We start from the raw sequence: 46,201 nt of genomic DNA, 5'->3' as shown, positions 1-46,201 counted from the left end.
CGGATAAAGATGCGCTAAAGCGCAACTACGAGCCAAATACAGAGATTTTACTTTTCGTTACATAGTTTGGTTTTATCTTGCCTACCTACTTATTAGGTTGCCAAGCGTTGCCGAGGTATGAATTATTTAATGACAAACCCACTTCCATAGAGGATGAGTTGGCCCTTGCTGACGTATTCGATAAACTTGTTTTTCTAAACGTTGTTTTTCCTGCTGTGGTAGTCCGAGTAAGATATTTCGACTTTGCCAAACTAAAACACCAGCAGTCATCCCAATACAAAAGGCTAAACCGAAGGTAGACAGTGGATGGTAGAAAAGTCCATATCGCACCGCTACCCAGGTAAAATATTGTTCCCACAGAGAAATTTCTGTACGTAGACCCCACAAGGAGACAGGCGCAATGGTAAGCCATAAACAGCCCACAAACAGCCACCTGCCATATACTGTTAGCTGATGTAGCTTTTGTACTTGTTGAGCAAAGGATGGGTCAGATTTCTCGTCTGGGATAGGAGTTAATGGTTCTTCGGGTTGATCCATAGGTGAATAAAATTGCAAGGTGTGGGTGAGCAATTGAAAATGCTTTCACCCAATTGTGAAATATAAACAAGTTTAACCATCCTGGGAACTGGCAGATGTATCAATCGGCTCTGCGTTGAGCATCTGGGATTGACTTTTGCGCTCTCGCCACCAAGAAAGAAGAGTACTGGCGACAAAAATACTTGAATATGCACCCATTGTAAATCCAATAATTAAGGCAAGGGCGAAGTTTCTCAGGGTTTCGCCACCAAATAGAAACAGGGAAAATAATGTTAGCAAAACCGTTAACGTGGTATTAATCGATCGCGTTAAAGTTTGATTGATTGCATCATCAATAACTTTGTCAATGCGATCGTTAGGATGTAGATTCAGTATTTCCCGAATGCGATCGTAGATGACCACGGTATCTGTTACCGAGAAACCAGTAATAGTCAAAATAGCAACCACGAAAAGGCTATCAACTTCAATACCTACTACTAATCCTAAGATGGAGAAAAGACCCAGTGTAATCAAAAGATCATGGAACAAAGCAATAATTGCAATTACCGCATAGTCCACTTTGAACCGCACACTTAAATAGATAACGATCCCAGCAAAGGAGACAACCAGAGCTAATAACCCTTGAGAAAATAGCTGACGACCAAGTGTTGGGCCAACGGTATCAATTTGAGTGGCTTTTGGGTTAAAGACTCCAATTTTTTTACTTAAAGCTGTTTGCAATTGAGTGCGTTGATCGACATTTAATGTCTTTGTACGAATCGATACTCCCTGTTGTTTTTGACCAACAACTTGGATGCTACTATTATTTAGCTTCTCGGCGTCAACTACTTCTCTAACATCAGAAATATCAATCGGTTGACTACAGGTATTTGGTTGTGTACAATCACGTTCAAATTGTAGTCGCGTACCACCAACAAAATCTAAACTAGGACGTAGTGGTGCGCCTAATTGTTGCCAAGAAATCACCATCGCCACAATGCTAACGATTATTAGCACGGCAGAAGTTGTCCACCAAAATCTCCGACGTTTGATGACACTAAATTTCATGACTGCACCTCCGCACCAGGCTTAATTGACGTTGAGAGATTAGGACAAAACAACTCTGGCTTACGCAAGTTGGGAAATCCCAATGTTAAAAATAGCAGTGTGCGACTACAAGTAATGGCAGTAAACAAATTTACCCCTAACCCTAGTGCCAATGTTAAAGCAAAGCCTTTAACTAAACCTGCTCCTAAGAAAAACAGTGCTGCACAAGAAATTAATGATGTGACATGACTATCTAAAATGCTTGACCAAGCTCGGTAGAATCCTGACTCTATAGAACGATATAAACTTTTACCAGCACGTAGTTCTTCACGGGTGCGCTCAAAAATCAATACGTTAGCATCAACTGCCATGCCGATACTAAGGATAAACCCAGCAATACCGGGGAGAGTTAATGTAATGCCTAGCAAAGCGAAGGTGGCATAGGTCAATAGCGCATAGATAATCAAAGAAAAGTCGGCAATTAACCCTGGTAATCGGTAGTAAACTAACATAAAAACTAATACTAACAGCAATCCGCCAATACCAGCGTAAATACTGCGTTGAATACTATCTTTACCTAAAGTTGCGCCGACGGTACGGTTTTCAACTATTTCTACTGGTACGGGTAATGCCCCACCGCGTAGTTGCACGCCTAAGTCATTGGCTTGTTGAGCGGTAAACCGTCCTGTAATCACAGCAGAGCCACCAGTAATACCTGTGGCGGCAAATTCTATACCCACGGTAGGAGCGCTAATAACTTCATTGTCTAGAAAAACACCAATGCTACGCCCAGTCCCAGCGAGCATTTTCGTCAAATTGGCAAACAGTTCGCCACCCTTTTGGTCGAAGCGAATGGCAACATTCCAGTTGTTACCTTGAGTGGGTTCACCATAGGCATCCTTGAGGTATTTGCCAATTAGCGGTGGATTGGTGCTTTCAAACAATTCTGCGATCGCTTGATTATTTTTTTGCAAATCTTCTTGATTCTTGACAATTGCTGCTTTGTCTGAACTCTTTCTCAACTCTTCTTGCTTGCCTTTCAATTCGGCTCTAGATGCTTGAAAAGCCAGCAGTTGAGTTTCTGTATTCGGCTTTTGGGTACGAAATTCTAACTTCGCCGTACCCCCTAGCACCCGTTCAGCTTGCTCTGGATCGTTGACTCCTGGTAGTTGCACCAAGATTTTATCTGAACTGACTGTTTGGATGACTGGCTCAGAAACACCCAGACCATTAATCCGACCTTCGACAACTTTCTTTACACCTTCCAATTCTCGGTCGGTGATTTTGGGAATTTCTGGTGATGGTTTCACCTGAATTGTGAGCTGTGAGCCTCCGCGCAAATCCAGCCCAAGAGGTATCGGAATTGTGGCAATCACCGTAATAGCGGCGATTATCAGGACTAAAATCAAAATTAATAGCGATCGCTGTCTTTGCATACCATAACTCGCAACTGACAAACGCTATAATAACGTTCTTTTGGAGAGTTGGGAGTTGGGAGTTGGGAGTTGGGAGTTGGGAGTTGGGAGTTAGGAGTTGGGAGTTGGGAGTTAGGAGTTGTAAATTCAAGATTCAATTCTTAACTCCTCACTCCTAACTTTTAACTCCTAACTTTTAGACTCGCAACGCTACCATTTTTTCCACAGCTTCCACTATTTGCTCTGGTTGGATGATTGTTAGTCGTTCCAAGTTACCGTTGTAAGGCGTGGGGATATCTTGGGAAGAAAGGCGTAGTACTGGCGCATCTAATTCATCAAATAAGCGATCGTTTATTGAGGCGATGACTTCTGCTCCAATACCCGCAGTTCGCATGGATTCTTCCACAACAATGACTTTATGGGTTTTACGTACTGATGCGCCAATAGTATCAAAATCTAATGGTTTCAGGGAGATTAAATCAATAACTTCTGGATCGTATCCTTGTTTTTCAAGAGTTTTTACCGCTTGTAGCACATGATGCCGCATCCGGGAGTAAGTGATAATTGTGACATCTTTTCCTTGACGCACAACTTCTGCTTTATCTAGGGGTAGTAAATATTCTTCTTCTGGTAAATCTTCTTTCAAGTTGTAAAGCAGAACGTGTTCAAAGAATAACACGGGGTTATCATCGCGGATAGCCGATTTCAGTAGTCCTTTGGCGTTTCTTGGTGTGGAGCAGGCAACAATTTTTAACCCTGGCACAGCTTGGAAGTAAGTTTCTAGTCGCTGCGAATGTTCTGCACCTAGCTGCCTACCTACACCGCCAGGGCCGCGAATTACCATTGGAATTTTAAAGTTACCGCCAGAAGTATAGCGCAACATCCCAGCATTGTTGGATATTTGATTGAAGGCGAGCAGTAAAAAGCCCATATTCATGCCTTCAATGATCGGACGTAACCCAGTCATTGCGGCTCCCACTGCCATGCCGGTAAAGCTATTTTCAGCGATAGGGGTGTCTAAAATGCGGAGTTCGCCATATTTTTGGTACAGGTCTTTGGTAACTTTATAGGAACCGCCGTAGTGTCCGACATCTTCACCGAGAACAAATACGCTCGAATCACGCGCCATTTCTTCATCAATGGCTTCCCGTAAGGCGTTGAAGAATAGTGTTTCTGCCATTTAGACCTTTTTTGTACGATTATGGTTATAGAATTTTATCGTGCTGCTGTCGCAAATACGGTGAGCGATCGCACTAGTTAGAGATTAGGTTGTTTAAACTAACCGTCCATAGCATAGAGCGAGTAATTCCCATAACTATATCAAAGCTATTTTATTTGGATTTTATCGGTTTTAGGAGCTTGATGAGCGATCGCCTCTCACTCTAGCAAAAGCGGCTGATTTATTTATGTAATAAAATTTATATTCAATGTATAAGATATGCTTAAAACCTCACGGTTGAAAGATACCAACTTAACTGAAATTTACCCCAGAGGAAAAAATCTGTTATGGCAATAATTTAAATATGCCTATTGTAGAACAATTGAAAACGTTGTTTATCTTAAGTTTGTGGGCTACTAAAATGTATTTGCCTGTGTTTTTAGTCCGAATCGATGAACGAACAAAAAATCTTGTAATTATCGCTGGTGAGGAAAATGAAATTCTAATTTACCTAGATGGGAAGTGGAGATATAGCGGTTCTCATTTATGTGAGGTAGATCGGTAGGGGCTTGTCTAAGACAAGCCCCTACACCTGGCGATATAATTAGGACTTACGCAAAATGACCAAAAAACGAACCGCAGAGGACGCAGAGAACACAGAGGAATAAGAGTTTGAGAGAGTTTTTGCGTAAATCCTGATAATGTTGTACCGCATCTGAATGGGAACCGCATAATTCTACCAAACCCCTGGCACGCGATCGCTATCCCCATAACACCCACTCGAAAAGTTTTTGACGATATATCCAAAGTTGCGTAGGCTAGCAAAAACCGCAAGCATCGCAGTTACTATCAAGATTGATAGACCTACTGTACTAAAGACAAAAATGAAGCAAACAACACAATTCACTGCTATCATTGAGCGCGAAAGGGATGGCTATGTATCCCTGTGTCCCGAACTCGATATCGCCAGCCAAGGTGACACAATTGAAGAAGCACGGAATAACCTAATTGAGGCATTAGAATTATTCTTTGAGACAGCAGATCCTTCTGAAATTCAGGAAAGGCTGCACACAGAAGTTTTTGTTACACGCTTAGAGGTAAATATTGGGTAAACTGCGTGTTCTTTCTGCTAGAGAAGTCTGCCGCATTCTGGAAGAGAACGGCTTTGTACAAGTGCGCCAGCGTGGTAGTCACATTATTATGCAGATGCAAACCGAAGACTCAACAATTACTGTTCCTGTCCCTAATTACGAAGAGTTACGCATCGGTACTTTGCGATCTATTATTCGTCAGTCAGGATTACCTCGTGTTTTATTTGAAGTTACTTAAACCGAAAAAGTCTTTTTAGCCTTATATTGAACTTGCGTAGGCGTAGCCCAACCCAGGCATCGCACTAGCCATAAACAAAGAATCTCACGCCCAAACACTAAAACACAACTCTGCGTCTTTGCGCCTCTGCGTGAGATTTCCCACTAAATTAGTATTCAATAAGCCTAGCCTACTTTAACCATCGCGCCGCATCTTTAGCATGATAAGTCAAAATTAAGTCTGCACCAGCCCGTTTAAACCCAGTTAAAGTTTCCAAAACCACCCGTTCTTCATCAATCCAACCATTGAGAGCCGCAGCTTTCACCATCGCATACTCACCAGAAACATTGTAAGCCGCAACTGGTAAGTTACTCGCTTCCTTCACCCGCCAGATAATATCCATGTATGCCAAGGCTGGCTTAACCATGAGCATATCAGCACCTTCGGCAATATCTAATTCAATTTCTTTAATTGCTTCGCGGGCGTTACCTGGGTCCATTTGATAAGTTCTTCTGTCGCCAAATTGCGGTGTCGAGTCTGCTGCATCCCGAAATGGGCCATAATAACCCGAAGCATACTTAGCAGCATAAGACATGATCGGCGTATCTTGAAATCCGGCTTCATCCAAACCCTGACGAATTGCTTGGACAAAGCCATCCATCATCCCAGAAGGGGCGATGATATCAGCACCGGCTTTCGCTTGAGAAACTGCTGTTTTTTTCAACAGTTCTAAAGTTGGGTCATTTAAAACTCGTCCCGTTAAATCACCAACTTGTAAATAACCACAATGACCATGACTGGTATACTCACATAAACAAGTATCGGCAATTACAATCAAATCTGGCACTGCTGCTTTTACCGCAGTCGCCGCTTTTTGGACGATACCGCAATCATGCCATGCGCCAGTGGCTTCTACATCTTTATCAGCCGGAATCCCAAATAGAATAATCGAAGGAATTCCTAAGTCGTAAGCTTCTTTTGCCTCTTCGACAATTTTATCTACCGAAAGTTGGTAGACTCCGGGCATGGATTTTACTTCGTTAGCGATTCCCTCACCCGGTACGGCAAATAATGGGTAGATTAAATCGCTTGTTGTTAAAACAGTTTCACGAACCATCCGGCGCAGTTGGGGATGGGTACGCAGACGACGGGGGCGATGTGTAGGAAACATAAAATTTTATGAAGAAAACAACGCAAATGGACACAAAATAAAGCGTCACAAAAGCAGGCTAAAATTTTCCTGCCGTCAGACAGACTACAAACAGTGCTTAACTGTCCTTTGCCCTACTCTTAATCAAGTTGTGGGGCAATTTTGTATTCTACAGCTTGGTTGCATCTATCCGACGGACTGGAAAAAAAACAACATAGTAAGCAATTCACGGATTGAAAATGATAAGGCTGTCTGTTGGTATCGTGGGGAACTGAGGGTTGAAATTTAAACGCAAAGTGGAGGCAGCGCGTTGCGGTGAATCCAGCGCTGTAGGCGGGTTTCCCGCCGTAGGTGACTGGTTCTCCCGTTGGGGGGTTCCCCCCGTTGTAGCGACTGCTGTCGTGCAGAGGTAAACGCAAAGGCACGCAGAGAATTGGCTACTAAGTGGTAGCAAAGAACTGACAATTACCAATGACTTTATACCCCATGCCCCATGCCCAATGATAATTTGTGTTAAAAAACCCGGAATATATAAGGATAACGGAAGGGGACATCAGGATTGTTGAAAACTCCGATGAGCGCCCAAATTGTTAATCCCCAGTGCAATAGATATCCCAGACCGGCTAGTGGCCCCAGCAATAATAGAGGTAACACCAACCAACCGACTAGAAAAAATAGCGCTGCCAGAATTCCTCCATAAAGCCAGACATTAAAGTGAAAATTGATGGATTCTCTGGCGTTTTCTTTAACAACCGGATCATCAGATACGAGCAGGATGGCAATAGGTATACCTACAGATATCACCGTTGTACTGAAAAAAATCGCCCCATGAGATAAGACGGATAGAAGCTTTCGCTTATCTGTGTCGTACATTGCTTTCTCCTATTTATTCAAATTGTTGGTTATACTACGACCCTATCACGAGCATCCTTGTCTTAAGATTAAAAGACTTGCCAGAGTAAAAAAAAATTAAGCTAGCTAACAAACAAATACATTTATGTCTACTGAACTTCAGTCTGAACTTATTCAAGCAGTTCAACTTCGCCGCAACTTTGCGATTATTTCTCACCCTGATGCGGGTAAAACTACACTAACAGAAAAACTACTCTTGTACGGAGGGGCAATTCACGAAGCTGGGGCGGTTAAGGCCAGACGCGCACAGCGTAAGGCTACCTCTGACTGGATGGCGATGGAGCAACAACGGGGTATTTCTATTACTTCTACGGTGTTGCAATTTGAATACCGGGACTGTCAGATAAATTTATTAGATACTCCCGGACACCAAGATTTCAGTGAAGATACTTATCGCACCCTCGCCGCCGCCGATAATGCAGTGATGTTGATTGATGCGGCAAAAGGTTTGGAACCCCAAACTCGCAAATTGTTTGAAGTGTGCAAGTTGCGGGGTATCCCCATTTTTACATTTATCAACAAGCTCGATCGCCCCGGAAGAGAACCTCTGGAACTTTTGGATGAAATTGAGCAAGAATTGGGATTGCAAACCTATGCAGTCAACTGGCCGATTGGGATGGGCGATCGCTTTAAAGGTGTTTTTGACCGGCACAAGCAACAAATTCACCTGTTTGAACGCAGCGCCCACGGCAGCCGAGAAGCCCGTGATACCGTAGTCGAATTAACTGATCCGAGAATAGAAGATCAGCTAGAACAAAGCCTGTACTATCAACTAAAAAATGATTTAGAACTCTTAGAAGGAGTTGGGCCAGAGTTAGATTTGCACCTGGTACACCTCGGCAAAATGACGCCTGTGTTCTTTGGTAGCGCTATGACTAACTTTGGGGTAGAGTTATTCCTCAAGTATTTCCTCGACTATGCCCTCAAACCCGGTTCTCATTACAGCAGTGTTGGCGAACTTCCCCCTACATACCCGGAATTTTCGGGGTTTGTTTTCAAACTGCAAGCGAATATGGACCCGAAACACCGCGATCGCGTCGCATTTATCCGGGTTTGCACTGGTAAGTTTGAAAAAGATATGATGGTGAATCACGCCCGCATTGGTAAACCCATCCGTCTGTCTCGCCCGCAAAAACTCTTTGCTCAAGAGCGAGAATCGATTGATGTGGCTTATCCTGGCGATGTGATCGGTTTAAACAATCCTGGTGTTTTTGCGATCGGAGATACAATTTACACGGGACAAAAGCTCGAATATGAAGGAATTCCGTATTTTTCGCCGGAACTGTTCGCATCTTTGAGGAATCCCAACCCCTCGAAGTCTAAACAATTCCAAAAAGGCGTTGCGGAATTACGAGAAGAAGGTGCTGTACAAATTATGTATTCAACTGATGAAGCCAAGCGCGATCCAATTTTGGCGGCGGTGGGTCAGTTGCAATTTGAAGTAGTGCAGTTTCGCTTACAAAATGAGTATGGTGTAGAAACCATATTAGACTTATTGCCCTACACTGTCGCCCGTTGGGTTGAGGGTGGTTGGGAAGCATTAGAAAAAGTGGGACGAATATTCAATACCACTACAGTTAAAGATAGTATGGGCCGCCCAGTGTTGCTATTCCGCAACGAATGGAATTGTCAACAATTACTGGGCGACCATCCAGAGTTAAAATTAAGCGCGATCGCTCCAGTATTTTCTAGTCAACAACCAGTGGAGGAATAATTCACTTGACTACGAATTTTAGATTTTAGATTTTAGATTTTAGATTTTATATCTCAATTTAAAATCCTTGATCCAAGTAACCTTGTGGTTAGGGTCAATCCAAAATCCCAAATCCCAAATCCAAAATTGGTTGACAAGCAAAACTTGGGCGCGGTTGAGTTCCACGGCATCCGAGGTTCGCGCTTTTGCACAAACGTGGATCACTTAGAAGAGATTGGAGTGCCAGAATTTGTATGCCTTCACATGCCAAACCGTCTTTGGAGGCTGGTTTAGTTGCCCTCAAGCAAGGAAATTACCAAACAGCGATCGCTCAACTAGAACCTATTGCTAGTAGTCATAATGGTACTGCTAGCTTACAAGCCCAGGTTGCTTTAGTGATGGCTTATGCACGGATTGGAGAAGCCTCCAAAGCGATCGCTATTTCTCAGAATCTCATTGAGAGTAACAATTCGCAAGTTCAAGAGTGGGCAACACGCGCACTCGAACACCTGACAAAACGTCAAAAACGCGATCGAGAATCAAAAAATGTCGAAACTGGATTTGTTGCTTTTGATAATTCAACCCCAGATTCAACCCCAGCTACTCCCCCAGAAACTCCGACATTAGAGGAACCAAAAGAGCAAGTAATAGAAACCAAAACCGACGACACCCCGCCGATGGTGCCACTACCTAAACTCAAAGCTACAGTAGCGACACCATTGCCAGCAGCAGCATCTGTACCCTTAAGCGGTTTTATGGGTTCTGTTACCCGCACCCAAGCGAAATTATTCGGCGTTATTTATTGGCGACAAGCACAACGCGCCAGAGCATGGCAACCCCTACGCAAACCGAAATTAATCCCTTTGCGGTTGCTAACAGCAGGAACATTCATTGCTCTATTTTGGGTGATGCGAGAAATGCTCAAGTTAGCAATGGGATTCATCAACCAGACTTTAGTTAAACTACCTTATGTGGAGCCGTTGCAGCTTTTATACCGCGACCCTACTAAATTGTTGCTAATAGTATTGGTGATTTTGCTTGGAGTATCACCTTGGTTGCTGGATCTGCTACTAGCGAAGTTGTATGGTCAGCGAGAATTTTCCAAAGATGTATTGAATGCCCATAGCCGCGAAGCTGTTCGGGTGCTACAACGTTGTTCCCAACAACGGCATTGGCCTTTACCCAAACTGCGGATTTTACCAATGGCTGCACCAATTATCCTGACTTATGGTAGTTTACCACGTAATGCCAGGATTGTTGTAAGTCAGGGGTTATTAGAGCAATTGGCAGATGATGAAATCGCCATTATCTACGCCACGCAGCTAGGGCATATTGCTCACTGGGATTTTGCTGTGATGTCTTTGTTGCTGCTGGTGACACTACCGATTCATCAGCTATATCAGCAAGTGTCGAACTGGGGAGACAAAATATCAGGGATTTGGCGCTATCCGATGACAATTCTGGCTAGTATCGTCTATGGAGTTTGGTGTTTGCTGACTGGAACTGGATTATGGTTGTCACGGTTGCGGCTTTATTATAGCGATCGCGTCGCCTCTGAAATTACTGGTAATCCCAATGCCCTGATTCGCGCTTTACTCAAAATCGCCATTGGCATTGCAGCTGATATCCAAAAAGAAGAAGAGACAAGTTGGCAACTAGAAAGCTTAAATCTCCTGACACCAGTAAGCCACCAACAGAGCCTTTCTTTAGGCACTATTGCCAGTAATTTATCTTTTGAATCATTTTTGAAGTGGGATACTGCCAATCCCTATCGCCGATGGTTTACAATTAATAATAGTCATCCCCTAATGGGCGATCGCATCGAACGCCTCTGCGAAATAGCCCGTCACTGGCATCTAGACACCGAACTACATTTTGCAAGCGTTCCATCAAAAGTTCAGCGTCAGTCTTTCTTATTACAAATCGCTCCTTGGTTGGGAATTCCTCTAGGGGTTCTGTTTGCAGCTTTCGTCTGGCTAACCTGGCAACTAGCATTCGCACTCAAGTTTTTAAATCTAAAGTGGATATATGAAGATTGGTCTTTCATTACAGGCTGCCTTCTAATTGGCTTTAGCATCGGTACACTGATGCGGATTAATTCTTTCTTCCCCGATATTAAACCTGCCACTCTGCAAACTGACGATTACCTACCTAACCTGTTAGCTGACCCTGACGCGTTACCAATTGATAGCATCAGCGTGCGTCTTGTGGGCAAATTATTAGGTCGTCAAGGCACTAGCAACTCCCTAGCGCAAGATTTAATCCTTCAATCCAGCGCAGGTTTAGTCAAATTACACCACATTTCTTGGCTAGGACAGCCAGTCAATCACCAGGATCTAATTGGTCGGCAAATTATTGTCACAGGTTGGTTTAGGCGAGGAGCAACACCTTGGATCGACATCCAAACCCTGGAAACCCAAAGTGGTAAAACCATTCATAGCCCTCATCCCATTTGGTCTACTTTTTTAGCAGTTGCAGCACAGGCTTGGGGCGCATACATTTTTCTCACTGGTTAGTCATTGGTCATTGGTCATTAGAAAAAGACAAGGCACAAAGGACAAATCGGAATGTAAACAAAAGTTGCAGGTTATTTTTCAAAGTGTTACATTTATTTACACAAACAATAGCAACCGACATAACTCAGTATTACAGCTTAGTTGTGAATTCGGATGCTTTTCCCCCCGCTCCATACCTTTTTATCCTTCTAACACAGCAGGAAATTAACCAGCCACTGGCTGGTTTTTGTTTCAAAATATGCTCGGTTGAATAAAAAAATGTGTTTTATGTTACGATGCAGTAATACTAAGGTCAGAAATGTATGCGCTAAACTAGCTACGTAGAAAATACCGTGGTAATGTAAGGAATGGTATTTGATTCTGCGAAAAAAGGCATGGAAGAAAGCGTGTACTTTAGCAGACAATAGGCTATTAAATTTACAATTCTTAGAATTAAGGTGTTATTAGCTCACTATAGTGTGGGCGTTTAGATTAAACAAGCTTGATCCCGACGAAAAACTGTATTGTTGTATAGGTTGACAGTTTCGAGCAAAAAAATTGGTTGATGGCAGTCTTGGTCAATAGCATCTATTTAATTAAAAGCCAAAGCCAAGTGATTGTTTTCTTGCCTTGCCATGTTCATTCAACTCTGGAGGTATAGTTCATGTCCATTCGCCTATATATAGGTAATTTGCCTAAAGAAGAAATAGATCGTCAGGATCTGCAAGCAGTTTTTGCAGCAGAAGGTGATGCTGTAACTACTAAATTAATTAAAGACCGTAAAACTGGCAAATGCCGTGGTTTCGGTTTTCTTACAGTCAACAACGACGAGCAAGCTGACGAAATTATTGAAAAATATAATGGTCAGATGTTCAAAGAGACTCCGATTAAGCTAGAGAAGGCATTACCTCGGACAAAAGGTGATGAGGGCGAGGAGCAACCTCCAAAACCAGTTATTGCTGCTGCTAGTAGTACCCCCACTCCTATGCCTACCAGAGAAGGCAGCCGCCGCGAGAAAAGCTCTAAGAAGCCCCGCCGTGGCTCAGGTGGCGGCGGCGGTTCTCGTGAAAACAACACCACAACCACCGATTCAGACGCTATTCGTCCAGATCCTCGTTGGGCTTCGGAATTAGAAAAGCTGAAGCAGATGCTAGCTGCACAAACTACGAATTAATCTCTAAGGGAGAGAAATTAAAAATTAAAAATCAGAATTTTTTTTTGATTTTTAATTTTTAATATTACTTAGCTGCTTAGTTAAAAACTAATTGCAGCTAATTTTGTAAGTGCGTAGGCGCAGTCCACCGTACATTGATGTCAACTTAAGTAAGCTAGAAATCGCTTATCCGTTGGCTTCTACGCCCGCCTAGAAATGAATTTCAAGGCTAATAGCCAAAGTCTACTGAAGTAGAGTAAAGATTTTACAGATTATTTAGTCATTAAGAAATGACTTGAGCTATAAGAGAAGGAATCATTTCACCTACTTACGTAATAGCAGTAAGTATATACTGAGACAATAGTAATTTAAATAGAGTTACTATAAGAGCTTGCTTATAAAAAAATTAAGTTTTTGTGATTAGGCGCATTGAAAAACCTGACTGAAAGTGAATGCGATGCCTACGGTATTCTCTGCGCCTACGCAGTAATTGTCTAGATTTGACATGTTATAGCTAGCTGATATGCCAAGGTGAATCGTAGGCACAAAGGCGCACAGAATACCGTAGGCATCGCTAAGCAAGATAATCTACACTCAAAGTGATACCGATCGTTTGCAGCTTCTGTTATGTCCTCAACTCTAGATTCTTTGCCACCTGCGCTCGCTAAAATTGTCCAGCGCTTTCAACGCGCTTCCGAACCAAAGCGACGTTACGAACAGCTAATCTGGTATGCTCAGAAGCTCAATGAGTTCCCAGAAGCTGGAAAATTACCCGAAAATAAAGTTCCTGGTTGCGTGTCTCAAGTTTATATCACCGCAGCCTTGGATGATGGTAAGGTTGTGTTTCAGGGCGATTCCGATTCTCAGTTAACCAAAGGATTAGTCGGGCTTCTGGTTGAAGGATTACATGGACTAACGCCAAGTGAGATTGTCCAGCTTACTCCAGATTTTATTCAGGAAACAGGTTTAAATGTTAGCCTGACACCTTCCCGTGCTAATGGATTTTACAACATTTTCAAAACCATGCAAAAAAAAGCATTGGAATCTAAAATTGGTCATTAGTCATTGGTCATTGGTCATTAGCAAAGGACAAATGACAAAGGACAACTGACAAATAAGGTACAACTACCAAAATTTAGTCTAATGTCAACAAATTTATTATCTACTTCTGCTGCTATTGGCTTTGGTGGAGTAGTTCAAGAATATCTCTGGAATTGGGAAAATCAGCAATTGCGCGTTGTTTATGAAACCCTTGGTAAAGGTTCACCGCTATTGCTGTTACCATCTTTCAGCACTGTTTCAACGCGCTTGGAAATGGGCGAACTTGCTAAGTTACTAGCTCCCCATTTTCAAGTTGTAGCCGTAGACTGGCCTGGTTTTGGTGAATCTTCTCGCCCTAGTTTGAATTACCGACCAGAAATATATCAGCAATTTCTGGAAGATTTTGTCAAATCTATTTTTAATACTCCTATTACTGCGATCGCGGCTGGTCATGCTGCTAGTTATGTTTTACAATTAGCTGTAAAACAACCTGCTACTTTCTCACGAATTTTGTTGTTAGCTCCTACTTGGCGTGGGCCTTTACCAACAATGGGAGCGAGTCAGCAAATAGCTGGCATGGTAAGAGAATTGGTGCGATCGCCTATACTTGGTCAAGCTCTCTACAAACTCAACACTACCCAATCTTTCTTAAGTTTTATGTACCGCCGTCATGTCTTTACTGACGCGGCTAAAATTACACCCAGTTTCATTGAGAAAAAATGGCACACAACTCAACAACCAGGAGCGCGATTTGCATCTGCTGCTTTTGTAACTGGTAATCTCGATGCTGTACGCGAACAATCTGATTTTCTGGGACTTGTGCAATTTTTAAGTGTACCGCTCATGGTAGTAATTGGGGAATCTAGCCCTCCCAAATCACGAGAAGAAATGAACGCTTTAGTAGCATTACCAGGAGTGAAAAGCGTTGTTATTCCCGGTTCTTTGGGACTGCATGAAGAATACCCAGGAGTTGTTTTAGAAGCAGTTCAAGATTTTTTGTTCTCTTGAGAAAATTAAATCTTGGTGCAAGATTAAGATTAGTTCAAGCTACGCCAACTTGTGAATAGACCTCTTGCACCAATACAAAATTTGCCCTCATCCCCCAACCCCTTCTCCCAATTTTGGGAGAAGGGGAGCCTATTTCAAAGTCCCTCTCCCAAGCTTGGGAGAGGGATTTAGGGAGAGGGCAAGGATTGATTCAAGAAGTCTAATATAGATTACTTATTATAGATGCATAAAAATAAAATGTTTCTTGATTAAATTATGTGATGATTTTGCTGAAAGCCAAAATAACAGCAAGTTAGCACAAAAATATAAAAAGATTTATGATATGTGATAATGATTATCCATAAGGTGAGACAAGAGGAATTTAGAGTATGGTGGCTGACGTAATCAACAATTCAGTTCCCGTTACTGTTCTTACAGGCTATTTGGGAGCAGGTAAAACGACTCTACTCAATCACATCCTCACCTACGAACACGGCAAAAAAGTTGCTGTGATTGTGAATGAATTTGGGGAAGTGGGTATTGATAATCAATTGATTATCGATGCAGATGAAGAAATTTTTGAAATGAACAATGGCTGTATCTGTTGTACAGTACGCGGCGATTTAATTCGGATCATTGGCAACTTGATGAAGCGGCGCGATAAATTTGACCATTTAGTAATTGAAACAACTGGATTAGCCGATCCAGCCCCAGTGATTCAGACATTTTTTGTGGATGAAGATTTGCAAAGTCAACTGTCTTTAGATGCAGTGGTGACTGTTGTAGATGCCAAGCACATCTCGCAGCACTGGGATGCAGACGAAGCCCAAGAACAGATTGCCTTTGCCGATGTAATTTTACTTAATAAAACAGATTTAGTAGCGCCAGAAGAGTTGGATGAATTAGAAAAAAGGATTCGGGCGATGAATGCGATCGCAAAAATCTACCGTACCCAAAATTCTGAACTAGAGATGGATGCTTTATTAGGTGTAAAAGCCTTTGATTTAGATCGTGCATTAGAAATTGATCCAGATTTCTTAGGCGAAGATGCCCACGTACACGATGAAACAGTCTTTTCTGTAGCTTTAGTAGAAGCAGGTGCAGTCGATGGAGAAAAATTAAACACTTGGATTTCGGAGTTATTGCGTACCCAAGGCCCAGATATATTTCGGATGAAAGGCATTTTAAATATTGCTGGAGAAGATAATAGATTTGTCTTTCAAGGAGTCCACATGATATTTGATGGCAAACCCGATCGCCCCTGGAAACCAAGCGAAACCCCCAAAAACGAACTAGTATTCATCGGCCGCAACCTTGATGCAGCCCAACTCAAGCAAGATTTTCTCGCTTGTCTAGCATAAAAAGTGAGTTAGGAGTGATGAGTGAGGAGTGAGGAATTATGAGTTAGGAGTCATGAGTCATGAGTTAGGAGTTAGGAGTCATGAGTTAGGAGTCATGAGTCATGAGTGATGATTTAAAAATTCCTAACTCCAAACTTCAAACTCCAAACTCCAAACTTTTAACTCCTAACTTTTAACTCCTAACTTTTAACTCCTAACTCCTAACTTTTAACTCCTAACTCCTAACTTTTAACTCCTAACTCCTAACTCCTAACTTTTAACTTTTAACTTCTGTATAAAATATGAACTCCACGACCAGCAAATCTAAGGAATTTGAACAACACTATTCGGGGACACTTTCAGATTATGTAACTGCGATCGCTTGGTCGCCACAAGGTAAAACTTTAGCAGCAACCTCCGCCGCCGGGGAAGTAGTTCTGTGGAATGATGGCGAACTCACAAGTTTACAAACTAGTAACGGTAAATCAGTAGACTGTCTAGCTTTTTCACCAGATGGAAAATTTTTAGCCGTTGGTGGACAAGATGGACAGGTGAAAATTTGGCGCGATACTGAATTAATCGCCACTTTAGAAAATGCCCCCGCATGGGTTGACAAGCTAGCTTGGAATTATACCAGTAACCAACTAGCTTTTAGTTTGGGGCGTTACGTCCAAGTTTGGGATGCAGATACTCATGAAATTGTTGTAACGCTGAATTTCGATAACTCTTCAGTATTGGGGATAGATTGGCGCATTGATGGACAATACTTAGCCATTAGTGGTTATAAAGGAGTCAAAATTTGGCATAGTCAAAACTGGGACGAAGAACCATACAACCTAGATATGACTACTGTCAGTGTAGCGATGGCTTGGTCGCCCGATGGCAAATTCCTCGCTTCTGGCAACATGGATCGTAGTGTCACCGTTTTAGAATGGAACAACCCCGACCCTTGGGTGATGCGTGGCTTCCCTGGTAAAATTCGCCAATTGGCATGGTCAGAAGCTATGACTAAACTGGGTGCGCCAATACTGGCATCTTCTAGCGTTGAAGGTATTGTAGTATGGGAAAAGTTAGAGGATGATTCTTTAGGTTGGGAAGCGCGAGTATTAACTAATCATGTGGGTGTGATTAATGCGATCGCCTTTGCACCGAAAAGCTTCCTGCTCGCTTCTGCTGCTGCTGACGGCTGGTTATGTTTGTGGAATAAAGCCAAAGAAGTATCCCAAATTATCACAGGTGTCTCAGGAGGATTTTCTACCCTAGCTTGGCATCCCCAAGGTAAGTTACTGGCCGCAGGGGGTGAACAGGGTGAATTAGTTGTATGGTCAAAGGTTTTGCGGGGTCAAGGATTTGGGCGTAGTTAAAATAATTCGTAATTCGTAATTCGTAATTCGTAATTAAAGACTGTTACATGAAGGTATTTATACACAGAGAGTAAGGGGCGACAGGTATAGATATTAGCGTTAGCTCTCCCTTTGGGAGAAGGGTAATTAAATCCAAAAATTACGAATTACGAATTATTAAAGTTGAAGCTCGGCAATTTATTAGCTATGCTGTATCAGCAAAGGTATCTTTGTGTGAATTATGAACATAATCAAACTGATTTTACTTGCCTGTCCCGCATTTCTGGTATCCATGCTGCTGGTAGTCAATCCAGCAAACGCATCCAGCCTGAAATCTGCGTATGCTACACAAGTTATGACGGTAGTATCTACACAGCAAATTCCTGATCTGGCAACACCACATTTGACTCAAACATCTAATCCGATTATTGATCAACTTGGTTGCAATTGTGCCAACTGCGTTCAGTCTAAATTTCAGTCTCTACAAGGCAAACTGCCATCAGTCGATTTTTAATAAACTTAGGAGTCATGAATATTGTAGGCACACAGCATTGCTCATTGGTGTCAACAAAAGCCTAGAAATAGCTTAACTGTTAGCTTCCTCACCCGCCCAGAAATAAATTTCTTTGGCTTTTAGCTAAAGTCTACTCAAGTAGACTAAATATTCCTAAAAATCTTTACTCTACTTCAGTAGACTTTAGCTATTAGCAAGGAACTTCAGTTCCTTGCGGGACATGACTTTTACGTTAAGTTGACACCTATGAGCATTGCCGTACCCTTATTAATTTTATGAGCTTTTTGTCCGTGGCGATCGCCTACGGCACGCACTAGTTGCGGCATCCTTATTTATGATATTCGTCTAAAGGTCGCACCTGAAAAACGAGGTAGGAAAGCTGTTAGGTAAATTCCTAGATACTGAGAAACCTGCTGGTAAGCCAGTGAAATTGGTGCAATCGCCATCTGCACCCAAGCTGTTAAGCTCTTGTTAAAAGAGCTAGTCTGGGGATTAGAAAACTTGCTAAAGTGAACGTAGAGTTAGCCTTAATGTCTAATCCCCAAAACCTATACATCTCATGGATTTTGCTAATATTGCATCCCAGCTAAACGCTGGAACGATTTTGCCAGAGGGGATTGTTATTCTCACCCTCTTGGGGGTTTTGATTGTTGATTTGATTTTGGGGCGTACATCCGCACGCTGGATTGGATATCTAGCGATCGCAGGTTTATTTGCTTCGATTGTCGCCCTATATTTTCAATGGGATGCTCCTAATCCCATCGGTTTTACCGGTAGCTTTAACGGTGATGACCTGAGTATCGTCTTTCGCGGTATTATCGCCTTGTCTGCGATCGCCACTATACTGATGTCAATTCGCTACGTTGAGCAGAGCGGCACCGCAATAGCCGAATTTATCGCTATTTTGCTGAGTGCGACTTTGGGAGGGATGTTTTTATCCGGGGCTAGTGAGTTGGTGATGATTTTCATCTCCCTAGAAACCCTGAGTATTTCCTCTTATCTATTGACAGGTTATACCAAGCGTGACCCCCGCTCCAATGAAGCGGCGCTGAAATACTTGTTAATTGGCGCTTCTAGTACAGCAGTATTTTTGTACGGTGTATCACTGCTGTATGGTTTATCTGGAGGACAAACAGAACTAAGTGCGATCGCTAATGGCATTGCCACAGCTAAAGTAGGACAATCTTTAGGTTTAGTGATTGCGTTGGTTTTTGCGATCGCAGGTATTGGCTTCAAAATCTCCGCAGCACCCTTCCACCAGTGGACACCAGACGTTTACGAAGGCGCTCCCACCCCAGTCATCGCCTTTTTATCAGTCGGTTCCAAAGCAGCTGGGTTTGCCCTAGCCATTCGCTTGCTGACAACAGCCTTCCCCCTTGTTGCTGAAGAGTGGAGATTTGTCTTCACTGCTCTAGCCGTTCTCAGCATGATTTTGGGTAACGTAGTCGCCCTAGCCCAAACCACCATGAAACGGATGTTAGCTTATTCATCCATTGCCCAAGCTGGGTTTGTGATGATTGGCTTGATTGCTGGTACACAAGCGGGCTATGCCAGTATGATATTTTACCTACTGGTTTACCTGTTCATGAACCTGTGCGGCTTTACCTGCATCATCCTGTTCTCACTGCGGACGGGAACCGACCAGATTGGCGAATACTCTGGTTTATATCAAAAAGACCCACTCTTAACACTGGGCTTGAGTATCTCCCTGCTTTCCTTGGGTGGTATTCCACCATTGGCTGGGTTTTTCGGCAAGATTTACTTATTCTGGGCTGGTTGGCAAGCAGGTCTTTATTGGTTAGTCTTGCTGGGCTTAGTTACCACCGTCGTCTCCATCTACTACTACATTCGTGTAGTTAAGATGATGGTAGTAAAAGAACCCCATGAAATGTCCGACTCGGTGAAGAATTATCCCCAAGTGCGTTGGGATTTGCCTGGGCTAAGACCTTTGCAAGTCGGGTTGGTGGTAACATTAATTGCCACATCTATAGCAGGGATTTTGTCAAATCCACTGTTTACATTGGCGAACAATTCCATCTCTAATACCCCAATTTTGCAAGCAACAATCAACACTAATGTAAAAGCAGAAAATCCACTGGTTTTACCAAAGTTAGATGCAGTTAGTCAGTCTCAACCTTCAGTTGATACCGCTAAGATTTAACCGAGTCTCAACCAAACTTTGTACTTAAAGACACGCCTGTTTGCTCATTAGCAGACAGGTCTTTCTCATATTTTCGTAAAAATACTAAATTAGTAATTAAATTTCATAAGAATGAGCTACAGGTATCCTAATTACAAATTCTGCACCTTTTCCTGGAACAGAAAAACAGCTAATTTGTCCCTGATGTTTTTCAACTATAGTTTGATAGCTTATAAATAATCCTAGTCCAGTACCTTTGCCCACTGCTTTAGTAGTGAAAAATGGATCAAATAGTTTTGAGTGAACTTCTTCATTTATCCCCAAACCATTATCAGCAATACTAACCATTATCCAATTTTCATCGATTATCTCAGTTTTAATTTCAATTTGGGGATTATTCATAGTTTGTGGATTTTCTGACCACTGACCATTGACCGCCGACGCCTCCAGCGCATCGATCGCATTAACAATAATATTCATAAATACCTGATTAAGTTGACCAGGGTAGCAAGTTACATTAGGTAGCTGACTATATTTTTTGATGACTTTGATTTCTGGGTACTCATGCCTAGCTTGCAGGCGATGCTCCAAAATCATTAAAGTATTATCAATGCCTTCATGGATATTAACTTTTTTAAGTTCTGCTTCATCCAGTCTGGAAAAGTTACGTAGAGATTTAACAATTTCCTGAATGCGCTGTGTTCCTACTTTCATTGACTGGAAGAGTTGAGTTATGTCTTGAATCAGAAAATCCAAGTCTATTTCTTTTACATACTCTTGGATTTCTGGAGGAGTATTTGGACAAAAATGTTGATAAGTTTGCACCAATTTTAGTAAATTCTGAGTGTATTCATGGGCGTGGTGAAGGTTTCCATGAATAAAACTGACGGGGTTATTAATTTCATGGGCAATACCAGCAACCATTTGTCCTAAACTAGACATTTTCTCAGCTAGGATAAGCTGAGTTTGGGTAAGTTGTAGTTCGTTTAGTGTTTCTTGTAAAGCAGTTGTACGTTCCTCAACCCGAATTTCTAGCTCTTGATTCACTTTCTTTAGTTCTTCCTCGGCCTGTTTACGTCTCTGAACTTCTTTTGCTAACTCATCAATTTTTTGGTTCAAAATAATGAAGTTACCGGTGGCTAAAGTTCTATTTTCTAAGCGTAAGAGAATTAAAGCTGAAGATTCAGGAGACCAAGGTTGAATAACTGCTCCTTGACTACGACATATTAACGTTTGTCCATCATTTTGTCGTAAAGTTAAGGAGCCAATAACCATTGCCCTGCTACTTGAACAAGCTTGCAGGTATTTTACAACATCATCAGCAGACTCAGTTACAAATTCAAAGAGCGTTCTTCCTTGCAGTTGCTGACGGCGGAACCCCAGCATATCTGCTACTGGTTGATTGGTAGCCAACAACAGACCATCACTACTCACTAAGAGTAAAGGTTCTGGTAAAACTCTAGCAAATTCAATAAATTGTTCAGGAGTCATGGGGATTCTAATTTCAGGGTTCGACTCTAATTTACATATCTGCACTCAAGCTTGTATCTTGGGGTTGATTTGATGGTAAAGGGTTTACACAGATTCTACTCCCCTAAAGTATTCTCGACCTTCTGCATCTTCTGCCTCTTCTGTAAGTTTTAAGTAAACAATAACTCTACATCCAGAACCACCCTGTGCTATGGTTTCTTGCAATTCTACTTTTGCATATCCCAGATTATTAGCTGCGATCGTTCCAAAAACGTTTGAAGTCATCATACACATGGCAGGGCGATTAACCACTTTTTCGGCAAATGGGCAGACACGATTGCCAAAAATAATTTTTTCTTCGTCCTGCTCAATCACATAAAAATCGCCTTGGATTCGTCTTTTTAAATCAATCAAGACATCAGCTACCTGCTGACGCGAAAGATTTGAGACTTCTAGGGCAGATTTGTAATCTTGGTTTAGCTGCGTAGCCATCCTTTCACCAACTACACTAATAAATCCAGAAGCTTCTTCTAAGCCAACTACATCCTGCAAAGTACCAGATAATTCTCTGATTAATGTACGTAAAAATATATCGCGTTCTAAAGAAAGATTAAGCGTAACCATTGAGTGGTTAAGTCCATTGGTCATAAATTTTGAGGACACAATTTGGGAACTACAGTTCTAGAGTTCCCCAAAATACATCTAAAATAACTGCTTAATCTTTTTCTTAAGAAAATTTGATTTTGCTTTTGTTTATAATAAATGGGAATGGTCAAAATACAGCAGTTTTATTTCGCATGAACAGGAGTTACGCAAATAATAGCCGCAACCCTTATTTTATTCTTATACCATTTCTTTGTGAGGCTGCGCCAAACCCTCTTAACTTCTTCTTTCTTTCTTTCTTTGTGTTCTTTGCGGACTTTGCGGTTCGTTTTTCTTTCTTGTACTTAAATATGGTTTAGCGCATCTTCATACAGAATTGGTATTAGGGCAATTTATTACGAATTATGAATCAAAAATTATCCGCTCACTATGGGCTGCTAGCAGATTGAACATTTATTTTTTCTAACATTAACTTGAATAATTAGTATATTTTTTAATTTAATAAATTGGAATGGTGATTATAAACTCAGAACCTTCCCCTAACACAGAATTTACTTTAAAAGTTCCTTTATGTTTTTGGACAATTATTTGATAGGCGATTGATAATCCTAATCCTGTTCCTTTTCCCACAGGTTTAGTTGTGAATAAATGGTCAAACATTTTTTGCTGAACATCAGATGATATACCCACGCCATTATCTTGAATCCGAATCATTGCGTGATTTGTATCTTCGATTAAAGCAGTATGAATTGTAATTTGATTGGGATTTACCTTGATTTTATCAAAACTCAGTCCATAGTTAGACTCTTCTAAAGCATCAATAGCATTTGCCAATAAATTCATAAATACCTGATTTAGTTGTCCTGGAAAACATTTTACCAGAGGCAATTCACCATAATTTTTAACTACTTGAATATTTGGACGAATCTTATTAGCTTTCAAACGGTGCTTGAGAATGATGAGAGTGCTTTCAATACCTTCGTGAAGGTTAAAAATAACTTTTTGTTCTGTATCTGCTCTAGAGAAAATTCGCAAGCTATCGCTAATGCTACAAATACGATCTGTGCCTTCTTTCATCGATGAAATTAGTTTAGGCAAATCCTCGCGCATATATTCAAGGTCAATCACTTCGATTGTTTTTTGAATTTCCTGAGATGCTTTAGGATAGGTCTGCTGATAAAGGTTTATCAGATGTAACAAATTCTCAATATACTCTTGAGCCGGAGTCAGATTACCTGCTATAAAGCTAACTGGGTTGTTAATTTCATGAGCTACATCTGCAACAAGGCTTCCCAAACTAGACATCTTATTCTGCATTATCTGAAGATTAAGAAGCATCATTTCTAGCTCATGGCTTCTTTCTTCTAAGTTATTTTGATATTCCTTTAATTCATCAATTACTGTCCTCAGCAAAAATTCTTTTTTTTTGTTTATATCTTCAAGTTTTATCCGGTCTGATTCAGAACGCTCCAATTGCTTTTGGATAATCCTATTCGCTTTTTTGAGTTCCTTAATTTCTTGTTGATAATCCACAATTTCCATCAGCTTCTACCGATTTCCCAAAATTAAAGTTACAAAAGTTTCATTGTGAAATTGCGTTTGGCTAATTCGATCTATAGGAGCAATCTCTCCATAAGAATAAAATCCACAGGCAGGTAAATAGCCAGCCAGACAAAGTTTTGTATTTTGGTATTCTTCTTGTGCTCTCGTACCAAGTATTTGCCGACGAGCTACACATGAAAAAAATAAAACAGCACTTGGTTCTGTGCCTGAATAATTATCTAAGGCATTCATGAATGATGCTTTTGAAGCTTCCAGAATATCTTCATAAGCTGCTTCTGAAATTTGAATAACTGCTTGATCGGGAATATCTCCAAAAAAGGTTATGCTACCAGATTCCTGATTGTAAGCAATAGGTGCTCTTATATAAAAATTTTCTCCATTCTGATCAAACACTGCTAGCGGATATTCCATTGAAGGAGGAAGCAAACCTAGATAATAATGATAAAAATTTAAAGCTGGCTTACCATCTATTTCATAGAGAATGTTTTTATCTACTTTAGTGACTTTGCTTGTTTGACCAATGGGATGCCAACCACTTGCAACAGCGTGAGAAAACAATATTGCGCCGGAAAAAAGCAGAATTGGTACAGAATCACTTAATACTTCTGTTTGAAAAAATTGATATGTATTTTGATATCTTGACTGATCGCCTGCCAAACCACCGAATATTGGCACATCTTGCCCAAGAGCTAGTTTTAAGCCATTCAATATAGACACACCACTAGTTGTGAGGCTCTCTGGGTGAGTTAAACATAGCTTTGGGGGTGCGGTACTTTTTGCTTTGGCTTGCTCGACAGCTTGTTTAGTTGCAGTAATTGGATCGTCTGAAACTTTACGTCCAACTCCTGCATAAATTTCAACTTCGTCTGAGCAAAATAACATTAAGGTGATTGAATCTTGCTGAAATTCTAAGACTGAAGATATTTCTCCATCTGTTGTTCCACCAATCAACTCAATCCCCGGAAAAGCCTGATAAATTTGCTGTAAAATCAGAGAATGTTCAAAGTCAATTGCAGCAAAAATAATCCCAGCTTTTGGTATATCTCCTGCAAGAAAACTGACACATTGCTGAATAACTTCTTCAACTGCCGATAAAGAATCTGGATCGTTACTGTGACCAACTACTGCCTTAAACATAAATTTATCTATATGGATGGATAATTATTTTTGCAATGATTTTCAAACGGGAAGCTTAATGATGAACTGGCGATCGCAGCTAAGTTACCTTTGTTTTATTGCGGACTGACTGACAAATTTTTAGCCTAACAATCCTATAGTTCCCAAAAACTCTGAGAACAGCAACATTTTCAGACTAAATTACTGTATGCGACCACGGGGGCGATCGCTATAATACTTTAGTTCGTTCTACAACAGCTTGGCTGCCGAAATATACTTAGGGCTTTTCAATCATCAAAATAGATATCTGACTGTTACATCGGGCATCTCTGGCAGATTAATTAAGCCCTCAATGAGCCTTCGGTTGAGATTTTATGTTAATTCTGCCATTGCTAACTGAATATCAGACTGGCTTGGATGTTCAGGAAACTCCACTCCCAAAAGTTTGAAAAAGGTTAGGGTCAAGTTTTGAGGCAGATTTTGTCAGCAGACCAAATAAGAAAAAAGCCTGCCGTTCTCCTTACATTAAGAGCAAACTACGGCAGGTTTAGTGGGTATTGGGCTGTTTTGCTAGACTGTCAACTTCTTCTTTTGCGAAGAAGCTGTGTTTTTACTCCGCTCAACATAAATTTGTGTTCGGGGAATTCAAAATTCAAAATTTCTAGAGGTGCAGATAATTGCTAGTTATTTTTTCCTGCTTTTGAATTTTGTTTTCAACGATGATTTGTCAACATAAGTATTTTTGAACTAACTATTTTTACCCGCTTTTAATCGGACACCCGTTACTATTAGGACTTACGCAAACAATGGCCGAAACCCTTTTTTCAGGTAGGGGCAATTCATGAATTGCCCCAGAGCGCGTATATTTTTGCGTAAGTCCTAACTATAAACGGGGTATTTTTGGCTGCGATAATAATAATGAGTACAAATGCTACTTGACTTTTTGTTTAATAAAGGTGACAACCTGAGTTAGCTGTTTTTTCAAGCCATCGATTTCAGCTTGCATCTTGACAATTTTCTCATTCAATGTACTAATTTCTGCGTTGGAGACTTCCCCGGCACTAGGGGTTGCGTTGCTTGCTGCCGTAGGCATCGCAGTATTTGCAGCACTAGGGGTTGCGTTGCTTGCCGCCGTAGGCATCGCAGTATTTACAGCACTAGGGGTTGCGTTGCTTGCCGCCGTAGGCATCGCAGTATTTGCGATGCTAGGGGCTGCTACCGTAGCAGTGGCTACACTAGAAGTTGCAACCGTGCCATTTTTGACAGCAACTGCTCCTACTGACACTAGTTCTGGGCGTGGCTGTTTCGCCTTGGTCATAGCTAACTTAATTGCGTTAATTAGTTGCTTCTGATCAAAAGGCTTACCCAGAAATTCAAAGTATTCAAAGGGTTCTGTGATTTTCTCAGTCACCTCTTCTTTGCGACCAGACATGATCACCAAAGGAATTTTCCTTAATTCCGGATCGGCTTGAACTTTCTGGAAAACCTCCCAGCCACTCATTTTAGGCAACAGGAAATCCAGCATAATCAGGCTGAGTTTTTCCTGAAGAATGAAATTTAGTCCTTCTAAACCGTCTTTTGCTTCCAGTACCTCAAAATTGCCCGGAGGCAACATTTCTCGTACTTTTACCCTGACAACTGTAGTGTCATCGATAACTAAAATTTTGTTGCTTGCCACGACTGTTTGCTCTAACAGAAACTTTAAGTGTAAATAGCGGTTTTGCCGATTGTCATTGAGAATTCCCCCACTATATACAAAATTTTTAGCAATTGGGGGATAGTATATTTCGGTATAAATGACATTGCTAGAGGTGTTTTGCAAAACTTTTGCTTATGCTGATTTCAATTTGTGTCATGGTGATATTTAAGGCTCTAGCTTTGTTCTAGGGCATAAAGGACATATTCAGGAGTGCTGAGTGCTGTTAGCGATAGCGGGGCGTTGAGCCAGTGCGATTATTACTTTTTTACTCTAAGCCGAGTTACTAGTCACTCAGCAGCGTTTCGGTGATACCGAGACATGGTGACTTCATTAAGAGCATCCCCGCGTCTATTCTTATCTATCATTTGTTAATTAACAGACCATCTATATCCGTATCTTGCTTAGATGTCTATGATTTCGTCACAACGAGCCGAACTAAAGTCTGAAATTACGGCACTGCCTAGCTGGTTACGTCGTCCTATTGCCAAAGCCAGTGAAATCTCTACCGTACAACGCATTATTAAGCAGGGCCAAATTCACACGATTTGCGAAGAAGGGCGCTGTCCCAACCGGGGAGAGTGCTATGCCCAAAAAACTGCAACTTTTTTACTAATGGGTTCTACATGCACACGCTCTTGTGCTTTTTGTCAAGTAGATAAAGGTCATGCACCAATGCCTCTTGATTTAGAAGAACCCCAAAAAGTAGCCGAGGCGGTGCAGCTTTTGGGATTGCGTTATGTGGTGCTGACTTCTGTAGCCCGTGATGACTTGCCCGATCAGGGCGCAGGGCATTTTGTGGAGACGATCGCAACTATCCGCCAATTAAACCCAGAGACTCAAATTGAAGTGCTGACCCCTGATTTTTGGGGTGGTGCTGGTGTTGGTGAATCAGGTCAACGCCAGCGAATAGCCATGATTGTAAAAGCTAAACCGGCTTGTTTCAATCACAATATCGAGACAGTGAAACGGTTAACAGGGCCAGTGCGCCGGGGAGCGAAGTACGATCGCTCCTTGTCGGTACTAGCTATGGTCAAAGAAATCGATCCGACAATTCCCACCAAATCAGGTTTAATGCTGGGACACGGAGAAACACTTGATGAAATCGTTGAAGCAATGGCTGATCTAAGGGCTGTGGGGTGCGATCGCTTGACTATCGGGCAGTATATGCGTCCAACTCTTGAACATTTGCCAGTCCAAAAATATTGGACTCCAGAGGAATTTGATCAAGTTGGCAGATTAGCATGGGAAATGGGGTTCAACCATGTTCGTTCTGGGCCTCTGGTTCGCAGTTCCTATCATGCTGGAGAGGAGGGAGTGGGGAATCGGGGATGAGGGGGATGAGGGGGATGAGGGAGCAGGGAGCAGGGAGCAGGGGGAAATATTCCTCTCCTGCTGCACCCTTCTAAGATCCCCTCTGCCTAATCCCCAGTCTCCAATCCCCAATTCCCAATTCTTAACTTCACACAAATATTCTTGAAGAATTTGAATATTTGGTACACCAGTTTGGTATTTCTTAAAAAGTCCTGATATTAGGAGAATCGCATTATGACTGCAAAAACGACGAAGAATTCCCCAGTTGCCGATAGTGGAGCTAAACCTCCCTACGCCTTTCGCACAGGCTGGGCATTGTTCTTGTTAGCTATCAATTTTTTGGTAGCAGCTTACTATTTCCACATTATTGAGTAGTTAGAAGTGGGTGGTGCTGCTCAAATCGTTCCTTTGAATAAACCTTTGGGACGAATGAGCAGCACCAAAATCATGATTAACAGTGCTACACCCTGTTTATACTGTGAACCCAGCCAAGGGGTACTGATTTCTTGGACTATGCCAATGATAAAAGCTGCTGCGATCGCACCGTAAGGGTTGCCAATCCCACCAAGTATTACTGAGGCAAATAAAGGTAAAATTAAAAACCATCCCATATTCGGACGCACGGCTGTAATCAACCCATACATACTGCCGCCCAATGATGTAAGAGTACCAGCAATTACCCAAGTCCATAAAATAACTCGGTCAACATTGATACCTGAAACCCTGGCTAAGTCCAGATCGTCAGCAACTGCTCGCATCGCCTTACCAATTTTGGTATTTTGCAGCAGGTAATGCAGTGCCAAAATTGCTAACACCGCCAAACCCAATACTAGTAATTGATTTTGCGGCACCTTTAAACCCGCGATGTCTAAAGCTGGCGTCACAGGTAAATTATAATTTTGGTTCTTGCCACCCCAGATAAAAATAATGCCGTTGCGAAGAAATAAGGCAAGTCCGATAGAAATAATAATCAGCGTAGTGGAAGTAGCACGGATAGAGCGCATCTTTGACCACAGTAACTTTTCCGATAACAGCATTGCTGCTACTGTTCCTACCGCCCCCAGGATCATCGACAGCCAAATATTGACTCCAATAGTGTTTATCAGCCAGGTCAGGTAGGCTCCTAGAGTGAGAAAATCACCATGAGCAAAGTTAGATAGCCGTAAAATTCCGTAGGTAAGAGTGAGTCCGACTGCTGCTAGAGCAATAATGCTCCCCACCGCAATCCCATTAACGATTAATTGGGCGAATTGTGCATCCATAAGCCTTAAGTTGCTTTAAAAAATTTACGTCAGTGGTTTGTATAATAATTTTTTTTAGAATAGCTGCTAAATTGAACATCATAAGTTATGGTTTATAACAACATAAGTTATGGTTTATAAATAAAAAAGAATTGTCCGTTAATATACATAGAATCCTTTTCGGATTCTTATGCGAAGTTAAACTAGTTCAACTGTCTAGTTGACCATGCAGCAGTACTCAAGCTTACCAGACCAGAACTCACAGATAGATGCAAGGCCAAAACCTTTGACAACAATTGAGCAACTTCGGGCCGAGTTGTGGCTGGAGACCAGCTTGAACCAGTTGCAAAGTCGCCTTAATGACTGCCTGCTTTCTGCTTGTAACACTGTCCCAGAGGCAGGAGCCGCAGAAGCAGAAATTCTCCAAACTGTGGTTAACGAGATTAACAGTGCTGTTCACAGCAGTAATTTGGCGCTTACAGATTGTGCCGTAGGCATCGCTTTGTTTGAACCACAAGAAACTGTTGCCACAGTTTGCTATGTTTCTTGTTCTGTATCCCCAAACTCACAACCTTTATTTCTAGAATTGCTGACAGCAGAAAAGAAGCTGCTGTTGAGATTGCAAGAGGTCATAGAACTCGAAGATTTGCAGCAGCTTGAAAATCAACAACCACCGAGCGCTTGGCGGTTAGCTGATGATTCTGGCAACGTCATGGGCTGGCTAATTATTGCCGCAGCGCCCTTAAACTCTGCTGGTGATTCGCTGATAAAATCACTTGCTCAACTCAGTGAGCAATTGATGGCAAGGTCTGCCAAGCATTGTACAACAGCCTTGGTACAACTTAGACACATTCTATTTTGGCAGCAACGGTATCAACAATTAAGTAACTCTAATCAACAATTGGAGCGTACCAATCAACTCAAAAATCAGTTTTTGGCAAACACCAGCCACGAAATTCGCACACCGCTTAATTCCATTATTGGGTTTACCAACCTGCTATTGACCCCAGGGTTTGAACCAACTAAAGAAAGCCAGCATAAGTATTTAAATATTATTCAGTCTAGTGGCAAGCACTTGCTAGCTCTGATTAATGATATTTTGGATCTCTCTAAAATTGAAGCAAATCAGATGGAAGTGCAGTGGGAAACAATTGATGTGCCAATACTATGTAGCAATGTTTTCGCAATGATGAAAGAGCAAGCCGCTGAGAAGGGTTTGACACTCCGTCTAAAACTTGACCCCGATATCACAACCCTAGTAGCTGACTCCTTACGGCTCAAGCAAATGCTGTTGAATTTACTCTCCAACGCCCTAAAGTTCACCAGCGAAGGAAATGTTGGCTTAGAGGTTGTTCCCAAAGGTCTATTTGTGCATTTTACAGTTTGGGATACTGGCACTGGCATTTCCCAAGAAGACCAGGCTCAACTGTTTGAACCCTATTTCCAAATTGCCAAGGCTGTCGCTAGTGGTGAAGGTACTGGTTTGGGTTTAGCAATGACTCAGAAATTCGCCCAAATTCACGGTGGTTCCGTGAAAGTGGAATCTGAAGTAAATTGCGGTTCTTGTTTTACCCTTGTACTTCCCTTTAAGCAGGAGGCGGGAGTGGGGGGAGATGAGGGAGCAGGGGAGGCAGGGGAGGCAGGGGAAGCAGGGGAAGCAGGGGAAGCAGGGGAAGCAGCAAAAGCAAAATACTTCTCATCTCCTTTGCCTTTTATCCCTAGTTCTTCTGTAGATATTTTACTGGTAGAAAATGACTTACCCAACGCTAATTTGATGCAAATTTATCTACGTGAATTGGGATATCAGGTGACTTGGGTTAAGAATGCTGCCGAGATGTGGGAAGCTTTAGCACAATTAGACCCAGTGTTGATTTTGATGGATGTTCATCTGGCAGATGGAAATGGTCTGAAGTTGGTACAGCAGCTGCGAGAAAATGGGCAATATGGAACTATTCCGGTAATTGTTCAAACAGCAATGGCAATGAAAGGCGATCGCGAAATTTGTCTAGCCGCTGGAGTAAATGACTATATTTCTAAACCAATTGATTTACCACTTTTAGCCCGTCTGGTGGCTAAATACAGTAAAGCACCAAGCTTGGTTGATGGGGAGTAGGGAGCAGGGGACAAGAGGGAGAATAAAAAATTAGCTCTTTCTCCTCTACTCCCAGCAATAACTGCCTCTTCCCAATGTCCCATGCCCAATAAGTAATGACTAAAATAGAAAGTGTTGGGTGCTATAGGTTTGGGCAGGATTGGGAAATGATGCTGACAGAAAAATTTGAGCAATTAAAAGCTTTATTTCAAGAAATGGAGCAGGCGTTGATTGCCTACTCTGGGGGCGTTGATAGTACTTTGGTTGCCAAAATTGCTTATGATGCGTTGGGCGATCGCGCTTTGGCTGTTACGGCTGTTTCTCCTTCGCTGTTACCAGAAGAGTTGGAAGACGCGAAAATTCAAGCCGCAACTATTGGGATTGGGCATAAAATCGTCCAGACTCACGAGATGGAAAATCCCAATTACACCTCTAACCCGGTTAATCGCTGTTATTTTTGCAAAAGTGAGTTGCACGATACTCTCAAACCTTTAGCTTTAGAGTTGGGTTATCCCTACGTGGTGGATGGGGTAAATGCCGATGATTTGCATGATTATCGCCCAGGAATTCAAGCGGCGAAAGAAAGAGGGGCGCGATCGCCTTTAGCAGAAGTTGGTCTTACCAAAGTTGAAGTTAGACAACTTTCGCAACAACTCGGTTTACCTTGGTGGGATAAACCCGCTCAACCTTGTCTGAGTTCCCGGTTTCCTTACGGTGAAGAGATTACTGTCGCTAAGTTGCAACGCGTTGGTAGAGGAGAAATTTTCTTAAGAAAGCTGGGTTGGCAGAATTTGCGCGTGCGATCGCAAGGGGATACAGCACGCATTGAATTACCACCAGAACAAATTAAAGAGTTTGTATTAACTAACGATTTACAAACATTAGTTGACGCATTTCAAGATTTTGGATTTATCTACGTAACTTTGGATTTAGAAGGTTATCGCAGTGGGAAGTTAAATCAGGTTTTGAATCAAGAAGCCTTGGGCGTTAAACTATAGCATTTTCCTGGACTGTAGACACGGTTGTGCTGTTTTCACCTACCTCACTATGGGTGTTTGGTTGATTTCATTCCACCTGCTGATCTTCACAAGCATCGAGGCGAGAGAAAAAATAACTAAATAGTCTTCCTGACTCAGCCAGAACCGGGATGAAAGCATAAGTCTTCCCAAATGCATCTATTCTCCAGAACGGTTTAAAGAAGCCGAAGACTGGGAGATGTCCTTCAGGAGCTTCTTTGGAGAAGATCAGTTCATGATCACCAAGCGTGCGGTTTAGTGATTGCCATCCTATACGGTCACTGAAGTATTCAAAGCTTTCAGCATCTGCCACAGTGTCATTTCCATACACCAAAGCCATCATTATCATTACATGATTTTTGGGTTTGGTGACTCTAACATTTTGCCAGATGCGCTTTTGGATACTAAAGCCAAAGCGTCCACTGCTATATTTTACCCAAAGTTGGTCAATAGTACGTAAGTCTGTACAAGGAAAGTTGTTGATGAATTTGTCATCTAGCCACCCCTCTTTTTCTCTATCAGCTGCTTTGAGCATGAGTGCAATAGTTTCTCGATTCGCCTCTTTCCACTGTCCCGCTTCCAATAAATCTCGCAGTTGTGTATAGTATATATCACGATTTTTTTTTTACAAACTGGTATTGACCCTTGTGAAAGATTTTCCATTTCAATTGCAACCATACCTTCATCAAAGGCTCGTTGAAACATATCTTGATTGCCTGAAGTTTTATAACCCAGACCATCATAAAATCCTTTAGCAAACTCAATTGCTGCACTGTCTTGGATTGGGTTATTCATGCCAATCACATAATTAATGTATTGGCTAATTGCCACAGAAGGTTTTTCTGAATAACAAGCGTTAAGCAGTACACATTTAACATAATCAGCGTGCAACTTAAACAGAGATGCTAAACCTTCTGGTGCGACTGGCTTATTGTTTCCCCCATCATCTTCTAACAGTAAGCTACCATCTTTCTCACCATGCCCACAAAAATGAACAATCTGAGGTTGTTCTTCCGCGATAGCTCTGCGAATATCTTGAGGACGTACAGCGGTTATAATCTTAATTTCAAATAAATCTCGATTGGTGGCTCTTTGTATAGCTGACTCAATTTCCCGAATCTCTTTATCTAAACGCAGACCGTGGGGAATTGCTGCTAAAATCAATATTTTTTGCGGCTGATTACTTTGTTTCTGGGGAATGTTAAGTGAGGAAACAGAAGGTGTTTCTGGAGCGTGATTTGGCAATAGTTCTTCGACAATAGCTCTCAGTCGTTGGTTTCCATAATTATATTCAGAAGCCTTACGAACTAAATCTTCAACCCATCCTTGAGAATTTGCTACTTTTATTAATTCAAAAACAACGGTTTTTAAATTCCCTACTCCGCCTACTTCGTTTAAATTTTTATTTAGCTTAAACCATAACATCTGCTCTAATGAAGATTTATCAGGAAAGGCATCAGTCAAAGCATTAGATAGTTTTTCAAACTGTTCACCAGATAATCTCATTTTTTTTCTTACCTATACATACAACTAGAATAATTACTGAATCCAACTATTACGACTTAGCTATTTTGTCATTAGAGACGGCACTAGACCCAAGCCCTGAACTGTTGAAGCTATAAATTTACGCTTTGCTGAACCTTTTAATTGAAATGCTGTGTGTTTCAATAGTTTTTTAAGCGAATCTGTTAATACTATAGACACCCCTACTGCACCCAAAATTTGAACTATCATTACTAAATTTACTACAAAAGAGGCAGTCAGGAAGCAGCCGTTGGCTGCGCCCTGACTCCCCCATAATAGTGATTATCATTATTTATGCTGGAATGTTTTATTTTTTGGAAGTCCCTATGGTGATGCGATCGCTCCAAGTGACGCCAGCACGATCGCTCAATTTCCACGTTGAGTTAGCTTGTATTCTATCTGCTGTAGTGCCGATCGCCACACATCATAACCCTCTTGAGATAGGTGCAACCCATCTGTGGTCAACTCTGGGCGCAAATTGCCTTCCATATCGGTAAACCAACTATAAATATTTAGATAATTAGCCCCTTCTTGTTTGGCAATCTGGGTTAGTTGTGTGTTTATGTGACGAATGCGGCTATTGGAAAGTTTTGCTAGGCGAGTAGGCAAAATTGATTCGACAATGATTTGAGCTTTTGGGTGAGTCTGCCGTAAACGACGGATAATCCGGCGATAATTACGCAAAATTGTGTCATCACTAGCACCTTTGCGTAAGTCGTTAATCCCAGCCATGACGTAAATCACATCAGGCCGCGTTGCGGAAAATGCCCCCAATCTTTTTAAAACACCACTGGAAGTATCTCCAGATATACCTTGATTCAGCCATAATTTCCCAGTAGGCAGTTTTTCTCTAGGAAACCACATGCTCAAAGAATCACCAACTAAGATACTTAGATGATTTGCACCTTGACCTTGAGCGATCGCTCTTGCTTCTAAAGCTAATAAAGTTTTCCAGTCATCATAAGTTAATTGACGTTTCTTGATTGACTCCCACAATGATTGCAAATTATCACTATCTACGCGCGTATAAATCTGACCTGTTTTCAGAGCCGCCAATCTTTGGTAGTAAAGTTGATTCCCAGATGTCAATGAAAGACCACTTGCTTGGGGGCTGGGGTTGAGTGATGACTCTGTTGGGGCTGGTAATCCTTGACTACTGACTTCTGGTAGGCTCTTAATGTTTTTCTCACCTGCTGTTAGCTGCAAACTTTTTAGGGGTTGGAACGCTTGGCCTCTGAGTTCTGGTAAGGAGATATCAACGCTATTGATAATTTTTGTACTGACTATTGCCGGAGAACGCTGTTTTAAATCCCACAGGGATCTAGAATTTTCTGGCAGGACAATCGACAAATGTGGAAGAGTCAATGCTGGTATTGCTAATACTGTTAACAAGCCTGCTGCCAACAGATAAGAGTCCCTCATCGCTTTGTCTCTCCTCTACTCACTGCTTTTCCCTATGACAGCATTAGTTACCTGTATTCAGGAAAATTTTACTTCGGTTAAGTTATTATTCTTATTTAAACTGTATAGTTCTGTAAAGCGTGTTAACGAGATTATATTAGACAATTCACGATCTCTTTAAATTACGGCTTTCCCGGTGGTATACAAATTTTATTTTTGAGGATATTTATACTGAAAGCCCTATTTTCACAAGCCGACTATTTTTTATAACTCAGTCACCACAAATATTGCAAGTGTGTAAAAACTCGGCAATTAGTAGGTGATTTTTGAGTATCTCAGGAGAGAGGTTTTAGTTTTTGCCGTTGCTAATATAATAAATAACCATTTTATTTCAGGTTTAAAAATTTCAGTTAGTTGTGGCGATCGCATGAGACTTTACTAGAACATAGAAAAGATTTGGGATAACTACTGTAGAGTTATTTATAGCACTGTTAGACACTATACCCGTTATTTTGGGATAATAAAAATTAAATTTATTGTCATTCAAAAGTAGGCTCTTACCAATGGGTCATAGTTGACTGAGGTTTTGATATAAATTGTCCATTTGTGGGACAATGACCTGCACTTAGAAGGTTATTCTCTACATACTAATTTACAATTAATGTTTACTTATTGAAGTATGAGTTGAAACACATTTAAATTAAGTTTTAACTATAGAAAATAACTTCATGGGAGGTGCTAAGATTTAGGCTTAATCATTAGTGTTTTCCTTTTATTCCGTGGCTAGAGCTAGTACAGCGATTGGTGTGAGTCCCATTATTAAAGAGATTGTGCAAAAACAGGCACATTCGACACGTTTGACCCTGAAAGAAGTTATTTTCATGGGGATGTTAGCAATTGATAAACTAGACGATCCAGGTCGTCAAGAGTTAGCAGATCAAGTTCATCAAATGCAGGTGAATGGAGAAATTTAAGGAGTTAGGAGTTAGGAGTTATAAATTTTAACTCCTGAGTCCCGACTCTTGACTTAATTTGATTATTGACTAAAACGATAACGACTTCCCATTACATAATCTTCGTTAATTTCAAAGGATATTCATTGGCGTTGCAAAGTCTGTGCCACAAACCCACTTGTGTTAGAGCTTTTTAATTTTAAAAGTTATTTTTTTAACGCAGAGGAACACAGAGGGAAACGCAAAGTAACGCAGAGGAGTATATTTATTCAAAAGCTACCTGTATTCTTGATTTCCTATAAAAGCGATCATTGCGTTCGCCGGATTCGCGTCTGTATGTCGTCTGCCACTACAAGACAACCTTTCAACTTTTCTAAAGATTGCTCCCGTACAACACGAGACAAAATTTCTAGCACTGCTTGACGGCCACGGTTACGCGAATGCCTACGGCACGCTTTGCTAACGCAATAGTAGAATTCCAGGATGAGTGCTTGTAATTAAGTTAATTTTAGGCGATCGCTTTCTTTTTAGATAGGTTCTCCATCTTTTAGTGAAGGCTCTAATGAATCGAAAAATAGTTTTTCTTCCAAAAGCGATCGCTCCTCATTAGAGAGAGATAGTATAACTCTGGGCATTGTGGTAAAAACTTAAATAGTTGATTTGATTGTACGCTGGCTGACTCATGTCTAAACAGTAAAAATCTTTTTCGCCATCTTTAGTAATTTATTTCTCCTTTGTTGGAAGTTTTGCTTATCCCAGTCAAGAAATTTTGCTAGCTCTCGATTGAGTGTTACATTTGACTGTTCGTAAAGACTTTTCTTCTCAGCAAATGACTTATTACCTGCACTATTATTGTTACGTCCTGGCCAAAAAGACAGATTCCCAATGTCATTCTTCAACAATTCAAGGTCTTCCATTACTGAAGCACTACTAGCATTGTGCGGATATATATGCTCTATAGTAACTTTGCTTAGATCAAAAATACTTATTTCATTTGGTTTTGGTTTACCATTAGCGCCATTAGAGTACCACTCAACATGATCCTCTAATGTAGTTAAAAAGTGTCTGATAATTATCTTTTTGGAAGAGTTATCTTGATAGCTTAATTTTTGTATTAATAGAGATTCAAAAATTTCATCAGGAGCATACTTTTCCTGTACTGCTTTTAATTCATTTCTTAAGGTAGGAATTTTATATTCTTGCGGTGCTTGTCTAATCAACTTTGCGTGGTCATAATATATTGTAGATATTTTTTCAGCGTGTCCTCCTACAATAGTAATATAGCGAAAAGCAAAGCGTTCTAAAATGTCTATAATTTCTATAAATTCGCTTTCCGAAAGACAATGGTATGCACTAAGTAAAAGTGGTATACAAAGTGTATGCCTTAATACTTTTATTAAACGTTGTAGTCTTTCCTGTTGCCAGTCTGAAGCAGTACCATCTCGGTAAGGCCACCGTCGTTCTGATATTTCTATAAAAACTTGTTGCTCATCTTTTATATCAGAAATAGTATGAGATAGTTTTTTAGCTTCTTCAGTTTGAGAAATATCTAAAACAAGTCCCGGTGGAACCTTAAATATATCATCTCGAAATGTATCTGCTAAATTTCTCTTGGCTGCACCCTTACCATGATGAGATGCATAGTAATTTCTAAAAAATTGCTCCACTTCTGTTGCTGGATAGCTAAGTATTGTGTCCCAGTTATCTTCTGCAAGTATTTGTTCTCTCTCGTGTTTTTCGAGTAATTCAAGAGTATCTGAGCGAAGCTTATTTCCATCACTCAACTCTCTCCCTCTATCATTTAGTACCGCAAATAACCTGTAAGCTTCACTTCTATCCTCACTAACGATATAAATTACATAACAATCCTCAATAACAGATTTTCGTAATTGTAGAAGAGAATTAAGTTTATCAGAGACACTAGATTTACTAATCTCATTCAGTATTTTAGCAATAAGATTTGTCCTAATAGAATCCCATGCAAATTGTAATTTTTTATGAGAATCTCGTGAACATTTAGGACTGCGACCATTTATCAAGTCTTCAAAAAAGACATAATCGGCTTTTGAGAGAGTAAGACGAAGACGCGGCTTTAATTGGTTATTTATTACTTCTTTGTATTCTAAGTATTCATCTCTTGTTGTACTCGCATAAGATTTAGCTGCTTGCGAGGTTTCTGTATCTTTTTCAAGTTCAGCTTCATTAGCAAGTGACTCGAATGCCTTAACAAGAGAAGCAATTGTCATTGTAAAAGTTGCTAGCCTTTGCTGGCCATCAACCAAATCGTAAAGATTTCCCGTATAACTGTTGGGTATATGTTGTTTTATGCTTACTAAGCCACCAAAGAAATGTTTTCTTGGCTGACTAGAATTAATTTTTCTTGCATTATATAACACTAGTAAATCTTTGATAAAATCATCAATTTCTTCTTGCTCCCAATCAAAAGCTCTTTGATATTTGGGTACTTTAAAAGGAATTCGACGACAAAACAAATCTCCTAAAGATGTACTTTCAGGCTGCATAGTCATAATTTTTATACAAAGCTCGTATCTTCTTTTATTAATGTAACGAATAAGACGAAATGTTGTGCGTAGTTATTACTTAGATTTATTAAAAAAATCCCCCACCTTGCGGCAGGGGATTTCTATTACTTATCTACAAAACTAGCAGCCGAATTAACCAAACTTACCAGCAGTAGAAGCAATCAAGAATGCAGCGTAAGTCAAGACATAGCCAACAGTGAAGTGAGCTAGACCAACTACACGACCTTGAACGATAGACAGAGCCACGGGCTTATCTTTCCAGCGAACTAGGTTAGCTAGAGGAGTACGTTCGTGCGCCCAAACAAGGGTTTCAATCAACTCTTGCCAGTAACCTCTCCAGGAGATTAAGAACATGAAGCCAGTTGCCCAAACTAGGTGTCCAAATAAGAACATCCAAGCCCAGACAGACAAGTTATTCACCCCGTAAGGGTTGTAACCGTTAATCAACTGAGCAGAGTTAGCCCAAAGGTAATCGCGGAACCAGCCCATGAGATATGTAGAGTTCTCATTGAACTGAGCGACGTTGCCTTGCCAAACACCTAGATGTTTCCAATGCCAGTAGAAGGTAACCCAACCAAGGGTATTAAGCATCCAGAATGTAGCGAGGTAGAAGGAATCCCAAGCTGAGATGTCGCAAGTACCGCCACGACCGGGACCGTCGCAAGGGAAGGCATAGCCGAAGTCCTTTTTATCGGGCATCAGCTTAGAACCACGGGCATCCAAAGCACCTTTGACTAAGATCAAGGTGGTGGTGTGCAGACCCAAAGCGATCGCATGGTGTACCAAGAAGTCGCCAGGGCCAATTGTCAAGAACAGGGAGTTAGTACCAGCATTGATGGCATCTAACCAGCCTGGTAACCAGACGTTAGCGTAGTTTGGCCATGCTGTATTGGCAATACTATCTGGGTTAGACAACAAGGTGTCTAAACCGTACAGTACTTTACCATGAGCAGCTTGAACGAACTGGGCAAATACTGGCTCAATCAAGATTTGCTTTTCAGGAGTACCGAAAGCAACGACTACATCGTTATGGACGTACAAGCTGAGGGTGTGGAAGCCTAAGAAAAGGGATACCCAGCTAAGGTGGGAGATAATCGCTTCTTTGTGCTTCAACACGCGCTCAAGGACGTTGCCTTTGTTTTGTTCTGGGTCGTAATCACGTACCCAGAATATAGCTCCGTGAGCAAAAGCACCAAGGATCAGGAAACCAGCAATGTATTGATGGTGCGTGTACAGCGCTGCCTGAGTTGTGTAGTCCTTAGCAATAAATGCGTAAGGAGGCATGGCGTACATGTGCTGTGCCACCAGAGAGGTGATGGTTCCTAGAGCAGCTAGGTGAATACCCAACTGGAAGTGCAGTGAATTGTTATAGGTGTCGTACAACCCTTGGTGAGGCAGGTTGAACTGACCTTCACTCTTGCTACCAGGTACTAAACCGGATTTGGAGTTCAGCATTTCTTTGATGCTGTGACCAATTCCGAAGTTAGTCCGGTACTGGTGACCGGCAACGATAAAGATAACTGCGATCGCCAAGTGGTGATGAGCTATGTCAGTCAGCCACAAAGCTTCTGTCTGGGGATGGAAACCACCCAAGAAAGTCAGAATTGCAGTACCTGCACCTTGAGATGTGCTGAATATATGCCCAGGGGTGTCAGGGTTTTGAGCGTAAACGCCCCAGTTACCGGTGAAGAAAGGTGCCAAACCTGCTGGGTGGGGTGGGGTGGATAGGAAGTTATCCCAACCTACGTGCTGTCCGCGAGCTTCGGGGATAGCAACGTGAATTAAGTGACCAGCCCAAGCCAAAGAACTAACACCAAACAAACCTGCTAAGTGGTGGTTTAGGCGATGTTCAGCACTCTTAAACCATGCCAAGCTAGGACGGTACTTGGGTTGCAAGTGCAGCCAGCCAGCAAACAAGAGTACAGCTGCGAACAACAACAGGAATACTGAACCTGTGTACAGTTCACTGTTTGTCCGCATACCGATGGTGTACCACCAGTGGTAAACACCAGAGTAAGCAATATTTACCGGATTGCTAGCGCCAGCTTGGGTAAAAGCTTCGATCGCTGGTTTACCAAAGTGGGGGTCCCAAATCGCATGAGCGATCGGACGGATGTGAAGGGGATCTTTAATCCACTGTTCAAAGTTACCTTGCCAGGCTACGTGGAACAGGAGGCTGGATGCCCACAGGAAGATGATTGCCAAGTGACCGAAGTGAGTTGCGAAAATCTTTTGGTAAAGATTTTCTTCCGTCATGCCATCATGGGTTTCAAAATCGTTGCCTGTAGCGATCGCATACCATATCCGACGAGTAGTCGGGTCCTGTGCGAGATCCTGGCTAAATTTGGGAAATTTCGTCGCCATAGGTTTAATAAATCCTCTGACCTTTAGCCATCAAGTATCAGTTCAATTTTGGATTCTAGATTTTGGATTTTGGATTGAATCTAAAATCCAAAATCCAAAATTTTGCTGATTGCTACCCTACTGAAAGGATGTGTGCATGGAAGAACGCCCAAGTTGTGGCAATTCCTCCCAAGAGGTAGTGAGCTACCCCTACAGCCCGACCCTGAATAATACTCAGAGCGCGAGGCTGAATTGCTGGTGCTACCTTCAGTTTGTTATGCGCCCAAACAATGGACTCAATCAGTTCTTGCCAGTAGCCGCGACCACTGAACAGGAACATCAAGCTGAATGCCCAGACAAAGTGAGCGCCTAAGAAGAGTAGACCATAGGCAGACAGCGCACTGCCGTAGGAATTGATGACTTGTGTTGCTTGCGCCCACAAGAAGTCTCGCAACCAACCGTTGATGGTGATGGCGCTTTGGGCAAAGTTACCACCGGTGATGTGAGTCACAGCACCATCTGCATCTACGGTTCCCCAGACATCTGATTGCATCTTCCAGCTGAAGTGGAAAATTGCAATGGATATTGTGTTGTACATCCAGAATAGTCCGAGGAACACATGATCCCAACCTGATACTTGACAAGTACCGCCACGACCAGGACCGTCGCAAGGGAAGCGGAAGCCCAGGTTTGCTTTGTCTGGAATCAGACGCGAGCTACGGGCAAACAGTACACCTTTGAGCAGAATTAGGACAGTAACGTGTATTTGGAATGCGTGAATGTGGTGGATTAAGAAATCCGCCGTACCCAAAGCAATGGGCATCATCGCTACTTTTCCGCCTACAGCCAAAATCCCACCGCCGAAAGCATAGCTAACGGGTTCTAGCGCATTGGGAGCAGTGCCACCAGGAGCTAGGGTGTGGATATTTTGTACCCACTGGGCAAACACTGGCTGCAATTGAATTGCAGTATCAGAGAACATGTCTTGGGGACGCCCCAAAGCACGCATTGTATCGTTGTGGATGTAAAGTCCAAAGCTATGGAAGCCGAGGAAGATACAGACCCAGTTAAGGTGAGAAATAATCGCATCTCGGTGACGAAGCACCCGATCCAGTAAGTTGTTTTGGTTCACAACTGGATCGTAATCCCGCACCATGAATATGGCAGCGTGAGCCGCACCGCCGACTATACAGAATGCACCAATCCACATGTGGTGGGTGAAAATGCACAACTGTGTAGCATAATCAGTTGCCAAATATGGATAAGGGGGCATCGCGTACATGTGATGCGCGACGATGATGGTCAGCGAACCCAAGAAGGCCAGGTTAGTAGCCAACTGAGCGTGCCAGGATGTGGTCAGGTTTTCGTAGAGACCTTTGTGACCTTCACCAGTGAAAGGACCTTTATGGTTTTCCAGGATCTCTTTAATGCTGTGACCAATACCCCAGTTGGTACGGTACTGGTGACCAGCAATGATAAAGATAACTGCGATCGCTAAGTGGTGATGAGCAATGTCAGTCATCCACAAGCCGCCTGTTACTGGGTTTAGACCGCCCTTGAAGGTTAGGAAGTCAGCATACTGACCCCAATTCAAGGTGAAGAAAGGTGCTAAACCAGCAGCAAAGCTGGGATACAACTCGGTCAACAAGTCTTTGTTCAAGATGAACTCGTGGGGCAAGGGTATGTCTTTAAGAGCAACGCCTGCATCCAAAAGCTTGTTGGTCGGTGCGGATACGTGGATTATGTGACCTGCCCATCCCAAGGAACCACAACCTAGCAATATTTGCAAGTGGTGATTCAGCATTGACTCCACATTCTGGAACCATTCCAGTTTGGGAGCGCGTTTGTGGTAATGGAACCAGCCGGCAAATAGTAATAAGCCTGCTAATACCAAGCCACCGATCGCAGTCACGTAAAGCTGGAAGGAGTTTGTGATCCCCCAGCCACGCCACACTTGGAACAAACCAGAGGTGATTTGAATACCGTGGAAACCACCGCCAACATCACCATTTAAAATGTCTTGTCCCACAATGGGCCAAACGACCTGAGCACTTGGTCTAACGTTCAACGGATCGCTTAACCAAGCTTCGTAGTTAGAAAACTTCGCGCCGTGGAAAATCATCCCGCTCAACCAAACCATTATTACGGCTAAGTGGCCGAAGTGGGCTGAGAATATCTTCCGGGATATGTCTTCTAAATCACTTGTATGTGTATCAAAATCATGGGCGAGTGCGTGCAGGTTCCAAATCCATGTGGTGGTTTTGGGACCTCTGGCTAAGGATCTGTCAAAGTGTCCAGGTTGCGCCCATCTCTCGAATGAGGTTGGAACTGGATCGTTATCGACGATTACTCTTGCCTTTTTTTCCTCTCGCTCCGGAGGACTTATTGTCATTCGACCTCCTCTCTTGATAAGGAATGAGGAATCATGAATACCACAAACTTAACCATTACCGCAAATTCCATTTTGCTGAAGCCGCGATGAAGACCGATGTGGATTGTTGTTTCTCGTTGAATTATAGAGTCTTAACTTGTACTTTGTTGGAGATAGTTGGAGATATTTTAACAATAATTCAAACTTGCTGAAATATTGCTGGAATTACTGCCTTAACTGCCTTTTAACTTCAAAGCCTTTGGACAAAAGTCAATAGATTATCCATTTAATTTACAAAGAATAACAATTTGCAAATTTTATAGTTTGGCTGTATGAGCCGATGTTCCAGCTTTGGCTGCTATTGCTTATGAACATTTGTGTCATATTTCCATTGTTGTGAGAAAAAAGCTGTAAACAATATGACTTGTTTTAGAATTTTCGGAGATACACAAGAAAAATTATCGGATTTGAGGCAGATTTCACCTTTTGGGCTATAGTCCCAGATGGACAGTTTGAGCCAAAATAATCTGTAAATTCTCGAAGAGGATCACTGGGTGCAACGCATGAACTCGTGGCAAAAAAGAGTGTTAGAGAAGCTCCTCCCTGAGAAGTTACCGATTTTCAGGTGGGTAATGACATTGGTGCTGGTATTAAGCTTGACCAGTTGTGGCGATAAAGTGAGTAGCCAGGAAGTATCTACTGACTATAGAGAAAACCCTCCACAGATTTCTCAAATTTCAAAGCAATTTTCCGAAGTTTCCCCACCATCTGTGATCCAAGAACTGCGGACAATTTTGGAAGTTTATCAGCCACAAGTGACAATTGTTACTCCCCGATCCGATGAAATTCTGCAAGACAACAAAGCTACAGCCAGTTTTCAGGTTAAGGATCTACCAATATTTAAGGACTCACAATTACAATTGGGGCCCCATCTACACGTAATTCTAGATAACCAACCTTATATCCCTGTTTACGACCTGAATCAGCCTTTGGTTTTGCCAGACTTGTCTCCAGGGACTCATACCTTGCGGGTGTTCGCCTCGCGTCCTTGGCATGAAAGCTTTAAGAATGAAGGCGCTTATGCCCAAACAACATTTCACGTCTTCACCAAAACCGACGACAACAATCCAGATATCAAGTTACCCCTGCTAACTTATAGCCGCCCTCAAAGCAGCTACGGAGCAGAACCAATTTTACTGGACTTTTACCTAACTAACGCGCCTCTACACCTCGTCGGCAAGGAAAACCCTAACGACGAATTCAGTGATTGGCGTATCCGTTCCACAATTAATGGTGAAAGCTTTATTTTCGATCGCTGGCAAGCCGTTTATCTTAAAGGCTTTAAACCTGGTAAAAACTGGGTAAAACTGGAATTTCTCGATAATCAGGGAAATTCTCTCAAAAATGCCTTTAATACTACAGTTAGATTGATTGACTACCAGCCCAAGGGTAAAGATACTTTGTCGAGAATTGTCAGAGGAGAACTGACAGCAGATGAGGTGCGCTCCATTGTAGATCCGAATTATAGACTCACACCTACGCCCTCTGTTGAAAAAACACCCGAAATACAACCGAAGCTAGAAAAACAGCCGATTCCTGAAACTGAAATTCCCAAAGAATCCAAAACAGAGCTAACCAAGCCAGAACAACCAAAATTGGAAGTTCCAACGGCTGTCCCATCTCCTACATTGTCCCCAACATCGCCAGAAATAATTACGCCAACACCAGAACTACAGCCAGAGGTAACACCAACACCTGAATCAACGCCGTTACCTAAAAAAATTGCGCCTCAGACAACAAAACCTAAATTGGACGGATTTTTCAACCGTCGGGCTGGTAAAGTTTCAACCCCACAAGCACCAGTTGAGACATCTCCTAGTTTGCCCCCTATACTACCAGAGATTATCGAGTCTCCTGCACCAGAACCACAGCCAGAGGTAATACCAACTCCTGAATCAACGCCGTTACCTAAAATAAGCGCTCCCGAAGCAGAAAAAGCGGAGTTAACCAAAGACACTCAACTGTAACTCTTGCGCTAAAGTCTCAACAAATGCGATCGCACCTACCGGATTTCCGATATTATCCAACACGGGACTGTAGCAAGCGATCGCTCCCTCACCTGGTACTATTGCTACAAGTCCACCACCAATCCCTGATTTCATCGGTAAACCAACTTTGACTGCAAACTCGGCAGAAGCTTCATAGAGTCCACAAGTTAACATCACAGCGTTGACAATTCGGCGGTTTTGTGGTGATAAACTGCCATTTTCACAAGCTAGGAGTTTTCCTAACAGAGCTAAATCTTCAACTTTCCCAGATATAGAACATATTTGGTTATAAGTGTCAAGTGCTGTTTCCAAATTTTCTAGATGACCTGTTTCGGTAAGATAGTGTGCGATCGCTTCATTAGCTTTTGATCGGGTTAATCGCACTGAAGCCAGCATTACCTCATCTAAATATAGTTGACAACCTGCTAATTGATTGAGCCATTGACAAAATAACAAAGTGCGTTGATTAGCGTCCTTTCCTGGTAATTTATCAGCGACAGTAATTGCTCCACTATTAATCATGGGGTTACGGGGGTATCCGCGATCGGCAATCAACTGCTCTAAAGAATTGAAAGGTGCATCCGATGGTTTCACCCCAACCCAGCCAAAAACCGTTTCTGCGCCAAAATGTTCTAGCAGATAAAGTAAGGAAAATGCCTTAATAACGCTCATTAGCGGGAAAACACAAGCTGTA

General features: G+C 41.9%; 38 protein-coding genes and 1 pseudogene (1 of these 39 only partly in view). 18 read left to right on the top strand and 21 right to left on the bottom strand.

Features of this window, described 5'->3' with window-relative positions; genetic code table 11:
• Positions 1-126: 126 nt before the first annotated feature.
• The 5 genes from V7K73_RS21820 to V7K73_RS21800 form a co-directional block, all read right to left on the bottom strand.
• Positions 127-537, bottom strand: coding sequence for a hypothetical protein (locus V7K73_RS21820; protein WP_334882955.1), 411 nt, complete (start codon positions 535-537; stop codon positions 127-129).
• Positions 538-609: 72 nt separating this feature from the next.
• Entirely contained in the window at positions 610-1,584 is a 975-nt protein-coding gene (secF, locus tag V7K73_RS21815; RefSeq protein WP_334882953.1) for a protein translocase subunit SecF, read from the bottom strand.
• The gene (secD, locus tag V7K73_RS21810) at positions 1,581-2,999 is read right to left on the bottom strand and encodes a protein translocase subunit SecD (protein WP_334882951.1); all 1,419 of its coding nucleotides are present in this window, start codon (positions 2,997-2,999) and stop codon (positions 1,581-1,583) included. The genes secF and secD overlap by 4 nt, the downstream gene beginning before the upstream one ends.
• Positions 2,975-3,136, bottom strand: a complete 162-nt coding sequence (locus V7K73_RS21805; RefSeq protein WP_334882949.1) for a hypothetical protein — start codon at positions 3,134-3,136, stop codon at positions 2,975-2,977. The genes secD and V7K73_RS21805 overlap by 25 nt, the downstream gene beginning before the upstream one ends.
• 38 nt (positions 3,137-3,174) lie before the next feature.
• Positions 3,175-4,158: an alpha-ketoacid dehydrogenase subunit beta gene (locus V7K73_RS21800; protein WP_012410204.1), complete on the bottom strand. Its 984-nt coding sequence runs from the start codon at positions 4,156-4,158 to the stop codon at positions 3,175-3,177.
• A gap of 343 nt (positions 4,159-4,501) precedes the next feature.
• Here V7K73_RS21800 and V7K73_RS21795 point away from each other — a divergent pair, with 343 nt between their 5' ends.
• The 3 genes from V7K73_RS21795 to V7K73_RS21785 all read left to right on the top strand — a co-directional run bounded on the left by V7K73_RS21795 (position 4,502) and on the right by V7K73_RS21785 (position 5,466).
• The gene (locus tag V7K73_RS21795) at positions 4,502-4,702 is read left to right on the top strand and encodes a DUF6888 family protein (protein ID WP_334882947.1); all 201 of its coding nucleotides are present in this window, start codon (positions 4,502-4,504) and stop codon (positions 4,700-4,702) included.
• A 319-nt stretch (positions 4,703-5,021) separates the two neighbouring features.
• Positions 5,022-5,249, top strand: coding sequence for a type II toxin-antitoxin system HicB family antitoxin (locus V7K73_RS21790; protein WP_273763865.1), 228 nt, complete (start codon positions 5,022-5,024; stop codon positions 5,247-5,249).
• Positions 5,242-5,466, top strand: a complete 225-nt coding sequence (locus V7K73_RS21785) for a type II toxin-antitoxin system HicA family toxin (RefSeq protein WP_273763866.1) — start codon at positions 5,242-5,244, stop codon at positions 5,464-5,466. Before V7K73_RS21790 ends, V7K73_RS21785 begins: the two co-directional genes overlap by 8 nt.
• Positions 5,467-5,635: 169 nt before the next feature.
• Here V7K73_RS21785 and hemB read toward each other — a convergent pair whose 3' ends face one another.
• Both hemB and V7K73_RS21775 read right to left on the bottom strand, forming a co-directional pair.
• On the bottom strand, positions 5,636-6,616 hold the full coding sequence (hemB, locus tag V7K73_RS21780; RefSeq protein ID WP_334882945.1) for a porphobilinogen synthase: 981 nt from the start codon (positions 6,614-6,616) through the stop codon (positions 5,636-5,638).
• Positions 6,617-7,108: 492 nt separating this feature from the next.
• On the bottom strand, positions 7,109-7,468 hold the full coding sequence (locus V7K73_RS21775) for a DUF4870 domain-containing protein (protein ID WP_334882943.1): 360 nt from the start codon (positions 7,466-7,468) through the stop codon (positions 7,109-7,111).
• A 124-nt stretch (positions 7,469-7,592) separates the two neighbouring features.
• Here V7K73_RS21775 and prfC point away from each other — a divergent pair, with 124 nt between their 5' ends.
• The 9 genes from prfC to V7K73_RS21730 all read left to right on the top strand — a co-directional run bounded on the left by prfC (position 7,593) and on the right by V7K73_RS21730 (position 20,234).
• Positions 7,593-9,221, top strand: a complete 1,629-nt coding sequence (gene prfC, locus V7K73_RS21770) for a peptide chain release factor 3 (RefSeq protein WP_334882941.1) — start codon at positions 7,593-7,595, stop codon at positions 9,219-9,221.
• Positions 9,222-9,454: 233 nt separating this feature from the next.
• Positions 9,455-11,716: a M48 family metalloprotease gene (locus V7K73_RS21765; protein ID WP_334882940.1), complete on the top strand. Its 2,262-nt coding sequence runs from the start codon at positions 9,455-9,457 to the stop codon at positions 11,714-11,716.
• 643 nt (positions 11,717-12,359) lie between these two features.
• Positions 12,360-12,869, top strand: coding sequence for an RNA recognition motif domain-containing protein (locus tag V7K73_RS21760; RefSeq protein ID WP_334882938.1), 510 nt, complete (start codon positions 12,360-12,362; stop codon positions 12,867-12,869).
• Between the two features lie 606 nt (positions 12,870-13,475).
• Entirely contained in the window at positions 13,476-13,910 is a 435-nt protein-coding gene (locus V7K73_RS21755; RefSeq protein WP_334882936.1) for a SufE family protein, read from the top strand.
• 81 nt (positions 13,911-13,991) lie between these two features.
• Positions 13,992-14,897: an alpha/beta fold hydrolase gene (locus V7K73_RS21750; protein ID WP_334882934.1), complete on the top strand. Its 906-nt coding sequence runs from the start codon at positions 13,992-13,994 to the stop codon at positions 14,895-14,897.
• Positions 14,898-15,265: 368 nt separating this feature from the next.
• Positions 15,266-16,237 (top strand): CobW family GTP-binding protein, encoded by a 972-nt coding sequence (locus V7K73_RS21745; RefSeq protein WP_334882933.1) that lies wholly within the window; start codon positions 15,266-15,268, stop codon positions 16,235-16,237.
• A gap of 281 nt (positions 16,238-16,518) precedes the next feature.
• The gene (locus V7K73_RS21740; RefSeq protein WP_334882931.1) at positions 16,519-17,580 is read left to right on the top strand and encodes a WD40 repeat domain-containing protein; all 1,062 of its coding nucleotides are present in this window, start codon (positions 16,519-16,521) and stop codon (positions 17,578-17,580) included.
• Between the two features lie 220 nt (positions 17,581-17,800).
• The gene (locus V7K73_RS21735; protein ID WP_334882930.1) at positions 17,801-18,073 is read left to right on the top strand and encodes a hypothetical protein; all 273 of its coding nucleotides are present in this window, start codon (positions 17,801-17,803) and stop codon (positions 18,071-18,073) included.
• A 559-nt stretch (positions 18,074-18,632) separates the two neighbouring features.
• Positions 18,633-20,234, top strand: coding sequence for an NAD(P)H-quinone oxidoreductase subunit N (locus V7K73_RS21730; RefSeq protein ID WP_334882928.1), 1,602 nt, complete (start codon positions 18,633-18,635; stop codon positions 20,232-20,234).
• 96 nt (positions 20,235-20,330) lie between these two features.
• On the opposite strand, the gene V7K73_RS21725 is transcribed toward V7K73_RS21730, so the two are convergent.
• The 5 genes from V7K73_RS21725 to V7K73_RS21705 form a co-directional block, all read right to left on the bottom strand.
• Positions 20,331-21,704, bottom strand: a complete 1,374-nt coding sequence (locus V7K73_RS21725; RefSeq protein ID WP_334882927.1) for an ATP-binding protein — start codon at positions 21,702-21,704, stop codon at positions 20,331-20,333.
• A gap of 84 nt (positions 21,705-21,788) precedes the next feature.
• The gene (locus V7K73_RS21720) at positions 21,789-22,331 is read right to left on the bottom strand and encodes a methanogen output domain 1-containing protein (protein ID WP_334882925.1); all 543 of its coding nucleotides are present in this window, start codon (positions 22,329-22,331) and stop codon (positions 21,789-21,791) included.
• A gap of 453 nt (positions 22,332-22,784) precedes the next feature.
• Positions 22,785-23,828 carry a sensor histidine kinase gene (locus tag V7K73_RS21715; RefSeq protein WP_334882923.1) on the bottom strand — a complete coding sequence of 348 codons (1,044 nt, stop codon included), beginning with the start codon at positions 23,826-23,828 and terminating at the stop codon, positions 22,785-22,787.
• 6 nt (positions 23,829-23,834) lie between these two features.
• Positions 23,835-24,986: an FIST signal transduction protein gene (locus V7K73_RS21710; protein ID WP_334882922.1), complete on the bottom strand. Its 1,152-nt coding sequence runs from the start codon at positions 24,984-24,986 to the stop codon at positions 23,835-23,837.
• Positions 24,987-25,896: 910 nt separating this feature from the next.
• A complete protein-coding gene (locus V7K73_RS21705; protein WP_334882980.1) occupies positions 25,897-26,643 on the bottom strand; it encodes a response regulator in 747 nt (248 codons plus the stop codon).
• A gap of 432 nt (positions 26,644-27,075) precedes the next feature.
• On the opposite strand from V7K73_RS21705, the gene lipA reads away from it, so the two are divergent.
• Together lipA and V7K73_RS21695 are read left to right on the top strand one after the other, a co-directional pair.
• Positions 27,076-27,996, top strand: a complete 921-nt coding sequence (lipA, locus tag V7K73_RS21700) for a lipoyl synthase (RefSeq protein WP_334882978.1) — start codon at positions 27,076-27,078, stop codon at positions 27,994-27,996.
• 213 nt (positions 27,997-28,209) lie between these two features.
• Positions 28,210-28,350: a photosystem I protein PsaX gene (locus tag V7K73_RS21695; protein ID WP_334882921.1), complete on the top strand. Its 141-nt coding sequence runs from the start codon at positions 28,210-28,212 to the stop codon at positions 28,348-28,350.
• 20 nt (positions 28,351-28,370) lie between these two features.
• Here V7K73_RS21695 and V7K73_RS21690 read toward each other — a convergent pair whose 3' ends face one another.
• Positions 28,371-29,237, bottom strand: coding sequence for a branched-chain amino acid ABC transporter permease (locus V7K73_RS21690; protein ID WP_334882919.1), 867 nt, complete (start codon positions 29,235-29,237; stop codon positions 28,371-28,373).
• A 205-nt stretch (positions 29,238-29,442) separates the two neighbouring features.
• Between V7K73_RS21690 and hrmK the strand changes: the two genes are divergently transcribed.
• On the top strand, positions 29,443-31,329 hold the full coding sequence (hrmK, locus tag V7K73_RS21685) for a hybrid histidine kinase/response regulator HrmK (RefSeq protein ID WP_334882917.1): 1,887 nt from the start codon (positions 29,443-29,445) through the stop codon (positions 31,327-31,329).
• A gap of 146 nt (positions 31,330-31,475) precedes the next feature.
• On the top strand, positions 31,476-32,306 hold the full coding sequence (gene larE, locus V7K73_RS21680; RefSeq protein ID WP_334882976.1) for an ATP-dependent sacrificial sulfur transferase LarE: 831 nt from the start codon (positions 31,476-31,478) through the stop codon (positions 32,304-32,306).
• Positions 32,307-32,373: 67 nt separating this feature from the next.
• Here the strand turns inward: larE and V7K73_RS21675 are convergent, their stop codons facing one another.
• From V7K73_RS21675 to V7K73_RS21665, 3 genes are all read right to left on the bottom strand, one after another.
• Positions 32,374-32,907: a GUN4 domain-containing protein gene (locus tag V7K73_RS21675; RefSeq protein ID WP_334882915.1), complete on the bottom strand. Its 534-nt coding sequence runs from the start codon at positions 32,905-32,907 to the stop codon at positions 32,374-32,376.
• Positions 32,820-33,830: an effector-associated domain EAD1-containing protein gene (locus V7K73_RS21670; protein WP_334882913.1), complete on the bottom strand. Its 1,011-nt coding sequence runs from the start codon at positions 33,828-33,830 to the stop codon at positions 32,820-32,822. The genes V7K73_RS21675 and V7K73_RS21670 overlap by 88 nt, the downstream gene beginning before the upstream one ends.
• A 384-nt stretch (positions 33,831-34,214) precedes the next feature.
• On the bottom strand, positions 34,215-35,270 hold the full coding sequence (locus tag V7K73_RS21665) for an SGNH/GDSL hydrolase family protein (RefSeq protein ID WP_334882911.1): 1,056 nt from the start codon (positions 35,268-35,270) through the stop codon (positions 34,215-34,217).
• Between the two features lie 740 nt (positions 35,271-36,010).
• Here V7K73_RS21665 and V7K73_RS21660 point away from each other — a divergent pair.
• Complete coding sequence (locus V7K73_RS21660; RefSeq protein WP_334882909.1) at positions 36,011-36,223, top strand: hypothetical protein; 213 nt, start codon at positions 36,011-36,013, stop codon at positions 36,221-36,223.
• A gap of 62 nt (positions 36,224-36,285) precedes the next feature.
• Here the strand turns inward: V7K73_RS21660 and V7K73_RS21655 are convergent.
• The 4 genes and pseudogenes from V7K73_RS21655 to psaA all read right to left on the bottom strand — a co-directional run.
• Positions 36,286-36,390: pseudogene (locus tag V7K73_RS21655) on the bottom strand (site-specific DNA-methyltransferase); the annotation flags it as partial.
• A 498-nt stretch (positions 36,391-36,888) separates the two neighbouring features.
• Complete coding sequence (locus V7K73_RS21650) at positions 36,889-38,724, bottom strand: DUF262 domain-containing protein (protein WP_334882907.1); 1,836 nt, start codon at positions 38,722-38,724, stop codon at positions 36,889-36,891.
• A gap of 153 nt (positions 38,725-38,877) precedes the next feature.
• Positions 38,878-41,109 carry a photosystem I core protein PsaB gene (gene psaB / locus V7K73_RS21645; RefSeq protein ID WP_334882905.1) on the bottom strand — a complete coding sequence of 744 codons (2,232 nt, stop codon included), beginning with the start codon at positions 41,107-41,109 and terminating at the stop codon, positions 38,878-38,880.
• A 112-nt stretch (positions 41,110-41,221) separates the two neighbouring features.
• Entirely contained in the window at positions 41,222-43,480 is a 2,259-nt protein-coding gene (gene psaA, locus V7K73_RS21640) for a photosystem I core protein PsaA (protein ID WP_334882903.1), read from the bottom strand.
• 542 nt (positions 43,481-44,022) lie between these two features.
• Here psaA and V7K73_RS21635 point away from each other — a divergent pair.
• Complete coding sequence (locus V7K73_RS21635; protein WP_334882974.1) at positions 44,023-45,486, top strand: hypothetical protein; 1,464 nt, start codon at positions 44,023-44,025, stop codon at positions 45,484-45,486.
• Here the strand turns inward: V7K73_RS21635 and glsA are convergent.
• A protein-coding gene (glsA, locus tag V7K73_RS21630) for a glutaminase A (protein WP_334882902.1) crosses the window boundary here: on the bottom strand, positions 45,463-46,201 show its 3' portion. The gene runs 176 nt beyond the window's last position; the window shows 739 of its 915 coding nt (coding positions 177-915); the start codon falls outside the window, past its right edge; the stop codon is at positions 45,463-45,465. The genes V7K73_RS21635 and glsA overlap by 24 nt on opposite strands.

The organism is Nostoc sp., from assembly GCF_036916975.1.
Lineage (GTDB): Bacteria > Cyanobacteriota > Cyanobacteriia > Cyanobacteriales > Nostocaceae > Nostoc.
Note: the sequence above shows the minus strand (reverse complement) of the source record. Positions and strands in the feature narration are given on the sequence as shown.

Coding starts and splice junctions, on each gene's coding strand:
- V7K73_RS21820 (WP_334882955.1), bottom strand. CDS start 537: ATGGATCAACCCGAAGAACCATTAACTCCTATCCCAGACGAGAAATCT.
- secF (WP_334882953.1), bottom strand. CDS start 1,584: ATGAAATTTAGTGTCATCAAACGTCGGAGATTTTGGTGGACAACTTCT.
- secD (WP_334882951.1), bottom strand. CDS start 2,999: ATGCAAAGACAGCGATCGCTATTAATTTTGATTTTAGTCCTGATAATC.
- V7K73_RS21800 (WP_012410204.1), bottom strand. CDS start 4,158: ATGGCAGAAACACTATTCTTCAACGCCTTACGGGAAGCCATTGATGAA.
- V7K73_RS21795 (WP_334882947.1), top strand. CDS start 4,502: ATGCCTATTGTAGAACAATTGAAAACGTTGTTTATCTTAAGTTTGTGG.
- V7K73_RS21790 (WP_273763865.1), top strand. CDS start 5,022: ATGAAGCAAACAACACAATTCACTGCTATCATTGAGCGCGAAAGGGAT.
- hemB (WP_334882945.1), bottom strand. CDS start 6,616: ATGTTTCCTACACATCGCCCCCGTCGTCTGCGTACCCATCCCCAACTG.
- V7K73_RS21775 (WP_334882943.1), bottom strand. CDS start 7,468: ATGTACGACACAGATAAGCGAAAGCTTCTATCCGTCTTATCTCATGGG.
- prfC (WP_334882941.1), top strand. CDS start 7,593: ATGTCTACTGAACTTCAGTCTGAACTTATTCAAGCAGTTCAACTTCGC.
- V7K73_RS21765 (WP_334882940.1), top strand. CDS start 9,455: ATGCCTTCACATGCCAAACCGTCTTTGGAGGCTGGTTTAGTTGCCCTC.
- V7K73_RS21760 (WP_334882938.1), top strand. CDS start 12,360: ATGTCCATTCGCCTATATATAGGTAATTTGCCTAAAGAAGAAATAGAT.
- V7K73_RS21755 (WP_334882936.1), top strand. CDS start 13,476: ATGTCCTCAACTCTAGATTCTTTGCCACCTGCGCTCGCTAAAATTGTC.
- V7K73_RS21750 (WP_334882934.1), top strand. CDS start 13,992: ATGTCAACAAATTTATTATCTACTTCTGCTGCTATTGGCTTTGGTGGA.
- V7K73_RS21745 (WP_334882933.1), top strand. CDS start 15,266: ATGGTGGCTGACGTAATCAACAATTCAGTTCCCGTTACTGTTCTTACA.
- V7K73_RS21740 (WP_334882931.1), top strand. CDS start 16,519: ATGAACTCCACGACCAGCAAATCTAAGGAATTTGAACAACACTATTCG.
- V7K73_RS21735 (WP_334882930.1), top strand. CDS start 17,801: ATGAACATAATCAAACTGATTTTACTTGCCTGTCCCGCATTTCTGGTA.
- V7K73_RS21730 (WP_334882928.1), top strand. CDS start 18,633: ATGGATTTTGCTAATATTGCATCCCAGCTAAACGCTGGAACGATTTTG.
- V7K73_RS21725 (WP_334882927.1), bottom strand. CDS start 21,704: ATGACTCCTGAACAATTTATTGAATTTGCTAGAGTTTTACCAGAACCT.
- V7K73_RS21720 (WP_334882925.1), bottom strand. CDS start 22,331: ATGACCAATGGACTTAACCACTCAATGGTTACGCTTAATCTTTCTTTA.
- V7K73_RS21715 (WP_334882923.1), bottom strand. CDS start 23,828: ATGGAAATTGTGGATTATCAACAAGAAATTAAGGAACTCAAAAAAGCG.
- V7K73_RS21710 (WP_334882922.1), bottom strand. CDS start 24,986: ATGTTTAAGGCAGTAGTTGGTCACAGTAACGATCCAGATTCTTTATCG.
- lipA (WP_334882978.1), top strand. CDS start 27,076: ATGATTTCGTCACAACGAGCCGAACTAAAGTCTGAAATTACGGCACTG.
- V7K73_RS21695 (WP_334882921.1), top strand. CDS start 28,210: ATGACTGCAAAAACGACGAAGAATTCCCCAGTTGCCGATAGTGGAGCT.
- V7K73_RS21690 (WP_334882919.1), bottom strand. CDS start 29,237: ATGGATGCACAATTCGCCCAATTAATCGTTAATGGGATTGCGGTGGGG.
- hrmK (WP_334882917.1), top strand. CDS start 29,443: ATGCAGCAGTACTCAAGCTTACCAGACCAGAACTCACAGATAGATGCA.
- larE (WP_334882976.1), top strand. CDS start 31,476: ATGATGCTGACAGAAAAATTTGAGCAATTAAAAGCTTTATTTCAAGAA.
- V7K73_RS21670 (WP_334882913.1), bottom strand. CDS start 33,830: ATGAGATTATCTGGTGAACAGTTTGAAAAACTATCTAATGCTTTGACT.
- V7K73_RS21665 (WP_334882911.1), bottom strand. CDS start 35,270: ATGAGGGACTCTTATCTGTTGGCAGCAGGCTTGTTAACAGTATTAGCA.
- V7K73_RS21650 (WP_334882907.1), bottom strand. CDS start 38,724: ATGCAGCCTGAAAGTACATCTTTAGGAGATTTGTTTTGTCGTCGAATT.
- psaB (WP_334882905.1), bottom strand. CDS start 41,109: ATGGCGACGAAATTTCCCAAATTTAGCCAGGATCTCGCACAGGACCCG.
- psaA (WP_334882903.1), bottom strand. CDS start 43,480: ATGACAATAAGTCCTCCGGAGCGAGAGGAAAAAAAGGCAAGAGTAATC.
- V7K73_RS21635 (WP_334882974.1), top strand. CDS start 44,023: ATGAACTCGTGGCAAAAAAGAGTGTTAGAGAAGCTCCTCCCTGAGAAG.